52 protein-coding genes (1 of these 52 cut by a window edge) are annotated in these 56626 nt (G+C 64.8%); 31 read left to right on the top strand and 21 right to left on the bottom strand.

Features of this window, described 5'->3' with window-relative positions; genetic code table 11:
* From BA190_RS10865 to BA190_RS10845, 5 genes are all read left to right on the top strand, one after another.
* Positions 1-27: the final stretch of a Dabb family protein gene (locus BA190_RS10865; RefSeq protein ID WP_068286108.1), read on the top strand. 282 nt of this gene lie to the left of the window's left edge; 27 of the gene's 309 nt are visible here — the last part of the coding sequence; the start codon falls outside the window, past its left edge; its stop codon occupies positions 25-27.
* A gap of 442 nt (positions 28-469) precedes the next feature.
* On the top strand, positions 470-1171 hold the full coding sequence (locus tag BA190_RS10860) for a TetR/AcrR family transcriptional regulator (protein WP_156771482.1): 702 nt from the start codon (positions 470-472) through the stop codon (positions 1169-1171).
* Complete coding sequence (locus BA190_RS10855) at positions 1158-2519, top strand: efflux RND transporter periplasmic adaptor subunit (protein ID WP_156771481.1); 1362 nt, start codon at positions 1158-1160, stop codon at positions 2517-2519. Before BA190_RS10860 ends, BA190_RS10855 begins: the two co-directional genes overlap by 14 nt.
* Positions 2520-2526: 7 nt before the next feature.
* Complete coding sequence (locus tag BA190_RS10850; RefSeq protein ID WP_068286104.1) at positions 2527-5670, top strand: efflux RND transporter permease subunit; 3144 nt, start codon at positions 2527-2529, stop codon at positions 5668-5670.
* Positions 5671-5800: 130 nt separating this feature from the next.
* A complete protein-coding gene (locus BA190_RS10845) occupies positions 5801-6097 on the top strand; it encodes a hypothetical protein (RefSeq protein WP_068286101.1) in 297 nt (98 codons plus the stop codon).
* A 29-nt stretch (positions 6098-6126) separates the two neighbouring features.
* On the opposite strand, the gene BA190_RS10840 is transcribed toward BA190_RS10845, so the two are convergent.
* The 3 genes from BA190_RS10840 to BA190_RS10830 all read right to left on the bottom strand — a co-directional run bounded on the left by BA190_RS10840 (position 6127) and on the right by BA190_RS10830 (position 9923).
* Entirely contained in the window at positions 6127-7113 is a 987-nt protein-coding gene (locus BA190_RS10840) for a magnesium transporter CorA family protein (RefSeq protein ID WP_068286093.1), read from the bottom strand.
* Between the two features lie 295 nt (positions 7114-7408).
* Complete coding sequence (locus BA190_RS10835) at positions 7409-7891, bottom strand: energy transducer TonB (RefSeq protein ID WP_068286090.1); 483 nt, start codon at positions 7889-7891, stop codon at positions 7409-7411.
* Positions 7892-8102: 211 nt separating this feature from the next.
* Positions 8103-9923 carry an ABC-F family ATP-binding cassette domain-containing protein gene (locus tag BA190_RS10830; RefSeq protein ID WP_068286088.1) on the bottom strand — a complete coding sequence of 607 codons (1821 nt, stop codon included), beginning with the start codon at positions 9921-9923 and terminating at the stop codon, positions 8103-8105.
* Positions 9924-10155: 232 nt separating this feature from the next.
* Between BA190_RS10830 and BA190_RS10825 the strand changes: the two genes are divergently transcribed.
* From BA190_RS10825 to BA190_RS10815, 3 genes are all read left to right on the top strand, one after another.
* Positions 10156-10944 (top strand): L,D-transpeptidase, encoded by a 789-nt coding sequence (locus tag BA190_RS10825; protein WP_068286086.1) that lies wholly within the window; start codon positions 10156-10158, stop codon positions 10942-10944.
* A gap of 276 nt (positions 10945-11220) precedes the next feature.
* Complete coding sequence (locus BA190_RS10820; RefSeq protein ID WP_068286085.1) at positions 11221-12282, top strand: sugar phosphate isomerase/epimerase; 1062 nt, start codon at positions 11221-11223, stop codon at positions 12280-12282.
* 15 nt (positions 12283-12297) lie between these two features.
* A complete protein-coding gene (locus BA190_RS10815) occupies positions 12298-13470 on the top strand; it encodes a Gfo/Idh/MocA family protein (RefSeq protein WP_068286084.1) in 1173 nt (390 codons plus the stop codon).
* A 183-nt stretch (positions 13471-13653) separates the two neighbouring features.
* On the opposite strand, the gene BA190_RS10810 is transcribed toward BA190_RS10815, so the two are convergent.
* A complete protein-coding gene (locus tag BA190_RS10810) occupies positions 13654-14256 on the bottom strand; it encodes a TetR/AcrR family transcriptional regulator (RefSeq protein WP_068286082.1) in 603 nt (200 codons plus the stop codon).
* A gap of 114 nt (positions 14257-14370) precedes the next feature.
* Here BA190_RS10810 and BA190_RS10805 point away from each other — a divergent pair, with 114 nt between their 5' ends.
* Entirely contained in the window at positions 14371-15582 is a 1212-nt protein-coding gene (locus tag BA190_RS10805) for an MFS transporter (protein ID WP_156771480.1), read from the top strand.
* Between the two features lie 16 nt (positions 15583-15598).
* Here the strand turns inward: BA190_RS10805 and BA190_RS10800 are convergent, their stop codons facing one another.
* The 5 genes from BA190_RS10800 to BA190_RS10780 all read right to left on the bottom strand — a co-directional run bounded on the left by BA190_RS10800 (position 15599) and on the right by BA190_RS10780 (position 20335).
* Positions 15599-16498, bottom strand: coding sequence for a branched-chain amino acid ABC transporter permease (locus tag BA190_RS10800; RefSeq protein WP_245314671.1), 900 nt, complete (start codon positions 16496-16498; stop codon positions 15599-15601).
* A gap of 65 nt (positions 16499-16563) precedes the next feature.
* Complete coding sequence (locus BA190_RS10795; protein ID WP_068286078.1) at positions 16564-17451, bottom strand: branched-chain amino acid ABC transporter permease; 888 nt, start codon at positions 17449-17451, stop codon at positions 16564-16566.
* A 95-nt stretch (positions 17452-17546) separates the two neighbouring features.
* On the bottom strand, positions 17547-18764 hold the full coding sequence (locus tag BA190_RS10790; RefSeq protein WP_068286077.1) for an ABC transporter substrate-binding protein: 1218 nt from the start codon (positions 18762-18764) through the stop codon (positions 17547-17549).
* A gap of 100 nt (positions 18765-18864) precedes the next feature.
* Complete coding sequence (locus BA190_RS10785; RefSeq protein ID WP_068286076.1) at positions 18865-19587, bottom strand: ABC transporter ATP-binding protein; 723 nt, start codon at positions 19585-19587, stop codon at positions 18865-18867.
* Positions 19580-20335, bottom strand: a complete 756-nt coding sequence (locus tag BA190_RS10780) for an ABC transporter ATP-binding protein (protein WP_068286073.1) — start codon at positions 20333-20335, stop codon at positions 19580-19582. Before BA190_RS10780 ends, BA190_RS10785 begins: the two co-directional genes overlap by 8 nt.
* 366 nt (positions 20336-20701) lie before the next feature.
* Here BA190_RS10780 and dhaL point away from each other — a divergent pair, with 366 nt between their 5' ends.
* From dhaL to dhaK, 6 genes are all read left to right on the top strand, one after another.
* Positions 20702-21313: a dihydroxyacetone kinase subunit DhaL gene (gene dhaL, locus BA190_RS10775; RefSeq protein ID WP_068286071.1), complete on the top strand. Its 612-nt coding sequence runs from the start codon at positions 20702-20704 to the stop codon at positions 21311-21313.
* On the top strand, positions 21310-21693 hold the full coding sequence (dhaM, locus tag BA190_RS10770; RefSeq protein ID WP_068286069.1) for a dihydroxyacetone kinase phosphoryl donor subunit DhaM: 384 nt from the start codon (positions 21310-21312) through the stop codon (positions 21691-21693). The genes dhaL and dhaM overlap by 4 nt, the downstream gene beginning before the upstream one ends.
* A 7-nt stretch (positions 21694-21700) precedes the next feature.
* Positions 21701-21991, top strand: a complete 291-nt coding sequence (locus tag BA190_RS10765; RefSeq protein ID WP_068286067.1) for an HPr family phosphocarrier protein — start codon at positions 21701-21703, stop codon at positions 21989-21991.
* A 124-nt stretch (positions 21992-22115) separates the two neighbouring features.
* Entirely contained in the window at positions 22116-23708 is a 1593-nt protein-coding gene (locus BA190_RS10760) for a putative PEP-binding protein (RefSeq protein ID WP_068286065.1), read from the top strand.
* Positions 23701-24180 carry a hypothetical protein gene (locus BA190_RS10755; protein WP_068286064.1) on the top strand — a complete coding sequence of 160 codons (480 nt, stop codon included), beginning with the start codon at positions 23701-23703 and terminating at the stop codon, positions 24178-24180. Before BA190_RS10760 ends, BA190_RS10755 begins: the two co-directional genes overlap by 8 nt.
* 61 nt (positions 24181-24241) lie before the next feature.
* Complete coding sequence (dhaK, locus tag BA190_RS10750; RefSeq protein WP_068286061.1) at positions 24242-25231, top strand: dihydroxyacetone kinase subunit DhaK; 990 nt, start codon at positions 24242-24244, stop codon at positions 25229-25231.
* A 458-nt stretch (positions 25232-25689) separates the two neighbouring features.
* Here the strand turns inward: dhaK and BA190_RS10745 are convergent, their stop codons facing one another.
* On the bottom strand, positions 25690-26238 hold the full coding sequence (locus tag BA190_RS10745) for a cysteine hydrolase family protein (RefSeq protein ID WP_068286058.1): 549 nt from the start codon (positions 26236-26238) through the stop codon (positions 25690-25692).
* A 104-nt stretch (positions 26239-26342) separates the two neighbouring features.
* Here BA190_RS10745 and BA190_RS10740 point away from each other — a divergent pair, with 104 nt between their 5' ends.
* Positions 26343-27302: a GlxA family transcriptional regulator gene (locus BA190_RS10740; protein WP_068286056.1), complete on the top strand. Its 960-nt coding sequence runs from the start codon at positions 26343-26345 to the stop codon at positions 27300-27302.
* A 13-nt stretch (positions 27303-27315) separates the two neighbouring features.
* On the opposite strand, the gene BA190_RS10735 is transcribed toward BA190_RS10740, so the two are convergent.
* Entirely contained in the window at positions 27316-27912 is a 597-nt protein-coding gene (locus BA190_RS10735; RefSeq protein ID WP_068286054.1) for a TetR/AcrR family transcriptional regulator, read from the bottom strand.
* Between the two features lie 79 nt (positions 27913-27991).
* Between BA190_RS10735 and BA190_RS10730 the strand changes: the two genes are divergently transcribed.
* Both BA190_RS10730 and BA190_RS10725 read left to right on the top strand, forming a co-directional pair.
* Positions 27992-29266, top strand: a complete 1275-nt coding sequence (locus tag BA190_RS10730; protein ID WP_068286051.1) for an MFS transporter — start codon at positions 27992-27994, stop codon at positions 29264-29266.
* Positions 29267-29369: 103 nt separating this feature from the next.
* Positions 29370-30815: an aldehyde dehydrogenase family protein gene (locus BA190_RS10725; protein WP_068286049.1), complete on the top strand. Its 1446-nt coding sequence runs from the start codon at positions 29370-29372 to the stop codon at positions 30813-30815.
* Here BA190_RS10725 and BA190_RS10720 read toward each other — a convergent pair.
* Together BA190_RS10720 and BA190_RS10715 are read right to left on the bottom strand one after the other, a co-directional pair.
* Positions 30800-31456 carry a hypothetical protein gene (locus BA190_RS10720; protein WP_156771479.1) on the bottom strand — a complete coding sequence of 219 codons (657 nt, stop codon included), beginning with the start codon at positions 31454-31456 and terminating at the stop codon, positions 30800-30802. The genes BA190_RS10725 and BA190_RS10720 overlap by 16 nt on opposite strands.
* A gap of 171 nt (positions 31457-31627) precedes the next feature.
* Positions 31628-33013, bottom strand: a complete 1386-nt coding sequence (locus BA190_RS10715; protein WP_068286047.1) for a PLP-dependent aminotransferase family protein — start codon at positions 33011-33013, stop codon at positions 31628-31630.
* A 303-nt stretch (positions 33014-33316) separates the two neighbouring features.
* Between BA190_RS10715 and BA190_RS10710 the strand changes: the two genes are divergently transcribed.
* From BA190_RS10710 to BA190_RS10695, 4 genes are all read left to right on the top strand, one after another.
* Positions 33317-34438 (top strand): ABC transporter ATP-binding protein, encoded by a 1122-nt coding sequence (locus BA190_RS10710; RefSeq protein WP_068286045.1) that lies wholly within the window; start codon positions 33317-33319, stop codon positions 34436-34438.
* Positions 34439-34455: 17 nt separating this feature from the next.
* Positions 34456-35505 (top strand): ABC transporter substrate-binding protein, encoded by a 1050-nt coding sequence (locus BA190_RS10705; protein WP_068286043.1) that lies wholly within the window; start codon positions 34456-34458, stop codon positions 35503-35505.
* A 108-nt stretch (positions 35506-35613) separates the two neighbouring features.
* Positions 35614-36843, top strand: a complete 1230-nt coding sequence (locus BA190_RS10700) for an ABC transporter permease (protein WP_068286040.1) — start codon at positions 35614-35616, stop codon at positions 36841-36843.
* A 3-nt stretch (positions 36844-36846) separates the two neighbouring features.
* Positions 36847-37677 carry an ABC transporter permease gene (locus BA190_RS10695; protein WP_156771478.1) on the top strand — a complete coding sequence of 277 codons (831 nt, stop codon included), beginning with the start codon at positions 36847-36849 and terminating at the stop codon, positions 37675-37677.
* A gap of 18 nt (positions 37678-37695) precedes the next feature.
* Here BA190_RS10695 and attM read toward each other — a convergent pair whose 3' ends face one another.
* Entirely contained in the window at positions 37696-38487 is a 792-nt protein-coding gene (gene attM, locus BA190_RS10690) for an N-acyl homoserine lactonase AttM (RefSeq protein WP_156771477.1), read from the bottom strand.
* A gap of 34 nt (positions 38488-38521) precedes the next feature.
* On the bottom strand, positions 38522-39808 hold the full coding sequence (locus BA190_RS10685; protein WP_082979656.1) for a hydroxyacid-oxoacid transhydrogenase: 1287 nt from the start codon (positions 39806-39808) through the stop codon (positions 38522-38524).
* A gap of 254 nt (positions 39809-40062) precedes the next feature.
* Here BA190_RS10685 and BA190_RS10680 point away from each other — a divergent pair, with 254 nt between their 5' ends.
* Positions 40063-40851 carry a FadR/GntR family transcriptional regulator gene (locus BA190_RS10680; RefSeq protein ID WP_162275085.1) on the top strand — a complete coding sequence of 263 codons (789 nt, stop codon included), beginning with the start codon at positions 40063-40065 and terminating at the stop codon, positions 40849-40851.
* Between the two features lie 7 nt (positions 40852-40858).
* Here BA190_RS10680 and BA190_RS10675 read toward each other — a convergent pair whose 3' ends face one another.
* The gene (locus tag BA190_RS10675) at positions 40859-41857 is read right to left on the bottom strand and encodes an extensin family protein (RefSeq protein WP_068286031.1); all 999 of its coding nucleotides are present in this window, start codon (positions 41855-41857) and stop codon (positions 40859-40861) included.
* 110 nt (positions 41858-41967) lie between these two features.
* On the opposite strand from BA190_RS10675, the gene BA190_RS10670 reads away from it, so the two are divergent.
* On the top strand, positions 41968-42654 hold the full coding sequence (locus tag BA190_RS10670) for an NTP transferase domain-containing protein (RefSeq protein WP_082979638.1): 687 nt from the start codon (positions 41968-41970) through the stop codon (positions 42652-42654).
* A gap of 369 nt (positions 42655-43023) precedes the next feature.
* Positions 43024-44199: a fumarylacetoacetate hydrolase family protein gene (locus BA190_RS10665; RefSeq protein ID WP_068286028.1), complete on the top strand. Its 1176-nt coding sequence runs from the start codon at positions 43024-43026 to the stop codon at positions 44197-44199.
* Between the two features lie 198 nt (positions 44200-44397).
* Here BA190_RS10665 and BA190_RS10660 read toward each other — a convergent pair whose 3' ends face one another.
* The gene (locus BA190_RS10660; RefSeq protein ID WP_068286027.1) at positions 44398-45303 is read right to left on the bottom strand and encodes a metallophosphoesterase; all 906 of its coding nucleotides are present in this window, start codon (positions 45301-45303) and stop codon (positions 44398-44400) included.
* Between the two features lie 519 nt (positions 45304-45822).
* Between BA190_RS10660 and BA190_RS10655 the strand changes: the two genes are divergently transcribed.
* Together BA190_RS10655 and BA190_RS10650 are read left to right on the top strand one after the other, a co-directional pair.
* Entirely contained in the window at positions 45823-46266 is a 444-nt protein-coding gene (locus tag BA190_RS10655) for an NUDIX domain-containing protein (RefSeq protein WP_371260312.1), read from the top strand.
* 240 nt (positions 46267-46506) lie between these two features.
* Positions 46507-47004: a GNAT family N-acetyltransferase gene (locus BA190_RS10650; RefSeq protein WP_068286022.1), complete on the top strand. Its 498-nt coding sequence runs from the start codon at positions 46507-46509 to the stop codon at positions 47002-47004.
* A 33-nt stretch (positions 47005-47037) separates the two neighbouring features.
* On the opposite strand, the gene BA190_RS10645 is transcribed toward BA190_RS10650, so the two are convergent.
* The 4 genes from BA190_RS10645 to BA190_RS10630 all read right to left on the bottom strand — a co-directional run bounded on the left by BA190_RS10645 (position 47038) and on the right by BA190_RS10630 (position 49916).
* Positions 47038-48255: a CCA tRNA nucleotidyltransferase gene (locus BA190_RS10645; protein WP_068286014.1), complete on the bottom strand. Its 1218-nt coding sequence runs from the start codon at positions 48253-48255 to the stop codon at positions 47038-47040.
* Positions 48256-48370: 115 nt separating this feature from the next.
* Positions 48371-48631, bottom strand: coding sequence for a DUF6111 family protein (locus BA190_RS10640; protein ID WP_068286012.1), 261 nt, complete (start codon positions 48629-48631; stop codon positions 48371-48373).
* A gap of 21 nt (positions 48632-48652) precedes the next feature.
* Positions 48653-49318: a CoA pyrophosphatase gene (locus BA190_RS10635; RefSeq protein ID WP_068286011.1), complete on the bottom strand. Its 666-nt coding sequence runs from the start codon at positions 49316-49318 to the stop codon at positions 48653-48655.
* Position 49319: 1 nt separating this feature from the next.
* Positions 49320-49916, bottom strand: coding sequence for a DUF1285 domain-containing protein (locus tag BA190_RS10630; RefSeq protein ID WP_068286009.1), 597 nt, complete (start codon positions 49914-49916; stop codon positions 49320-49322).
* Positions 49917-50068: 152 nt separating this feature from the next.
* Between BA190_RS10630 and BA190_RS10625 the strand changes: the two genes are divergently transcribed.
* From BA190_RS10625 to BA190_RS10610, 4 genes are all read left to right on the top strand, one after another.
* Positions 50069-51067 (top strand): MoxR family ATPase, encoded by a 999-nt coding sequence (locus BA190_RS10625; RefSeq protein ID WP_068286007.1) that lies wholly within the window; start codon positions 50069-50071, stop codon positions 51065-51067.
* A gap of 5 nt (positions 51068-51072) precedes the next feature.
* The gene (locus BA190_RS10620; RefSeq protein WP_068286006.1) at positions 51073-51996 is read left to right on the top strand and encodes a DUF58 domain-containing protein; all 924 of its coding nucleotides are present in this window, start codon (positions 51073-51075) and stop codon (positions 51994-51996) included.
* 40 nt (positions 51997-52036) lie between these two features.
* Entirely contained in the window at positions 52037-54826 is a 2790-nt protein-coding gene (locus tag BA190_RS10615) for a DUF4159 domain-containing protein (protein ID WP_068286005.1), read from the top strand.
* Positions 54826-56626, top strand: a 1801-nt coding sequence (locus BA190_RS10610; protein WP_068286004.1) for a hypothetical protein, incomplete at its 3' end; no start/stop codon positions are given. The genes BA190_RS10615 and BA190_RS10610, both read left to right, overlap by 1 nt.

Raw genomic sequence — 56626 nt, 5'->3', positions numbered from 1 at the left:
CTGCTGGTGCTCGACTTCGAGGCCTGATCGCGGGCTAAAGCGTTTTTCAGAAAAGTTGATAGACTTTTCGATTAAGAAAACGCGTCAAAACAACAGGTTAGAGAGCAAAGTGCGACTAGACGGAAGCGCTGCATTGCTCTCACTCTTTGGTGGGACGCGTCTTTGCGATTCTTGGTGATTCCACCAGATCACAAAACGCTCTGGCCGGGTATGCGGCTCGGCCGAGCGGAGTGCCGACGCCACAACCCCTTGTTAACTGCAATACCACGCCCCTTTCGCGCAGCGGAGGGGCGTTTTGCGTTGGTTTTGGCAGGTTTTGCGCTCGTTTCCGCGCAGATGTACGCCTTTCGCCTTAATTCCGCCGCCGGAAGGGAAGCATGATCCCGGCCGGCCGTACGGGTGTGGCTTGGCTTCTTGTACAATCTCTGATACTGAGAATGAACGTTCATTCTCATTCGGGGTTGCGATAGTGGTGATCGAAGCAGGGGTGGCGCCGCCGCCCACGGTTGCAAAGGGAGCCGACGCGCGTCGAAATCACATTCTCGATGCCTTTGAGGTGTGCATCCAGCGCACCGGGTTCCATCGCACCACCATGCAGGACGTCGCCAGGGAAGCCGGCATGAGCGCCGGCAATCTCTACCGCTACTTTCCCTCCAAGGAGGCTTTGGTGTCGGGCCTGATTGAGCGCGATCGCGAACGCTTCAGTGCCGATTTCATGAATGTGGCGCGTTCCAGCGACGTCATGGGTTCCTTCGTCGCGCTCGGTCGCAAGCATTTCCTTGAAACCCCGCGCGAGCGCTGCGTGCAGTTCATGGAGATCTGGGCGGAGGCCAGCCGCAACCCGCAGGTGGCGGAGATGTGTGCGGCCGTCGACAGGGAGGTGAACGACTTCATGGTCGCGATCCTGGAGGCGGCCAAGGCCTCGGGGCAGATCCCCCCATCGGTGGACAGCTCGGCCGTGATCACCGTGCTTTCGGCGATGGGAGACGGCATGTTCACCCGTCGCGCCCTGGAGCCGGATTTCGATGTCGAGGACGGCTTCCGGCTGTTGGTGAACGTCATGGACGCTTTGATGTCGGGAAAGATCCCGCTCGATCGTCCTTTGCCTGTGATGTCAGATTCTCCGGGCTCTCCGCCCGTTTCAGAGGAAAAGCCCCATGTCCGCGGTTGAAAAGCAGAACCGGCCCGAGCGCGATGGCGAGCGGCAGCGGCGGGAGGAAGGCTTTGCCGACGAGGCGAGCCTGAAGGCGCTGCGCCTGTCCGGTCGCTCCCATGGGGAGGCGGTCGAATATCGCCGCACGCCCTGGTACACGAAGCTCACCGTCCTGATGCTCGTCGTCATCGTCGCGGCCGCGGTTCTCTATGCCTATCGCGAGCCGCTGATGGCCCGTCTCAACCCGCCGCCCCCGCCTGTGGTGGTCACCAAGCCGCCGGCGGTCACCGTGACGCCGGCCGTGACCGGCGCCATCACCGAGCATGCGGTGGTGACCGGCAATCTGGTGGCACGCGAGGAGATCCTGGTCTCGCCCCAGATCGAAGGCTATGCCGTCGACAAGATCATGGTCGAGGAAGGGGACCGCGTGAACGAAGGCCAGGTGTTGGCCGAGCTCTCGACCACCACCATCGATACCTCTCTCGCCCAGAACGAGGCGCAGACCGCCAGGGCCGAGGCTGCGATCGCCCAGGCCGAGAGCGCCATTGCCGAAGCCAAGGCCAACCAGGACCAGACCGCCAGCGCCTATGCGCGCTCCAAGGCGCTGGTCCGGACCGGCAACACCACGGCCGAGCAGCTCGACCAGCGCGAAGCAGCCGCCAAGATGGCGGATGCGCGCGCGGCGGCGGCCGAACACGCCCTGACCGTGGCCAAGGCCGACAAGAAGCTAGCAGATGCCCAGCGTTCCGAATTGATGGTTCGCCTGGAGCACACCAAGGTGCGCGCGCCGGCGGCGGGCGTGATCAGCCGCCGGACTGCCCGCATCGGCGCGATCGCGTCGGCATCTGGCGATCCCCTGTTCCGCATCATTCGAGACGGCGACGTCGAGCTTGAAGCGGACGTGCCGGAGGCGACTTTGGCGCGCATGCGGCCCGGGATGACGGCCGAGATCACCACGGCGGGTAGCAAGGAGCCTTTCAGGGCCCGCGTCCGCCTGGTTTCGCCCGAGGTGAATTCGGTTACGCGCCTGGGGCGCGTGCGCATTGCCATCGACCAGGCGCCGGGCCTGACGATCGGCGCCTTTGGGCGCGCCAGCGTGGCGGTTGCCAACCATACCGGCGTGCTCGTGCCGCAATCGGCGGTTCTCTACAGCGAGGACGGAGCGACGGTGCAGGTCGTACATGACGGTGTCGTGGCGACCACGCCGGTCAAGCTCGGCCTGCGTACCGAAAAGCAGGCCGAGGTCATCGAGGGCGTCAAGGCCGGCGATACGGTGATCGCCACCGCCGGCACCTTCGTACGTGACGGCGACAAGGTCAGCGCCGTCGGGGCGGGCATGGCCCAGCCCGCGACCGAGTCCAAGTGAGGCGCCGATGTCGTTCAACGTTTCGGCCTGGTCCATCCGCAATCCGGTACCTTCGATCGTTCTGTTCGTGGTGCTGATGGCGCTTGGCTGGGTCTCGTTCCAGAACCTGCCGATCACGAAATTTCCCAACATCGACATTCCCGTCATCACCGTGACGGTGACCCAGGTCGGCGCTGCGCCGTCCGAGCTGGAGACACAGGTGACGCGCAAGATCGAGGATGCCGTCACCAGCGTCGCCGGCGTCAAGCATGTGCAGTCGACCATCACCGACTCCACCTCGACGGTCGCCATCGAGTTCTGGCTCGGCACCAACACCGATCGCGTCCTCAACGACGTCAAGGATGCGGTGACCAAGATCCGCACTGAACTTCCCCGTGACATCGAGGAGCCGGTGGTCGCGCGCCTCGAAATCGAGTCGCAGTCGATCATGACCTATTCGGCCACGGCGCCTGGCATGACGCTGGAGCAGCTGTCCTGGCATGTCGACAATGTGGTGAAACGGGACCTGCAGAGCCTGCGCGGCGTCGGCCGCGTCGACCGCATCGGCGGCGTGACGCGCGAGATCCGCGTCGCCGTCGATCCCGATCGCCTGCTTTCGCTCGGCATAACCGCCGCCGACGTCAACCGTGTGCTGAAGGCGACGACGGTCGATCTGTCGGGTGGCAAGGGCGAGGTGGGCAATCGCGAGCAGGCCATCCGGACCCTGGCCGGCGCCCATACGGTCGACGAGCTCAAGGAGACCAAGATCACGCTGCCCGGCGGGCGGCAGGTGCGCCTCAACGAGATCGCCGACATCACGGACGCCTATGCCGACCAGACCTCGTTCGCGCGCATCAATGGCTCGACGCCGATCGTCGCCTTCTCGGTCTTCCGCTCCAAGGGTGCCAGCGACACCACGGTCGCAGCCGCGGTCGCCGCCAAGATCCAGGCGCTGCACCAGGCCCATCCCGAGGTCAGCTATGCGGTGGTGGACGATGGCGTCGCCTCGACCTATGGCAATTTCGAAGCGGCGATGCAGACCCTGGTGGAAGGCGCGATCCTTGCCGTCATCGTCGTGCTGATCTTCCTGCGCGACTGGCGGGCCACGCTGATCGCCGCCATCGCCTTGCCGCTCTCGGCGATTCCGACCTTCTGGGCGATGAGCATGATGGGCTTTTCGCTCAATCTCGTCAGCTTGCTCGCCATCACGCTTGTCACGGGTATCCTGGTCGATGACGCCATCGTCGAGATCGAGAACATCGTCCGGCACATGAAGATGGGCAAGTCGCCCTACCGCGCCTCCATCGAGGCGGCTGATGAGATCGGTCTTGCGGTGATGGCGATCACCATGACGATCATCGCCATCTTCGCGCCCGTGAGTTTCATGGGCGGCATCGTCGGCCAATATTTCAAGCAGTTCGGCCTCACGGTGGCGGTGGCGGTGTTCTTCTCGCTGCTGGTGGCGCGCCTGATCACGCCGATGATGACGGCCTATTTCCTCAGGCCGCATGCCCATGTCGAGGCGCGTGATGGCTGGATCATGCGGGCCTATACCCGCTTCCTGGAAATGACGCTGGCGCGCTGGTTCTCGCCTTATCTCACGATCGTGGCCGGCTTCGGGCTGTTGATCGTGACGTTTGGCCTGATGGGCCTGCTGCCTCAGGGCTTCATCCCGCCCGAGGATAACGCCCGCGTCGTCATCTCCGCCGAGATTCCACCGGGCGGCAAGCTCGAGAATACCCAGGCCAAGACCGACGAGGTGGTCGCCGCCATCCGCAAGATCCCGGAAGTCGAGCAGGTCTTCGTGATCGGCGGCACCTCGCCGACCGGGCAGCTCGACCCGCGGCGTGCGGCGATCTATGTCAAGCTCACCAAGCGTGAGACACGCGCACGCCACCAGCTCGCCATCCAGGATGATATTGCGCGCATCCTCACCGCCATTCCCGACATGCGCGCCTGGCGCGTCAACGACAATGGCGAGCGCGACGTCAACCTGGCGCTGAAGAGCAATGATCCGAAGGCGCTCGCCCTGGCGTCGTCTCGCCTGGAAGGCGCCATGCGCCATGTGCCCGGCTTCAACAATGTCGCTGCCAATACCGGCCTCGAACGGCCGGAAGTGCGCATCCTGCCGCGAACCGACGATGCCGCCCGCTATGGCATCACCACCGAGCAGATCTCGGAGGCGGTGCGCGTGGCGACCATCGGCGACATCGACGCCAATCTGGCCAAGTTCAATGCCGGGGACCGGCTGGTGCCGATCCGCGTGCAGTTGACGGAGGAATCCCGTGGCAATCTCGGCCTGATCGAAGCGCTCAGCCTGACCACGGCCTCGGGCGGCAGCGTGCCGCTATCGGCGGTGGCGGATGTCGAGTTCGGCCAGGGGCCGACCTCGATCGAGCGCAACGATCGCGAGCGGCAGGTCAAGATCGGCGCCGACCTGCGCAAGGGCCTGGAGATCGGCGAGGCGTTGGAACTGGCCATGGCCTTGCCCGAGGCCAAGAACCTGCCCAAGGGCGTGGTCTTCGCGCCCACCGGAGACGCCGAAGTGATGGCCGAGGTGTTCTCGGGCTTTGCCATGGCGATGGGGACGGGCCTGCTGATGGTCGCGGGCGTGCTGGTGCTGCTGCTCGGCAGCCCCTTCCACGCCATTACCATCCTGCTCTCGCTGCCGCTGTCGATGCTCGGCGTGGTCCTGGCGCTGCTCGCCACCCACAACTCGATCTCGATGCCGGTGGTGATCGGCATCCTGATGCTGATGGGCATCGTCACCAAGAACGCCATCATGCTGGTCGACTTCGCGGTGGAGCGGGTCAAGCATGGCATGCACCGCCATGACGCCATCATCGATGCCGGACGCAAACGCGCGCGGCCGATCGTGATGACCACCATCGCCATGGTGGCCGGCATGGTGCCGACGGCGTTGGGACATGGGGATGGCGGCGAGTTCCGGGCACCGATGGCCATCGCCGTGATCGGCGGCCTGATCGTCTCGACCCTGCTGTCGCTGATCTTCGTGCCGTCCTTCTACGCGGTCATGGACGATCTCACACGTGGCATTTCCTTCCTTTTCGGTCCCCTGGTTGGGCCGAAGGACGAGATGGAGAAGCACGGCGTGCCAGCTGCGCTGGACAACGGCCACGGCGGCAGGGGGACGGCCGCGGCGGCGGAATAGGGCGGGAAACATCCAAGGCCCTTCAACTGCTTTGGACACAGATCGGCGCCGCGGTCAGGGCGCCGGTCATTCTCAATTTTTCACGGCTCGGCAGGCGCCGGCATCATCGAAAGCGACGATAGGGACTGTCATGAACTTCATGCCCTTGCCGGACCGTGATCCGACCCCTCGCGAACGAGCCTATCTGGCGGCCCTGGAAGCGGGCGAACTGAGGCCGTCGATCAGCGGGCAGGCCGGAAATATGTGCCGGAAGTTCGGCTGGTGCGAGGCCGTCTTCCATTTGCCCGACGGCTCGCAGAAAACGCGATCGGAATTGCCCAGCCAGATGGATTCGATCGCGGTGATCAAGGCGGGCTACCGGGCCATCGGCTATTGCCTCACCCCGCGCGGCCGAGCCGCCCTGGCGCGGCCCGCAGCGAAGAAGTAGCGCGTTTTCCCTCTGACAGATGATGGGGGCTACAGCCAGTTCTTCCACCGAAACAGCACATAGGGGGCGATGGCGACCACCACCATCAGGATCAGGGCCATCGGGTAGCCGTGCGCCCATTTGAGCTCGGGCATGTTCTCGAAATTCATGCCGTAGACCGAGGCCACCAATGTCGGCGGCATGAAGATCACGGCCATCACCGAAAAGAGCTTGATGATGTTGTTCTGTTCGAGATTGACCAGGCCGAGCGTGGCGTCGAGCAGGAACTGGATCTTGCCGGACTGAAAGGTCGCGTGCTCCTCGAGCGACTGCAGGTCGCGCAGTGTCATCTTGACTTCCTCGCGCAACTCCGAGGGCACCTTGGCGGCCTTGAGGCCTGCGGAGAACCACAACAGCACCCGCTCGATCGAGACCAGGCTTTCACGCGATTTCGAGACGAGGTCGCCATGACGGCCGAGCGCCTGCAAGGTGCGCTGCAGGGTGGCGTTGCGATTGCCTTGCTTGACGGACTCCTTGAACACACCGCGCGAGAGCGCGTCGAGGCGCTCGCCGGTGTCCTGCAGCACCTCGGCCGCGCGGTCGATGACGGCATCGATCAGCCCGGCCATGATCGCCTCGGGACTGCCTCCGCAGCCGCCGGCCTTGACCGCATGGCCCGTATAGGTGGTGAAGGACTTCGGTTCGCTGTAGCGCACCGTCACCAGAACGCTGGCCGTGAGGATGAAGGTCACCGCCGAAATGTCCGGCTCGCTGGTGTTGACGTTCACCAGGAGGCGGGTAGTCATGTAGCGCGTGCCATTCTCCGACCAGATCAGCTCGGAGGGTTCGATATCGTCCATATCCTCATGGGTGGGGATGGAGATGCCGAGCAGCGTCTCGACCTGCTGATCTTCCTCGCGTGTCGGGTTGAGCAGGTCGATCCACAGGATATCCCCCGTGAGGGGCTCACCCGGCTGCAGCGTGTGGGGCAGCAGCCTGTCCTTGGTCGTCGGGCACAAGCGATGTGTGGTGATCATGACAGGCCCTGCGACAAGGGAGTGAGGAATTGGCCATCCCGCCAAATCGCAAAACGCTCTAGGGAGGAAAGATGACGGCAGCGTGATCTCGATCGGTATCGATCATAGCCAGCAGAAAAGCCGCCGATGGCGTTTGTCAAGAATGACGAAGGTCGCGTCCCAGGCCTTGTCGCCAACCTGGAACGCGATCTCGGCAAGGCGCTGCGCAAAGCGGGCATCGTGAAAGGCCCAGCGCCGATCCTTCAGTGGGCTCCGCTGCAACTGCGGGCAAGCACGGTGCGGGGCGTATTTGCGCTCAATTTGAGCGGGGCGGCTTGGCCTTGGGCGTATTCTGGGGCTGAGGCCCGCCCCTGAAAACAATCGGGAGCCGCAGCGAGAAGCTCTCTCCGGTCACGTTGGCGGGCGGCTTGGGGAGGGGCGTGGCCCGCTTGAGCGCGTCGAGCGCGGCCTCGTCGAACTCGCTCCTGCCGGAACCCTGCACCACCTTGGCCGACTGCACCTGTCCGTTGCGATCGAGGACAAACTGGACCATGACCTGTCCGGACGGCAGGGGCGGGGGTGCTTCGCCTTCCTTCAAGGGCGGCTGGGGCAGGTTCGGAAACAGGGTATTGGCCCCTACCTGCCTGAGCAGGGCGGCATGCCAGCTCTTGGCGTCGGTGATCGGCGGAGAGGCGGGGACCGGCTTGGACTGGGCCCAGACAGGGGAAGCCGCGAAAAACGCTCCCAGGGGCGCTCCAAGCAGGGCCAGGGTCAGTGCAAGACGTCGGAAGGCAGACATGTGACGTTCCGGAAAGCTAAGGCGTTTTACGACTTGGAGAAATCGCCCAGAATCGCAAAGGCGCATCAAACCAACGAGATGGAGCAAAACGGCGTTTCCATCCAAACGCGCTTTGCTCCGGGGAGCACACCCTTGTTGCCTTTCCGGGGAGATTGCAAGCTTTTGATATTACTATAGAATAATTCTTATCGGGGCTTTCTGCGAAGCCCGCTCATCCCTCGATTTCCTCCCGCAGCATCTCCAGGGCCAGCCATTCTTCCTCGGCATGCGCCTTCTCGGCTTCGAGTTTGGCGAGCTGTTGGCTGAGCTCGGCGAATTTCTTCGAATCCCTGGCGAAGAGGCCGGGGTCGGCAAGCCGCTCGTGCAGGCTCGCCGCCTTGGCGGCAAGCTGGTCGATCTTGCCGGGCAGGGTCTCGAGGGCGTGCTTTTCCTTGAACGAAAGTTTGCGCTTGCCGCTGCGCTCCGGCGCCGAACCGGCCGCTGCCTGATCTGCGACGGCCGGCTTGGGCGTTTCCGCCTTCTCGGTCGGCTTGCGGGCGACGCCCCCGCCGCGCTGGGCCACCATGTCGCTATAGCCGCCGGCATATTCCGTCCAGCGCCCGTCGCCCTCGCTCATCAGGATCGAGGTCGAAACCCGGTCGAGGAAGTCGCGGTCATGGCTGATGACGATGACGGTGCCCTGATAGTCCCCGATCATCTCCTGCAGGAGGTCGAGTGTTTCCAGGTCGAGATCGTTGGTCGGCTCGTCCAGCACCAGGAAATTGGAGGGCTTGGCCAAAGCGCGCGCCAACATCAGCCGGCCGCGTTCGCCGCCCGACAGCACCGAAACCGGCGTGCGTGCCTGCTCGGGCGGAAACAGGAAATCGCGCATATAGCCGATGACGTGCTTGCGCTCGCCGCCGACCTCGACATAGTCCGAGCCGCCGCCGGTGAGCGTATCGCTGAGGGTCGTCTGCGGGTCCAGGCTCTCGCGGCGCTGGTCGAGCGTCACCATCTGCAGGCTGGCCCCAAGCTTCACCACGCCACTGTCGGGCGGGACGGCACCGGTCAAGAGGTTGAGCAGGGTGGTCTTGCCGGCGCCGTTGGGGCCGACAATGCCGATCCTGTCGCCTCGGGCGATGCGGATGGAGAAATCCTTGACGATCGGCGGGCCGCCCCAATTCTTGTTCACGCCGATCGCTTCGACCACCAGCTTGCCGCTTTCCTCGCCTTCGGTCATCGTCAACTTCACCGCGCCGGTGACGCGGCGGGCATCGCGGCGCTCCTGCCGGAGGGCGGCGAGATTGGCCATGCGGCGGACATTGCGCTTGCGACGGGCGGTCACGCCATAGCGCACCCAGTGTTCTTCCGCCACGATCTTGCGGTCGAGCTTCTGGCGGTCGCGCTCTTCTTCTTCCAGCACCTGGTCGCGCCATTCCTCGAAGAAGGCGAAGCCGCGATCCGTGCGCCGGGTCTGGCCGCGATCGAGCCAGACGGTGGCGCGCGACAGGTTTTCCAGGAAGCGCCGGTCATGGCTGATCAGCACCAGGGCCGAGCGCAACGAGCCGATTTCCTTTTCCAGCCATTCGATGGCCGGCAGGTCGAGATGGTTGGTCGGCTCGTCGAGCAGCAGGATGTCCGGTTCGGGGGCAAGCACGCGGGCAAGCGCCGCGCGCCGGGCCTCGCCGCCGGAGAGATTGTCGGGGCTCTCCTCGCCCGTCAGGCCGAGCTCGTTGAGTAGATAGAGGGCGCGGTAATCGTCGTCGCCCGGACCGAGGCCCGCCTCGACATAGGCGAGCGTGGTGGCAAAGCCGCTTAAATCCGGCTCCTGCGGCAGATAGCGCACCGTGGCGCCGGGATGCACGAAACGCTCGCCGCGATCGGCCTCGATCTGGCCCGCGGCGATCTTGAGCAAAGTCGACTTGCCGGAGCCGTTGCGGCCAACGAGGCAGAGCCGCTCGCCGGGGGCAATCGACAAATCGGCTCCCTCGAGGGTCGGGGTGCCGCCAAAGGTCAGATGGACATCGCGCAGGAAGAGCAGGGGAGGAGCCATGCGCGCCTTGTGCAGGCGGCCACGAAGCGGGTCAAGCCTTCATTCTGTGCGCACTGTGTCCTAGCGCACGTCCTAGCCAGCCTGCGGGGCATAGATGAAGCCAATGTGAACGGCAGTGCGTTCACGAGAACGCGATATAAAGAAATTCGGAACGTTGCAGCAAAGGCACAGCCGAACACGGAAGTCTTGCTTATTGTAAGTGTCGGTTCTCCCGATCCCAGTAGGATGTATAATGTCGTCTCTCTCCCGCCGCGTCTTTCTCATGGGCGCCTCGCTGACTGGACTGGGCTTTGCCCTGGCCAGTTGCGTGACCGATTCAGCCGCAATCAAGCCGGTCGTCGTGGCTTCGGCCGACCCGGCAACGCTGCCGGCGGTGCCGGTGGACGGCCGCCCGACCGATGAGATCACGCAACCCGAACAGCCCCTCACGCCCGAGGGTACATATGACTACAAGGCCATCTACGCTCAAATGACCGACGGTAAGTTCGTCGTTCCGGCCGTGGATACCAAACGCATCGGCGCTCAGTTCCTGCGCGCCGAGGTCGACTATCCGTCCAGCGAACCGGCGGGCACCATCGTGGTCGATCCCAGGGCGCATTATCTCTATTACGTCATGGGCGGTGGTCGAGCCATGCGCTATGGCGTCGGCGTCGGCAAGCAGGGCTTCGGCTGGTCCGGCACGGCGGAAATCCGCTACAAGCGCGAATGGCCCGATTGGTATCCGCCCAAGGAAATGATCGCCCGCCGGCCCGATCTGCGCGGCAGTCTCGCCCAGTTGCAAAGCGGTGTAGGCGTGCGCGGCGGACCGCGCAATCCGATCACGGGACGTGCCATGTATCTGTGGCAGAACAACAAGGATACGCTCTTCCGTATCCATGGCACCAACGAGCCCTATAGCATTGGACACAATGCCTCCTCTGGCTGCATCCGCATGATCGTCCAGGATGCGATCGACCTTTACAAGCGCGCCCCTCTCGGTGGCCGCGTTGTCGTCCTCGGCCCCGGCATGTCGGAAGCCTGAGCGGGACGCCGATTTCGCCACATCGCTGTGTTTGTGCAAGGCCGGGCTCATGCCCGGCCTTTGCTTTATGACAAGACCCTGTCTGAAGGAGGGAGACGGTCTTGTCTTTCCCTGGTGTACGTACATCAAATCGCCGTTGCACAGTCCGGAAGGATTTGCCATGGTGAGGCAAGCCGAGGGGCAGGTCAGACAAATGGTCCCAGGCCGAAGGGGCGAGCCGGCACATGGATCGGCTCCTGACCTGCGGCCCGAAGGCATCACCTCAGGAGACGCAGCATGGCGGCCACGATCAAGGGACCGGCGATCTTTCTCGCCCAGTTCGCGGGCGACGCCGCGCCCTTCAATTCCCTCGATTCCATCTGCAAATGGGCCGCCTCGCTCGGCTACAAGGGCGTGCAGATCCCGAGCTGGGACGGCCGCCTGTTCGACCTCAAGAAGGCCGCCGAATCCAAGACCTATTGCGATGAGGTCGCCGGCGTCGTTGCCAGCCATGGCCTCGCTATCACCGAATTGTCGACCCATCTGCAGGGCCAGCTGGTTGCCGTCCATCCGGCCTACAATGAGGCCTTCGATGGGTTCGCGCCGCCGGAAGTGCGCGGCAAGCCAAGGGAGAGGCAGGCCTGGGCCGTGGAGCAGCTGAAAGCTGCAGCCACCGCCTCCCGCCATCTCGGCCTCGATGCCAGCGTCAGCTTCTCCGGCGCCCTGGCCTGGCCTTTCGCCTATCCCTGGCCGCAGCGGCCGGCTGGCCTGATCGATGAGGCGTTCGGCGAACTCGCCAAGCGCTGGAAACCCATCCTCGATGCCTATGACGCAGTCGGCGTCGACGTCTGCTACGAGCTGCATCCCGGCGAGGACCTGTTCGACGGCGCCACCTTCGAGCGCTTTGTCGATCGCCTGAAGGGCCACAAGCGAGCCAACATCAACTACGACCCGTCGCATTTCGTGCTGCAGCAGCTCGACTATCTCGCTTTCATCGATATCTATCACGAGCGCATCAAGGCCTTTCACGCCAAGGATGCCGAGTTCAACCCGACGGGCCGCCAGGGCGTCTATTCGGGCTATGCCTCCTGGACGGAGAGGGCGGGGCGCTTCCGTTCGCTGGGCGACGGCCAGGTCGACTTCACCGGCGTCTTCTCCAAGCTCGCCCAGTACGACTATGCCTCCTGGGCCGTGCTCGAATGGGAATGCTGCCTCAAGCACCCCGAAGACGGCGCGGCGGAAGGGGCGCCCTTCATCGCCGCCCATATCATCCGGGTGACGGAGAAGGCTTTCGACGATTTCGCCGGCGGCGGCACCGATCGCAAGGCGGTGCGGCGCATGCTCGGCCTCAACCGATAAGCAGAGGGAAACACGATGGCGATCGAGGGCCGTTCGGACAGCAAGGCAGGCGGACGCGTGCGCTATGGCATGGTCGGAGGCGGTGAGGGCGCTTTCATCGGCGCCGTCCATCGTCTTGCCGCCCGCATGGACGACGATTATGTGCTGGTGGCGGGCGCCCTGTCGTCCACGCCCGAGAAGGCCCAGCGTTCGGGCGAGGCATTGGGGCTCGATCCGAGCCGGATCTATCCCGATTTCGAGACGATGGCGCGCAAGGAAAAGCGTCGCAAGGACGGCATCGAGGCTGTCTCCATCGTCACGCCGAACCACATGCACGCCCCGGCGGCGGAAGCCTTCATCAAGGCCGGCATCCACGTCATCTGCGACAAGCCGGTGACCACCACGCTGAAGGATGCGCTACGCCTGAAGAAGCTCGCCGCCGACAAGGGCGTGATCTTCGCGGTGACGCATAACTACACCGGCTATCCCCTCATCCGCGCGGCGCGCGAGATGGTGAAGTCGGGGCAGCTCGGCGCCATCCGCCTGATCCAGGTCGAATATCCGCAGGACTGGCTTACGACGCCGATCGAGCACACCGGTCAGAAACAGGCCGATTGGCGCACCGATCCCAAGCGCTCCGGCGCCGGCGGCGCCATCGGCGATATCGGCACCCATGCCTTCAACCTGGCCCAGTTCGTCGGCGGGCTGGAGGTTTCGGAGTTGCTGGCCGAACTCACCTCCTTCGTGCCCGGAAGGGCGCTCGACGACAATGTGCAGATCCTGCTGCGTTACGCCAATGGCGCACGCGGGGCCTTGTGGGCGAGCCAGGTGGCGCCCGGCAACGAGAACGGCCTCATGCTGCGCGTTTATGGCGAGAAGGCCGGGTTCCATTGGCGCCAGGACAATCCGAACTATCTCTATTTCACCCCGCATGGTGAACCGACCCGCATCATCACCCGCGGCTCGGCCGCGGCCGGCGAGGACGCCGCGCGGGTGACGCGCGTGCCGCCCGGCCATCCCGAGGGCTATCTGGAGGGCTTTGCCAATATCTATGCCGAGATTGCCCGTGCCATCCGGGCCGCTCGCAGCGGCGAGACCCTCGATCCGGCCGTGCTCTTCCCCGGCATCGACGACGGCATCGCCGGCATGGCCTTCATCGAGGCGGCGGTGAAATCCTCCAAGAAGGGCGGCGTCTGGGTGAAGCCGTAGGAAAACGGGCCTCTATCCCCCATGTAGCCCACTTCAGCGTCTTCGAGTTTGTACAGCCTTTGTCATTGCCGGGCTTGACCCGGCAGTACAGTTCCTTGTGCTCCGTGGCTTCTGGATAGCCGGGTCGAGCCCGGCTATCACAAATCGAAGCCTATTCCCCTTCAGTGAACCGGATGGGACCCGCTATCCGGCTCTGACCTCGGCGGAAACGACGAGCGTCTCGATCCGACGCAGGAGTGCCTCGTCGGCGTCGATCTGCCAGGTCAGCAGGTGGTACCAGTTGAACCCTGCCCACAATGCGATGCGTTCATCGATCAGGTGGGCAGGAAATTCGCCGCGCGCTGCTGCTCGTTCGAAGAGATGGCGCACCGGCCGGAAGAGCGCCGGCAGAAACTCGTTGCGCAGGCGCGAGCCTGCCGCCTCGCTCGCTTGCGCCTCGGCGAGCAGCGCCCGGAAGGCGCCACCGGGCGGTGTCCGCCAGAAGCGCCAGAGGTCGGCGGTGTGCTGCACCAGATCCTCGATCAGGCTGCCCGTGTCCGGCAGGCTGATCGCCCGAGCCTTTTCGGCCCCATAGGCTGCCATGAACAGATCGGCCTTGGTCGGCCACCAGCGATAGACCGTGGCCTTGCCCGCACCGGCTCGCCGGGCGGCCTCCTCGATGGAAAATCCGGCATAGCCCCGATCCGCCAGAAGCTGTCGTGCGGCCTCGATGATGGCGGTCTCGGTCTGTGGATTGCGCCGGGCGCCGATCGAGCGGCGCCTTGGCTGCGTGGCTTTCGTCTCCATGCTGTGCCTCCCCATCTTGACATAACGAAACGTATCGTTTTATTCAATCATAACGATACGTATCGTTTCATTAGTCGACAAATACGCGCCGTGAAACCGCCTGCCGTGAATCACATGCATCAGATGGAAAATACCGCCTCCGCCGTCATCCGGCAGGCTGCTCCCGCCTTGGTCCTGACCCTGGCGGTCGCAACCGGAGCCATCGTCGGCAATCTCTATTATGCCCAGCCTCTGGTGGCCAAGATCGCGCCCGAGATCGGCATCGGTCCGGATCTGGCCGGCGCCATCGTCAGCCTCACCCAGATCGGTTATGGCCTGGGGCTCATCCTGCTGGTGCCCCTGGCCGATCTCATCGAGAACAAGGTCCTGGCCCTGGCGACGCTCGTCTGCGCGGCCGCCAGCCTGCTCCTCGCGGCCGGTGCGCAAGGTGTCGTGGCTTTCCTGTTCGCCTCGCTCGCCATCGGCATCTTCTCGGCCGGTGCCCAGATCCTGGTGCCGTTCATCACTCATTTCGTTCCGCCCGAGCGACGCGGTCGCGCGGTCGGCCTGGTTATGGCGGGCCTGATCACCGGCATCATGCTGGCAAGGCCGGCCGCCCTTTTCGTGGCGGCCTATCTGAATTGGCGGGCGGTCTTCGTGGCGTCGGCCGTGCTGATGATCGGGATCGGCGCTGTCCTGTGGCGCATGATGCCGCGCTATCAGCCATCCGGCACGAGCCATTACGGCGCCGTGCTGGCCTCGCTGCCGGGCCTGGTCCGGAATACGCCGATCCTGCGCCGCCGAGCCCTCTACCAGATGCTGTTGTTCTGCGCCTTCAACCTGTTCTGGACCGCTGCGCCCTTGATGCTGGCGGAACGGTTCGGCATGTCCGACTATGCGATCGGGCTCTTCGCTCTTGCCGGGGCGGGTGGCGCGCTGGCGGCACCGCTGGCGGGGCGCTTGGCCGATCATGGGCATGGCCGCATGGCGACCTATGGCGCGATGGCGGCCCTGGCGCTGGCCTTTCTTGCAACGGCCCTCGGCGAACATATCCTGTCGCTACTGGTGCTCATCGTCGCGACGCTGGTGATCGACGCGGCCGTGCAGACCAACCAGATCGTCAGCCAGCGCACCATTTTCTCGACGGCTCCGGCGGTTCGCGGGCGCATCAATGCCCTCTACATGACGACGGTGTTCGTCGGCGGGGCCTTCGGGTCGGTACTGGGTACGCTGACCTACCACGCCGGTGGCTGGATGGTCACGGCCGCGACCGGTGCCGCGCTCGGTATTGCCGGGTTGGCTGCCTTCGCAACGGAACGGCTCGAGCATCGCTCTCCCGACGAATGAGGGTGACGAACAGCGCTCAGCTTCGCTTGCGCAGGATCTTGCCCAACGTGCCGGCAATGCCATCGCGGAAGGCGAGCACGCAGATGATGAAGACGGCGCCCTGGGCCACCGTCACCCAGGAGCCGAGCGGCGCAAGATAGGTCTCCATCGCCACCACCAGCAGGGCACCGAGCATCGGTCCGAACAACGTGCCGGTACCACCGACCAAGGCCATCAGCACCACCTCGCCTGACATCGTCCAGTGTACGTCCGTCAACGAGGCGAGCTGGAACACCAGCGCCTTGGTGGCGCCGGCAATGCCGGCGAGCGTGGCCGACAGGGTGAACATCATCAGCTTGAAACGCTCGGCGTCATAGCCCAGCGACAGGGCGCGGGGCTCGTTGTCGCGGATCGCCTTCATCACCTGTCCGAAGGGCGAATGTACGATGCGGTGGATGGCGAACAGGCCCAGGAGCACGATCACGGCGACCAGGACATAGAGTGCCTTGTCGTCGGAAAGGTCGATGAGGCCGAACAGCTTGCCGCGCGGTACCGCCTGGATGCCATCCTCTCCGCCGGTGAAGGGGGCCTGCAGGGCGAAGAAATACACCATCTGGGCGAGCGCCAGGGTGATCATGGCGAAATAGATGCCCTGGCGCCGGATGGCGAGTGAGCCGACGACGAGGCCGAGAACGGCGGCGACGGCACCTCCGCACAGGATCGCCAGCTCGGGTGTCAGGCCCCAGACCTTGGCGGCGTGGGCGCTGGCATAGCTCGCCATGCCGAAGAAGGCGGCGTGGCCGAAGGACAGCAGGCCGCCATAGCCAAGCAGCAGGTTGAAGGCACAGGCAAACAGGCCAAAGCACAGCACCTTCATCACGAAGACCGGATAGGCGACGAAGGGTGCGATGGCGATCAGCACGACGATCAGCAGCATCACGCCGCGGTCGCCGAGCAGGGGCGCGCCGCGGATCGCAGTGGCCGGTTGGGTGGAGGCGGCCATCAGGAAGACCTCCCGAACAGGCCGGCAGGCCGGACAAGCAGCACGATGACCATCACCACGAAGACCACGGTGGCCGATCCCTGCTGGTAGAAATTCTTGACGATGCCTTCGATCAGCCCGAGGCCGAAGCCCGTCACCACCGAGCCGAGGATCGAGCCCATACCGCCGATCACCACCACGGCGAAGACCACGATGATGAGATCGGAGCCCATGTTGGGATTGACGTTGGAGGTGGTCGCCGCCAGCACGCCTGCAAGCCCGGCCAGGCCGACGCCGAAGCCATAGGTCAGCATCCGGAGCATCGGCACGTTGATGCCGAAGGCCTCGACCAGCTTGGGGTTTTCGGTCGCTGCACGCAGATAGGCGCCGAGCCGCGTCTTCTCGATCACCAGCCAGGTGGCGAGGCAGACGGCGAGCGAGAAGGCGATCACGAAGACGCGGCTCTTCGGCAGTATCATGAAGCCGAGATTGACCGGACCCGTCAGCGCGGGCGGCAGGGTATAGGGCACGCCGGAGACGCCGTAGTAATTGCGGAACAGGCCCTGGATGACCAGTGCGAGGCCGAAGGTGAGCAGCAGGCCGTAGAGATGGTCGAGCTGGTAGAGCCTCGAGATGAAGAGCCGCTCGATGGCAATGCCGACCAGGCCGACGCCGAGCGGGGCGAGGATGAGCGCCGGCCAGAAACCGATGCCGGCATAGTTGAGCAGCATCCACGCCGCGAAGGCTCCCATCATGTAGAGGGCGCCATGGGCGAAGTTGATGACGTTCAGCAGGCCGAAGATGATGGCAAGGCCCAGGCTGAGCAATGCGTAGAAGGAGCCGTTGATCAGGCCCAGCGCGAGCTGGGCCATGATGCCCTGCAGGGGAATGCCGAATATCGTGGTCACCTTATGGGTCCTTCAGCGTCGTCTGCTTCGTCATCGGCAAGAGGGAGCGAAAGGCGCATGGCATGATCCGCCATGCGCCGAACGGCTCTTGTTTACTACTTTGCCAGCGGGCAGCCGGCCTCGGCCATGGGCTGAAAGGCCTCGGCAGCCGGAATGGTGGCGAGCAGCTTGTAGTAATCCCACGGTCCCTTGGATTCGTCGGGCTTCTTGACCTGGAACAGATACATGTCGTGGGTCACGCGGCCGTCCTTGCGTACCTCGCCCTTGCCGAACAGAGGATCGTCGGTCGGCGTCGCCTTCATCTTGGCCATCACGGCCGCGGCGTCCTTGGACTTGGCGGCCTCGATGGCCTTGAGATAGTGCAGGACACCGGCATAGACGCCGGCATGCACCATGGTCGGCATCTTGCCGCCGCTCTGCTCGGCGAAGCGCTTCGACCAGGCACGGGTGCCGTCGTTGAGGTCCCAATAGAAGGCTTCCGTCAGCACGAGGCCCTGGGCCGCCTGCAGGCCGAGCGCATGCACGTCGGAGATGAAGATCAACAGGCCGGCCAGGCTCTGGCCGCCCTGGGTGATGCCGAATTCGGCGGCCTGCTTGATGGCGTTGACGGTGTCGCCGCCGGCATTGGCAAGGCCGATCACCTTGGCGCCGGAGGACTGGGCCTGCAGCAGGAAGGAGGAGAAGTCGGAGGTCGGGAAGGGAGCCTTGATCGAACCGAGCACCTTGCCGCCCGCGGCCGTGACGATAGCCGTCGCATTCTCCTCCAGCGACTTGCCGAAGGCATAGTCGGCGGTGATGAAGAACCAGCTGTCGCCGCCCTGCTTGACCATGGCGCCACCCGTGCCCTTGGCCAGGGCATAGGTGTCATAGGTCCACATCAGCGTGTTGGGCGTGCATTGCTTGCCGGCGATCTCGGTGGAACCGGCGCCGGAATCGATGAAGATCTTGTTCTTTTCCTTGGTGACCTGGCTGACGGCGAGCGCCACCGAGGAGGTCGGCACGTCGAAGATGGCATCGACGCCATCCTGGTCGTACCATTGGCGGGCGATGCCGGCGCCGATATCGGGCTTGTTCTGGTGGTCGGCCGAGACGATCTCGACTTTCAGGCCCTTTTCGGCGGCCTTGAAATCCTCAACCGCCATTTTGGCGGCGATCACCGAGCCTTCGCCAGACAGGTCGGCATAGACGCCGGAACGGTCGTTGAGGATGCCGAGTTTGACTGCGATGTCCTCGGCGCTTGCCGGCCCCAGCGCCGAGCCTGCGAATACCGCGGCGAGGGCTGCTGCTGCGAGCAGGGTCCGTTTTGAAATCATAAGCGTCTCCCGTTCAGCTTTTTACACCGAGAGGAATTTTCAATACCTCTCGGTTCTCTCTAACGATTTTCGCCAAATCGGAGATTTGGCATCATTGGCGTCACACGCCCAGATAGGCGTGCAACTTGTCGCTGTTGGCTTCCAGTTCGGCATTGGGGATCATGTCGATCACCTTGCCCTGCTCGACGACGTAATGGCGGTCCGCCACGGTCGAGGCGAAGCGGAAATTCTGTTCGACCAGGATGATGGTGAAGCCGCGCTGCTTGAGGCTGGCGATGGTGTGCCCGATCTGCTCGACGATCACCGGTGCGAGGCCTTCGGTCGGTTCGTCGAGCAGCAGGAGGTTGGCGCCGGTGCGCAGGATCCGGCCGATGGCCAGCATCTGCTGCTCGCCGCCCGAGAGCTTGGTGCCTTGGCTGGCGAGGCGCTGCTTGAGATTGGGAAACAGGGTGAAGATCTCGTCCACGCTGAGGCCGCCGGGCTTCACCACCGGCGGCAGTTCGAGATTTTCCTTCACCGACAGGCTGGCGAAGATGCCGCGCTCCTCCGGGCAATAGCCGATGCCCAGGCGAGCGACGTGGCGGGAGCCGAGACCGATGGTCTCCTGGCCGCCGAAACGGATCGAGCCCTTGCGCCTGGCCATCACGCCGATGATCGATTTCATCGTGGTGGTCTTGCCGGCGCCGTTGCGGCCGAGCAGGGTCACGACCTCGCCGGGATTCACGTCGAAGTCGATGCCGTGCAGCACATGGGACTCGCCATACCAGGCCTCGAGGCCTCGTACCCGGAGCAGGGGATCAGGCTTGTTCACGGGGTCAGGCATGGCCACTCCCGATATAGGCCTCGACCACGCGCGGGTCGCCGGAGACGGTTTTGTAGTCGCCCTGCGCCAGCACCTTGCCGCGTGCCAGCACGGTGATGGTGTTGGAGAGGGTGGCGACCACCGAGAGATTGTGCTCGACCATCAGGATGGTGCGGCTCGCCGCGATCCTGCGGATCAGTTCGGTGGTGCGCTCGACGTCCTCGTGCCCCATGCCGGCCATCGGTTCGTCCAGCAGCAGCATTTCCGGATCGAGCGCCAGGGTCGTCGCGAGCTCCAGGGCGCGTTTGCGGCCATAGGAGAGTTCCTTGGCCGGCGTCGCGAGGAAGGATGTCAGGCCGACGCTGTCGGCGAGTTCGGCGGCTTCTTGGTTCATGCCGTCGAGAACGCGCTGCGAGCGCCAGAAATCATAGGAGTGACCCCGGCGGCGCTGCAGGGCGATGCGGATATTGTCGTTCACGCTCATTTCGCCGAACACGGCCGAGATCTGGAAGGAGCGGACCAAGCCGAGCCGAGCCACCGCGGCGGGCTTCATGCCGGTAATGTCATGCCCTTTATAGGTAATGCGCCCGGCCGACGGAGACAGGAACTTGGTCAAGAGATTGAAACAAGTGGTCTTGCCGGCGCCGTTCGGACCGATCAGAGCATGGACCGTTCCGCGCATGACCGAGAGATCGACGCCGTCGACGGCCCGGAATCCCCTGAAATCCTTGGTCAGGCCTTCGGCTTTCAGGACTGTATCTGTTGCCATCAAGCGGAGCGTTTCCCCTGGCGCTTCTAAATCTTGCTTGGTTCTAGTCTTGGCCGTCCGGGCAAGCTTCGTCAATGGCGATATGGCACCAATACTGACCTTAAGATAGGCAACCCAATAGGCGGCTGGGGACACAGCAATATGACGGAAGGCCGGGCCGGCCATGCCCGTTGCCGGGGCTGGTGCCCTATTACGCAGCCCTCCAATCGATGTTCAGTGCAGTGCAGCATTGCCAATGGCTGCACCCCGTAGAACAAGCGACAATTTGGCTTGCAATGTTTAGGATTAGGTGATCAACTAAACAAATAAGCAAACTGCGAGCCGGCAGTGCCGGCCGTCACAAGAATGCGGGGCGGAGGCGGGGCGATGCACAGCCAAGCAAGAGAGCAGCTCATTCGCGCGGTTGCTGCAACCATAGTCCAACATTCCGAAGAACTCACCACGCTCGATCAGGCGATCGGCGACGGCGACCATGGGCTGAACCTCAAGCGAGGCTTCGAGGCCGTCGCTGCCGAATTGCCCGGCCTTGCCGAAAAACCCTGGCCGGACCTGCTCAAGGCGGCCGGCATGGCGATGGTGATGAAGGTCGGCGGCGCGTCCGGCCCGCTTTTCGGTACCTTCTTCATGGAATTGGGCAAGACGGTGGGTGCCGAGCCCGACCGCGCCGCGGTGGTTGCGGCCTTCGCCAAGGCCGTCGAGGCCGTCAAGGCGCGCGGCCGCTCGGAGGCCGGGCAGAAGACGCTGCTCGATGTCCTCGTTCCCGTTCAGGCCGCCCTGGCAGCCGGTGCCGATGCCGCCACGCTCAAGGCGGAAGCCATCGCCGCCGCCGACAGGACGGTGCCGATGCAGGCGATCCGCGGGCGCGCTTCCTTCCTGGGCGAACGCTCCGTCGGCCACATGGATCCGGGCGCTCGCTCCTCCTCGCTGATCATCGCCACGGTGGCAGACGAACTCAACAAGCAGGGCCTGATGTCATGACCGTGAGTCTGGTGATCGTATCGCATTCGCCCAAGGTCGCCGAAGGCGCGGCCGACATGGTTAGGCAGATGGTGGGCGAAAGCGTGCGCGTCGCCTGGACGGGTGGCGATCCCGGCGGCGGGCTCGGCACCGATGTCGCGAAGATCATCGCCGCCATCGACAGTGTCTGGTCGGAGGAAGGCGTCGCGGTCCTCGTCGACCTCGGCGGCGCCGAGACCAATGCCGAGATGGCGGTCGAGATGCTCGACGAGCACAAGCGCGACCTCGTGGTCATCTGCAATGCGCCGGTGGTGGAAGGCGCGGTGATCGCTGCGACCGAGGCTTCCGGCAACTCCTCCCTGGCCGCGGTTCGCTCCGCCGCCGAAGATCTCTATGGATAGGATTGATATGCCTGATATCAACGGAGCATTGACGGGCAAGGCCGAGCTGACCAACGCCATCGGGCTGCATGCCAGGCCGAGCGTGAAGCTGACCCAGCTCGCCAAGAGCTTCCAGTCGAGCATCGAGCTGGCCACCGATGCGGCGGGGCCCTGGGTCGACGCCAAGAGCCCGGTCAAGGTGATGCGGGTGAAGGCGCCCAAGGGCACCGTGCTGCATTTTATGGCGGACGGGCCCGACGCCGAGGCGGCGCTGTCAGCCATTCTGGGACTGATCGAGGAAAAGTTCGGGGAAGAGTGACGATGCGGGGGGCATTTTCGAGAAAAGTTGACCAGTTTTTCGCTTGAGAAAATGCACCGAAACAAAGAGGTGGAAGAATTGCGTTTTGGGGAAATCGCGATTTTCTCCGGAGCAGGGGGCGGCCATGACTGAGCGGCGGATATCGGGACGTCCAGCCTCGCCGGGGCTCGCCTCCGGTCCTGTCTTCATGATCGGCAAGCCGAGGCCCCGGACCGAGAAGGCGACGGCAACACAGGAGGACGGCGACGCCGCCTTGCGCAGTGCCATCGATGCGGCGCTGGTCGATCTGGTGTCCCTGGTCGAAGCCGTCGATGAAGAGGGGGCCGACATTATCGGCTTCCAGATCGCCATGCTCGAGGACGAGGCCCTGTCCGAAGGCGCCTTCGACGCGATCGCCGCCGGCGTCCCGCCTGTCCATGCCTGGCGCTCGGCCCTTGATGCGGAGATTGCCGATTACGAACGCAGTGAGGACGCCTATTTCCGTGCCCGCGGCACCGACCTTGCCGATATCCGCGACCGCGTGCTCGCCCACCTCACGGGAGTGGCCGAAAGCGAGAAGGTGCCGCCCGGTTCCGTGCTGGTGGGCGAAGACCTGCCGCCATCGCTGTTCCTGTCGGTCGACTGGAGCAAGGGCGGCGCGATTGCCCTGGGCGCCGGTTCGCCATCCTCGCATGTCGCCATGCTCGCCCGCAGTCGCCGCGTGCCGATGGTGACCGGGCTCGGTGCGCTCGGGGAAGCGAGCCAGGCCATCGTCGATGGCGCGGCTGGAACGGTGACCTTCGATCCCGGCAGTGCCTCGCTCGCCGATTTCGGCCCGGCCCTCGCGCGCCGGCACGAAGCCGATGCCCGCGCGGAAACGATGAAGACCGAACCGGCGTTCCTTGCTAACGGCACCCGGATCGACATCATGATCAATGTCGCCTCGCCGGACGATCTCAAGGGTATTTCGCCGGAGATCTGCGACGGTATCGGCCTGGTGCGCAGCGAGTTCCTGTTCGAGCCCGGCCGGCCCCTGCCGGACGAGGAAGCGCAATATGCCGCCTATGTCGCCATTGCCGCCTGGGCCGATGGGCGGCCGGTGACCATCAGGACCCTCGATGCCGGCGGCGACAAGCCGATCCCTGGCGTCACCAGCGATGGCGAATCCAATCCCTTCCTGGGACTGCGCGGATTGCGGCTGTCCCTGGCTCGCCCGGAAACCTTCCGCGTCCAGCTCAGGGCATTGGCGCGGGCCAGCCTGCATCACGAGATCCGCATCATGCTTCCGATGGTGACGGTGCCGGGGGAACTGGCCGAGGCGTCCGCCCTGCTCGACGAAGTGGTGGCTTCCCTCATTGCCGAAGGTACGCCCTGCCGCCGGCCGCCGCTCGGAATCATGGTCGAGGTTCCCGCCGCGGCGCTCGGCGCCCTGCGCTTTCCCGCCGATTTCTATTCGATCGGCTCCAACGATCTGACCCAATACACCATGGCCGCTGCGCGCGACATTGCCGACGTCGCCGGCCTCAACGACGCCGGCGATCCGGCCGTGCTCGAATTGATGGCCCGTGCGGTGGGGGCCGGCAAGGCACGCAAGGTTCCGGTCTCGATCTGCGGCGATGCCGCAGGTGAGGTGCGCCTGGTACCCAAGCTCATCGGCGTCGGCCTGACCTGCCTGTCCGTGCCGCCCGCCCTGGTAGGGGCCGTCAAGGCCGCAATTGCAGATTTCAAACATGTCTGATGCCCGCGATGCCAGCACGCGTTCGATAGCGGCCTACAAGGCGCTGCTGCGGCGCGCGCTGGACAATCGTCCCTCGGGCACGAGGCTGAAATTGGCGGCGGCCCTCGGCACCAACAGGTCCTTCATTTCGCAGATCACCAATCCCGGCTATCCCATTCCGATCCCGGCCCAGCACCTCGACGTCATTTTCGAGGTCTGCCACCTCGCGCCGGCAGAGAGGACGGAGTTCCTCAAGGCCTATCAGGCCGCCCATCCGGGGCGGACGCAGGCCCAGGGCAAGCCGGCCCAAGGGCGCAGCCTGACACTCACCTTGCCGGATCTCGGCGATGTCAGACGCAACCAGGCGATGGACAAGGCCATTCTGGATTTCGTCGCCAGCCTCGTCCACTACACGCGCGCACTCGATCGCAAGGCCAAGGGGGAGGAGGAACCGGTTCCGGATGAGCCTGGAGAAAGCCAGGTTCGGAGTTGAGTCCGAATATCGGTTCCGGCAGTGGCCCGATCTAACCACGAACAATATGGAGGCCCATGGAATGAAAAAGCTCATCAATGCAGTCGATGACGTGCTGGCGCAGAGCCTGGACGGGTTCGCGGCAGCGCATGCCGATATTGTCACCCTGGGCGAAGAGCGCAAATTCGTGCGCCGCCGCCAGGTCAAGCCCGGCAAGGTGGCCCTGATCTCGGGCGGTGGCTCCGGCCATGAGCCGCTGCATGCCGGCTTCGTCGGCTTCGGCATGCTCGATGCAGCCTGTCCGGGCCAGGTCTTCACCTCGCCGACGCCCGACCAGATGATGGCGGCGGCCGAGGCCGTCGATGGCGGTGCCGGCACGCTCTATATCGTCAAGAACTACGAAGGCGACGTGATGAACTTCGCCATGGCGGCGGAGATGGCGTCCGGCCCGGTCGAAAGCTTGATCCTGGACGATGACGTCGCCGTGGAGAACTCGACCTGGACCACCGGCCGGCGCGGCGTGGCCGGCACGCTGATCGTCGAGAAGATCCTCGGCGCCGCAGCCGAGCGTGGCGACGACCTCGCCGGCCTCAAGGCGCTGGGCGCGCGCGTCAACAGCCATACGCGCTCGATGGGCGTGGCGCTCACCTCCTGCACGGTGCCGGCAGCCGGCAAGCCGACCTTCAGCCTCGGCGAGGACGAGATGGAGATGGGCGTCGGCATCCACGGCGAACCCGGCCGTCGCCGTGTCAAGCTGGCCTCCGCCGATGCCATCGTCGACGAGATGCTGGGCGCCATCGTTGGTGACCTCTCGCTGACCGCGGCCACCGAGGTTCTGCTCTTCGTCAACGGCTTCGGCGGCACGCCGCTGATGGAGCTCTATCTGATGCAGGATCGGGCGCGCAAATGGCTCGACGGCAAGGGCATCAAGGTCGCCCGCTCGCTGACGGGCTCCTATGTGACCTCGCTCGACATGGCCGGCTGCTCGCTGACGCTGTCCGTGCTGGACGACCAGGCCAAGGCGCTGTGGGATGCGCCGGTGCACACGCCGGCCCTGCGCTGGGGCGTATGAGGAGCGTAGGCTTGTTGGGTGCCGTGGTGCCTGTAACTTTTGGTTCGGACGAATAACGCCAACCCACAGAATGCCTGACTTGTCATCCCCGGCCGTATCCTCACAAGCTCTGCTTGTGAGTGGTAGCGAGGGGAAGGGGATCCAGGGGCCAGCGAGTGCGGATTTTGGCCCTGGATTCCCTTCCCGCCACCTTCGGCGGCGCCGGGAATGACAGCGTTCCATCTACACGCAACGGTCAAGATTTATGAGGTCGGTATAAGACGCAATCTTCCTTTTCCCCTTGCGGGAGAAGGTGCCGCAAGGGGGGAGCGGATGAGGGGTGAAACAAAACCTTCCCCGAGATATGTGCCAACGCCCCTCAGCCGTCATTGCTGTGCAATGCCACCCAAGGCACTTCCTTTGGAAGTGCCAGATCCCACAGGAAGAGAAGGGAGGATTGCGCCCTTTCCCGATCTCCCTCAACCCGCCAGCAGTTCGTCCGTCGAAGCAAGCTTGGCGTAGCCGAAGGCGAGCGATGCCATGGCGGCGGCGTGGACCTGCGCCGCCGGCACGGTGACGCCGCCGAATTCCAGGTCACGCGTGGCCGCAGCATCGTGGGCAACGGTGACTGCATAGCCGAAATCGGCCGCCGCCCGGGTCGTCGCCTCGATGCACATGTGACTCATTGCGCCCGCGACCAGGACGTCGGTGACGCCGGCATCGTCGAGCAGCTTCTTGAGGTTGGTGTCCCTGAAGGAATTGGGGAAGTTCTTGACGACGACCTGCTCGCCGGCGCGATTGGCGACGCTTGGGTTGATCTCGGCGCCCGGCGTGCCGGCTACGAAGAAGGGAGCATCCGCCTTGGCTGCTTCATGGCGCACATGCACCACGAGCTCGTTCTTCGCCCGGGCTGCCTCCAGGAGCCGCGCGGCATTGGCGGTGGCTGTCTCGATGCCGGACAGGGTCCATTTGCCGCCCGGGAAATAGTCGTTCTGGATATCGACGAGGATCAAGGCACGCTTGGACATGGGATGTTTCTCCAGTTTCAAAAGATGTTGTGATTGCTGAAATAGGACGCCCGGCGCAGAATGCCGATTGGCACATGTGACAAAAATCAGGGCGAAAGTGACAAATGACCTCGGCTCCCTCCGAGATCGGCCTCATGGCCTATCCCGACGTTCAACTGGCCGCGCTCTATGGTCTCACCGACCTTTTCGCCATCGCCGACAGGATCGCCCGGGAGCGCAGGGAGGGTAGTGGCCCGCTGCTGCGGGTGAGCCATTGGGAGTGTGATGCCAAGGGCCAAATCCACAATCGCGACGGCGAGGACGACGCGATCCCGGGCATGATCATCCTGCCGCCGAGCCTGGCAAAACCGCCGAACGAGGCCTGGACTACGAACCTCGCCGAGTTCCTCCGAAGCTGTCACGGCCGCGGCAGCGTGCTGGCCTCCGTCTGCATCGGGGCCTTCCTGCTCGCAGAAACCGGGCTGCTCGACGGGCGCGAGGCGACCACGCATTGGAGCTATGCCGATGATCTCGCCGAACGCTTCGGCAAGGTCAGGGTGGATTCGGCCAAGATCGTGATCGACGACGGCGACATCATCACTGCCGCGGGATTGATGTCCTGGACCGATCTCGGTCTGAAACTGGTGGAGAAATTGCTCGGAACCAGCGTGATGGTGGCAACGGGGCGCGCCATGCTGGTCGATCCGCTGGGACGCGAGCAGCGCCATTACAGCGTGTTCTCGCCGCGGCTCAACCATGGCGACGAGGCCATCCTCGCGGTTCAGCACTGGCTTCAACAGGCCTATGCCGGCGACGTCGACGTCAACGCCATGGCGGCAAAGGCGGGGCTGGAGCGGCGCACCTTCCTGCGCCGCTTCGGCAGGGCGACCGGCTTGAGGCCTATCGAATATTGCCAGCAGCTCCGCGTTGCCAAGGCCCGCGACATGCTGGAGACGACGCGGCTTTCCTTCGACCGCATCGCCTGGAATGTCGGCTATGGCGATCCGGTTTCCTTCCGCAAGATTTTCGTGCGGACGATGGGATTGACGCCGGGCGACTATCGCCGCCGTTTCGGGGCGGCCTGAATAGGGTTCCGGCTCAATCCTTCAGGCTCGCCTCGATCAGCAGGTCGGCGATAACGGCAACCGAACCGGCCGGTCCGCCCTCGTGGAAGATCTGGCCGCTGACGAAAGCGCCTTCGATCAGCAGCAGCAGCCCGTCGGCGAGCAGGCCCGGATTCCTGGCGCCCATGCGCTCGGCCATGCCTTCCAGGCGCTCGCGCAGCAATACCTTGCCGCCCTCGGCGACCATGCGGGCAGGGTTGTCCTCCTCCGGGTATTCCACGGCGGCATTGCTCAGCCCGCAACCGCGATAGCCGGCGAGGGTGGCCCTTTCGCCCAGGCCCGTCAGGTAGTTGCGCAGATGGGTACGCGGGTCGTTCTCGAAGCCGACGCCTGCACCTTCGAAGCGGGCCCAGAACTCGGCGTCGTAGACCCGGACATAGGCCGCCGCCAATTCGTCCTTCGAGTTGAAGCAGCGATAGAGCGTAGGCTTGGTCACGCCGGCTTCCGAGGCAATGGTGTCCACCCCGACAGCCCGGATGCCCTCCTTGTAGAAGAGCTCGCGCGCGGTCTTGAGGATGCGCTCCGCCGCGCGGGGCTGCGGCGGCGAAGCGGCGTTTGCGGATCCGGTCATTTGCCTCTTTCCAATTTCCGATAACGATGTTACAGACCGGTACGTATCAAGTCAATCTCGACATCCTACAGGTCTCCCGATGCAGCGCGTCAGTCGCCGGCCTTTCGGCCAGAATTATGCATTCGTCGTCGTCGCCGTCATCTTCCTTTCCCTGCTGGTGGCGGCGGGTGTACGCGCCGCGCCCGGGTTGCTGCTCCAGCCCCTGCACAAGGCTTTCGGCTGGGGCATCGACACAATCTCGCTCTCCGGTTCGATCGGCATTCTCCTCTACGGGCTGGTCGGTCCCTTCGCCGCCGCCCTGATGAACAAGTTCGGCATCCGCCGGGTGCTGGTGATCGCGCTGACGCTGATGGCGGGCTCTATCGGTCTCAGCCTGCTGATGACGGAGTCCTGGCAGTTGATCGCGACCTGGGGCGTACTCTCCGGGCTCGGGTCCGGCTGCGTCGCCATGGTGCTGGGCGCCACCGTCGCCAATCGCTGGTTCAAGACCAATCGCGGCCTGATCATGGGGCTGATGGCGGCCAGTGCGGCAACGGGTACGCTGATCTTCCAGCCGGGGCTCGCCAAGCTCTCCGAGATCGGCGGCTGGCAATTGGTGGTGGCGGCGGTGGCGATCGCCTGTGCTGTCTTGATTCCGCTTGCCTTCTTCCTGGTGCCGAACCACCCTAGCGACATCGGCCAGCGCCCCTATGGCGCCGATCCCTCCGCACCGATCGAGGCGCCGCACGCACAGACGGGCCTGATCGACGCCTCGCTCGGTGCGCTGGTGCGGGCGGCCCGCACGCGCACCTTCTGGTATCTCTTCGCCACCTTCTTCATCTGCGGCTTCACCACCAATGGCCTGGTGGGCATGCACCTGATCTCCTTCTGCGGCGACATGGGCATCCCGGAGGTGCAGGCTGCCGGCCTGATGGCGATGATGGGGATCTTCGATCTCTTCGGCACCACTTTCTCGGGCTGGCTGACCGATCGCTACGATCCGCGCAAGCTGCTCTTCGTCTATTACGGCCTGCGCGGCATCGCCCTGATCTATCTGCCTTTCAGCGGCTTCAACATCTACACGCTCACCATTTTCGGCGTGTTCTACGGCCTCGACTGGATTGCCACCGTGCCGCCGACCGTGCGCCTGACCAACGAAGCCTTCGGCGATCGCGACGCTCCCGTGGTGTTCGGATGGATTGCGGCGGGCCACCAGATCGGCGCCGCCAGCGCTGCGGCCCTGGCCGGCTATATGCGGGTGCTGCAGGGAAGCTATGTCGAGGCCTTTCTCTTCTCGGGCCTCACCGGTATCATCGCCGCGCTGATCGCTCTCCTGATCGTGCGCCAGCGCGTGACGGCAGTTGCAACTGCCTGATGGGTGCCACCAGAAAATTGCCGGCCGCGTCAAGCTGCCGGTTTGCGCCGGGCATTTGTTAGACTAATGTCCGGCCAGTTTTGTTACCTCTAGGATCTTCCCGATGACACTGCATGCCCGTAACTTCATCGCCGGCGAATGGGTCGCCTCGTCCGATCTCGCGCCGGACGTGAATCCTTCCAACACCGCTGAGATCGTCGGGCATTTCCCCCGGGCGACCAAGGCCGAGGCCGAAAAGGCCATCGCCGCCGCCAAGGCCGCATTCCCGGGCTGGAGCCGCTCGACCCTGCAGGAGCGCCATGACGTGCTCAAGCGCATCAGCGACGAGATCCTGGCGCGCAAGGAGGAACTCGGTGCCATCCTGTCGCGCGAGGAAGGCAAGACCCTGCCCGAAGGCATCGGCGAGGTGGCGCGGGCCGGCCAGATCTTCGGATTCTTTGCCGGTGAAGCGCTGCGCCTAGCCGGCGAAATCATCGGCTCGGTCCGCCCCGGCGTCGGCGTCGAGGTCACGCGCGAAGGCATCGGCGTGGTCGGCCTGATCACGCCCTGGAACTTCCCCGCTGCCATTCCGGCCTGGAAGATCGCGCCGGCGCTCTGCTACGGCAACACTGTGGTGCTGAAGCCGGCCGACCTCGTGCCGGCCACTGCGCATGCCCTGGGTGAGATCATCGCGCGTTCCGGCCTGCCGGCCGGCGTATTCAACCTGGTGATGGGCCGCGGCTCGGTGGTCGGCGAAGCGCTGCTGTCCTCGCCCGACGTCGATGCCATCTCCTTCACCGGATCGGTCGGCACCGGCCGCAAGATCGCCGCGACCTGCGTCGCCTCTTCACCGATGAAGAAGGTGCAGCTCGAAATGGGCGGCAAGAACCCCTTCGTCGTGCTTGACGATGCCGACGTCAAGGTGGCCGTGGAAGCCGCCGTCAACGGTGCCTTCTTCTCGACCGGCCAGCGTTGCACCGCGTCCTCGCGCCTGATCGTCACCGATGGCATCCACGATGCCTTCGTGGCCGCGCTGGTCGAGCGTCTCCAGGGCGTCACCGTCGACGATGCCATGAAGGTAGGCACCCATATCGGTCCGGTGGTCGACCAGAGCCAGCTCGACCAGGACCTGAACTACATCAAGATCGGCAAGGAAGAGGGCGCCAAGCTCGCCTTCGGCGGCGATCTCGTCAAGCGTGAGGCCCCCGGCTTCTATCTGACGCCGGCTTTGTTCACCGGCGCCAGCAACGACATGCGCATCGCCCGCGAGGAGATCTTCGGGCCGGTTGCCGCCGTGGTGCGCGTCAAGGATTACGACGAGGCATTGGCCGCCGCCAACGACACCGAATTCGGCCTTTCCGCCGGCATCGCCACTACCAGCCTGAAACATGCCACGCATTTCAAGCGCAATGTCCAGGCCGGCATGGTGATGGTCAACCTGCCGACGGCGGGCGTCGACTATCACGTGCCGTTCGGCGGGCGGAAGGGCTCGAGCTACGGCCCGCGCGAGCAGGGTCGCTACGCCGCCGAGTTCTACACCACGGTGAAGACCAGCTACACGCTGGCCTGAGGCGGCTCGCCTTCCGTCAACTTTGCGAGGGAGCGCGCGAGATTGGCGCGCGCTCTTTCCTCAAGCTTTTCGGCGAAGAGATCGCTGAAATAAAGCCGCGGCCGGGCCATGAAGCGCCGTAGCACGGTTGCCCGCCCGATGCGCCAGGCCGCCTCCGGCACATGCGCATATTCGCGTCGTACCGCCGTCTCATAGGCATCGAAGCGCGTCGCCTCCGTGCCGAGGATCTGCAAGTCGAGATCGAGGAAATAGGCCATGTCCGATCGTTCCCGATCGGCCGGCTCCTGCGTTTCCCCGGAGCTCGCGAGTTCGTGCTTCCGGGTCGCCAGGATCAGCGCAGCGACCTGTTCCAGCCGTCCTTGTTCGAGCCGCCCTGCCAGAACCTGACGGGCGAGGTCGGCGCTGCGCTCCTCATTATCCCGGGCCGCGGCATCGTAGACCGCATCGTGGAACCAGATCGCGAGTTCCACAGCCTCGATATCGTGGAGAAGGGAGCGACAGTCCCGCAGGCCCGCCAGCATGGCCTCGATATGGCCGACATCGTGATAATGCCGTCGCGAATCCCGATAGGCCGCGAGCAGTTCGGCGAAAGCCGGCCCGGGAATGGCCGATGGCCTGGAAAGATGGTCGCCAGCGTTCATGGCAGCAATTCCCAGCGTGCCCTGTCGTTATAGCTGGCGATTCCATGGAGATGATCGACGAGACGTTGCCGGGCACTCGTCGAGGCCTCGGTCAAGCTGAGCCGCCGTTCAAGGTGATTGCCCGCGCCTTTCCAGGTGTCGCCGCAGACCCTTGGTCCGGGAACAAAGGGTTCAAATCGCACCCGAGAGCTCGAAATTGCCGGCATTGAGAAGGGTGGCGATAATACCGAGGGCTTGCCGCAATTCGCTGCGTGAGGGGGCCGCACCCACATTGATGCGGACTGCGTGGGCCAAGGTCTCCCGGCCGATCGCAAAGGCATCGGCGGGCAGCACCCCGACACCGCGCTGGCGGCAGGCCCTGGCGAAACTGGCGCCGCGCCAGGGCTCGGGAAGATGCAGCCAGGCATGGGGTGAAGCCTGGTGGGTCTGGACGTCGAAGGCTGCAAGTGCCTCGGCCAGGATCGCCTGCCGCTCGTAAAGCTCCTCGCGCTGCCTCTCGATGATGCGGGCCACGCTCCCTTCTTCGAGAAGATTGGTGGCGATCAACGGGATGAGCGGACTGACGCTCCAGCAGTCGATCCGCAGCGCCGCCGCGACATTGCCGAGAACGGCGCGCGGAGCCACCACAAAGCCAAAACGTAGGCCCGGCGCGACGCATTTCGACAGGCCACCGACATAGACTGTGAGTTCAGGTTCCAGGGTGGCGAAGGAGGGGAGGGGCGTCTCGAGCAGCGGGCGATAGACATCGTCCTCGATGATCAGCACGTTGTGCCGGCGGGCAGTTGCAGCCAGCGCCCGGCGCCGGGCTTCGCTCAGGGTCACCGTCGTCGGGTTGTGCAGGCTGGGCACTAGGAAGACCGCACGGGGACGCCAGGTCTGGCAGGCATCCTCGAAGGCATCCGGGCGCATGCCCTCCCGATCCGAGGGAAGACCGCGCAGATCGAGCCCGTGCGATCGGCAAAGGGCGCTGATGCCTTGATAGGTGATCTGGTCGACCAGCATGACGTCGCCGGGTTGGGTCAGGGCACGCAACACACAGGCCAGGCCGTGCTGCGCTCCATCGGTCAGCACGATGCGGCTGGCGTCGCCATCGCCCGCGATGTCCTGCAGCCAGCCTGCGACGGCCGTGCGGGCCCAGAGCGGCCCTTCCGGGGGGTGATAGTCCTGCAAGGCGCCGAAGCGACGATCCCTAGACAGGCGCGGCAGCAATATCGACAGGGCTTCGAGATAGGCGGAGGTGGCTGGCCGGTTCACCGATAGGTCGATAAGGCCGGCCTCGTCGCTGGGGGCTGATTTAAAACCGGGATCGTCGCTTTCACGGGGCGCCACCAGGGTACCACGGCCCGGACGCGCCTCGACCAGACCGCGCTGCTGGAGGGTCGAGAAGGCGCGGGTGACCGTGGTGACGTTGAGGCCGAGAGCCTTGGCGATCTCGCGCTGCGGCGGCAGTTTCTCGCCTTCCGCCAGATCGCCACGGGCGATGCGCTCGCCGATGGCATCCGCAAGGCGTTGATAGATCGGCCGGTCGTTATCCGGCAGCTCCAAATTGTCCAGCATCTGTGTTTGGCGTTCCTGGAGGCGACCCTTTGGCCCCTCTTAGCATGGCAAAAGGCATCAGACAATGCGGGTTGTATGCGGTTTGTCAGAGGGGATTTGCTAATTGTAGCTCATACAATTGGGCTTTCTTGTTCTGTTGTGGGGCCTTGACGTGGTCCATCTTCGCAAATATGGTCACTCAAATAAAAGTTGTGTGACCATACAATTCTAACGCAAGGTCATGCATCACAAGCTCCAGGCGGAACCGGGGCAGCAGCACAGGGCGGCCCGAACGGGCGCAGCGAAGGGGAGGTCGGGACAGCGATGGCAGCCCAGTCAGGCGACAGCGAAAAGGATGGCGCCAAATTCGTCGAATTCATCGACGTCGAGAAGATGTATGGCAGTTTCCATGCCGTGCGGCGGCTTAATCTCGACATACGCCGTGGCGAGTTCCTCACCTTCCTCGGGCCGTCCGGATCGGGCAAGACCACCACGCTGAACATGCTGGCCGGGTTCGAGCGGCCCAGCGAGGGCATGATCCGCCTCAACGGGCAACCCGTCGAACGCATGCCGCCCTATGAGCGCAATATTGGCATGGTTTTCCAGAACTACGCGCTCTTTCCGCATATGAGCGTAGCCGACAACGTCGCCTTCCCGCTGTCGGTGCGCAAGATTCCCAAGAATGAGATCGGACCGCGGGTCATCCGCGCGCTCGAAATGGTCAAGCTGGGCCAGTTCAAGGATCGAAAGCCCACCCAACTTTCCGGCGGCCAGCAGCAGCGTGTCGCGCTGGCGCGAGCCCTCGTCTACGAGCCCACCCTGGTGCTGATGGACGAACCGCTCGGGGCCCTCGACAAGAAGCTGCGCGAGCACATGCAGATCGAGCTCAAGCAGCTGCATGAAATGCTGGGCGTGACCGTCGTCTATGTCACGCATGACCAGAGCGAAGCGCTGACGATGTCGGACCGTGTCGCCATCTTCGAGAGCGGCGAAATCGCCCAGATCGGCTCGCCCGATCAGCTCTATAACGACCCGGCGACGGCGTTCGTCGCCGGCTTCATCGGCGAGAACAACGCCCTCGACGGGACGGTCGAGCAGGTGAATGGTGACGAATGTGCCGTCACGCTGCCCGGTGGGCTGAACGTCATCGCCAAGGCTATCGGGCCGTTGCCACAGGGTGCGTCGGTCCAGCTCGCCATCAGGCCCGAGCAAATCCAGCTGGCGGCCGAGGTCAACGGCCAGGACAACCGCATCGGTGCCACGGTCGATGGCTGCATCTATCACGGGGACCATCAGCGCCTGCTTGCCCGGCTCGCCAATGGGCAGATCCTGACCGTCAAGATCCGGCCGGAGGCTGTTATGGCCAATGGGGCACCGGTCGATCTGGCCTGGTCGGTCGGCGATTGCCGCGCCTTTCTAGCCGGCGCCTCAACCAAGAAACATTGAAAAACCGGGAGAGAACGATGAAAGGTCTAAGATATTCGCTCGCATTGGCCCTGGCGGGGGCATCGCTTTGCTATCACATGCAGGCTGCTTCGGCCGGAGAACTCACCATCATGGCCACCGGCGGCGCCTGGCAGACCGCCCTGCGACAGGCCTGGTTCGAGCCCTTCGCCAAGAAGGCCGACATCAAGTTCAACGAGCAGGAATATACCGGCGAGCTCGGCAAGATCAAAGCCATGGTCGAGACCGGCGATGTACCGATCGACCTGGTGACGGTCGAAACCTCCACGGTGCTGCAGGGCTGCGACACCGGCGTGCTGATCCGGCTGGATTACGCCAAGATCGCCGACAAGGAGCGCTTCCTGCCGGGCACGGCGCTGGATTGCGGCGTCGGCATCGACGTCTATGGCGATGTGCTCGCTTATGACGCCAGTGTGCTCAAGCAGGCGCCCACCTCCGTACTCGACATTTTCGACACCCAGAAATTCCCGGGCAAGCGTTCCATGCGCAAGGCGCCGTCACAGAATTTGGAATGGGCGCTGATGGCGGATGGCGTGCCGGCCGAGCAGGTCTATGACATCCTCGCCACGCCCGAAGGGGTCGACCGGGCCTTCAAGAAGCTCGACACCATCAAGAAGGACATCGTGTGGTGGGATGCGGGCGCCCAGCCGGCCCAATTGCTCGCTTCCAAGGAAGTCGTGATGACCACGGCCTGGAACGGCCGCATTCAGAGCGTGATCGATCAGGACAAGAAGCCCTTCGCCCTGGTCTTCAACGACCAGATCGTCGAATTCGACATGATCGCCATCCCCAAGGGCGCCAAGAATATCGACCTCGCCTATCAATATCTCAACTATATCGCCCAGCCCGAGACCAGCGCCCAGCTCGGCCGCTTCATCCCCTATGGCCCGGTGATGAAGGACGCCACGCCCTTCATTCCCAAGGAAGTGCTGCCCAAGCTGCCCACCGCGCCCGAGAACATGCAAAAGCACCTGGTCTCCAATGTCGAATTCTGGGGCGACCATGGCGAGGATCTGGTGAAACGCTTCAACGCCTGGCTGGCGCAGTAACGCAAGAATCGTCATCCCCGGCGTCGCCGCAGGCGGCGGTATCCTCACAAGCTTTGCTTGTGAGTGGGGGATGACGGCGCCTGCTCGCCGATTCCGGAGGGGACCGTCATGTCATCCACCGCACTGCCGACGACCGGCGCGATGCCGAGGACCCGGCGAAGGGGCAACCACGAAGGCCTGAAGCCGCTCGCCCTGGCGGCTCCGCTGCTGATCCTGCTGGTCTTCAGCTTCGGCGCCCCGATCCTGGCTCTGTTATCCCGGGCGATCTACGAGCCGACGATCGCCAAAACTTTGCCGCGCACCGCTGCCGCCCTCGGCAGGGACAGCGCGGATGGCGTGCCTGGCGATGAAACCTTCCAGGCCCTTGCGGCCGATCTGAAGGACGCGGCCGGCGCCGGCAGCATCAACGAATTCGCCAAGAGCTTGAACACGCGCCTGCCGGGCGCGCGCAGCCAGATCCTGCGCCTCGGCCGTGCCACGGCCTCCGGCCAGCCGCTGGACAAGGCGGCCATGCTCAAGGCGGCCCCGCTGCTCGGCCAGGACCGGACCTGGGTGGCGATCAAGGATGGCCTCAACGGTTTCACCTCCTTCTACCTGCTATCCGCCTTCGATCTGCGCTGGACCGATCAGGGCAGCATCGGCGCGGTGCCGCCCGATCAGGCGGTGTTCATGCGGGTGATCGGGCGCACCTTCCTGATCGCCGCCCTGGTGACGCTCGGAACCCTCATCCTCGGCTTTCCGCTCGCCTACTGGATGAACAATCTGCGGCCGGCTCTGGCCGGGATCGTGCTGGTCCTGGTGCTGCTGCCTTTCTGGACCTCGATCCTGGTCCGCACCGCGGCCTGGACGGTGGTGCTGCAGAAATTCGGCCTTCTCAACGATGTGCTGCTCTGGCTCGGCCTGACCTCGGAGCGGCTGGAGCTGATGTACAGCCGCACCGGCCTGGTCCTGGCGATGACCCATATCCAGCTCCCCTTCACCCTGCTGCCGATCTACAGCGTGATGCGCTCGGTCAACACCTCCCAGCTCCGGGCGGCCCAATCGCTCGGTGCCCGGCCCTTCACGGTGTTCAGGCGGATCTATCTGCCACAGGTGATGCCCGGCGTGCTGGCGGGCTGCCTGCTCACCTTCATCCTCTGCCTTGGCTACTACATCACGCCCGTGCTGGTGGGCGGTGCCAGTGACCAGCTCGTCAGCAATTTCATCGCCAATTACGTCAATGTCGAACTCAATTGGGAGATGGCGGCCGCGCTCAGCTTCGTACTGCTGACCTCCACCCTCGGGCTCTACATCGTGATGACGCGCTATCTCGGCCTCGACCTCTTCAAAATGGGATGAGCCATCATGCTGTCTCCCTATCCGACCCTCGGTGAACGCATTCGTGTCGGCCTGCTCTGGGCCTGGTGCGTCCTGGTGCTGATCTTCCTGGTGGTGCCGATCTTCGTGCCGGTGCCGCTATCCTTCAACGCGGGCTCCTTCTTCACCTTCCCGCTCCAGGGCGTATCGACGCGCTGGTATGAGGTGGTGCTCGGCACGCCGCGCTGGCTCTCGGCCATCGCCAACAGCCTGATCATCGGCATCGGCGCCACCATCCTGGCCACGGTGTTGGGAACGCTGACGGCGATTGGCCTGTCCGATCCGCGTTTTCCCGCCCGGCGCTGGATCGTGCCGCTCTTGATCTCGCCCCTGATCGTGCCGGTGGTGGTGACGGCGGTCGGCACCTATCTTTTTTATGCGCGGATGGGCCTAGCCAACTCCTATGTCGGCATCATTCTGGCCCATACCGTGTTGGCGAGTCCCTTCGTGGTGGTGACGGTCGGTGCCAGCCTCTCGGGCTTCGACCGCAACCTGATGCGGGCGACCTCGATCCTCGGTGCCAGACCCTTGACCGGGTTCTTCCGGGTGATGCTGCCGCTGATCCTGCCCGGCGTGCTGTCCGGAGCGGCCTTCGCTTTCGTGACCTCCTTCGACGAAGTGGTGGTGGTGCAGTTTCTCGCCAGCGCCAATCAGCGTACCTTGCCGCTCGAAATGTTCACGGGCCTGCGCGAGCAATTGAGCCCGGCGATCACCGCGGCCGCGACCCTGATGATGGGGCTCTCGATCATCCTGCTGGTGGTTGCCAATCTGCTGGCGCGGCGGTCGCGGCGAATGGGAGAGGCCGTTACGCCATAGCAGAGCCGGACAAGTGTCTTAGTCGTAGAAGCCGGGCGACTGCTTGAAGCTCGGCCAGGCGTCGGGGTCGTGGCCGGTGACCACCTTGGCATCCGTCTTCGCCGCCAGGGACCGCAGCTTCTGCACGGAGCGCACCGTATCGACCGTCGAGGCAAGGAAGCCGGGCAGGGCCTTTTCGTTCCAATGGTCGAGCGTGTAGGCGGCATCGACAGCCAGCAGGATGGCGCCGCTCTTGGGCAGGGTGACCAGGAAGGACTGGTGCCCGGGGGCATGGCCGGGCGTGAAGATCATCTTGAGCGTGCCGTCGCCGAACAGATCGTAGCCGTCGGTGGCCTCCGCTTCCAGGAATTGCCATTTCAGGCCCGGCCGGTCGAAATCGTTACGGATATAGCCGCCGGCGGCGAACCAGTCGGGCGCATAGGCATACTCATATTCGCGGCGCTGCACGACGTGCACGGCATTGGGGAAGCGGCCGATCGCGCCGGTATGGTCGAGATGCAGATGCGACTGCACGACATGGGTGACGTCATCGGGCGAAATGCCCATGGCGGCAAGCTTCTGCACACAGCCATCCCTTTCCTGCATCACCGGCCAATAGGTCTTGGAAATGCCGCCCCAATAGCCGCGCGGATCGCTGGCGCACTCGACGGCGTTGCCGCCATCGATCACCACCAGCCCCTTGGGGTGCTTGAGCAGGTACCAGGGGACCGGGATCTCGTAGTCCGTGTTGGCGCCCTGGTTCATCTTGATGTTGTGCAGCTTGCACTTCAGCGTGCCGCACTGGAACATGTGCAGTTCGATCTCACCCATGGTTTCCTCCTGGCCTTTTTTCTGTGCGGCACGCCTACCAATTGCGCAGGGATTGGCGCATGACGGCCTCGATCCCGGCGGCGTCGATGGCCTTGGGAGCACCGACCAGGAGGCGTTGCTGCTTGAGCGCGCCCTGCACCAGAGCGGGAATGTCCTCCTCGCCATAGCCGAGTTCGGTGATGCCCGACGGCGCTCCCACCGCCTTCATCAGCCGGATCAGGGTGTCCGGCAGCGAGTCCGGGCCCGGATTGGCGATCGGCCCGGCATTGAGGAGCTCGGCGGCTTGGATGTGCTTGTCCGGGGCCGCGTCATAGGTGAAGCGGAACACGGCCGGGGAGGTGACGATCACCGAGAAGCCGTGCGGCACGAAATTATGGCTCGTCTCGTAGCCGGGGGCGCTGTAGCTGTGCTTCAGGCCGGCGAGGGGATAGGCGCAGGCATGCGGGATGTGCACGCCCGCCGTGCCGAAGCCGATGCCGGCCATGGTGGCGCCGAGCATCATGGTGCCGCGCGCTTCCAGGTCGTTGCCGTCGCGGACGGCGCGCTCGAGGAAGCGCCCGCCGAACTCGATCGCCTTGAGGGACCAGATGTCGGCCACCGGATTGCTGCCCTGATAGGGCGGCCGGTCGTCCGGCGTGGCCGGGCGCGGCCTGGCGTCGAAGGGGCGGGAGATGAAGGATTCCACCGCGTGGCAGACGACGTCGAGGCCGCAGGAGGCCGTGACCGCTCCCGGCGTGGTGCGCGCCAGTTCGGGATCGACGATGGCCAGCGTCGGCCGCATATAGCGGTGCGAGATGCCGGTCTTCATCTTGAGTTCGGGAATGTCGAGCACCGCCACCGTGGTCGCCTCCGAACCCGAGCCGGAGGTGGTCGGGATGGCGATCAGGGGGCATAGCGGCGAGGACGGCTTGCGGCCGCCGCCGACAGGCGCGTTGACATAGTCGATGATGGCGCCGCCATGGCTGCGGATGAGGTTGGCGACCTTGGCGGTGTCGATGGTGGAGCCGCCGCCCAGGGCGACGAAGCCGTCGACGTCCTGGGATGCGGCGAAGGCAGCGGCCTCCCCGAGCGACTCGATGGTCGGCTCGACGAGAATGCTCTCGAAGACGCTGATGCCGACGCCGGCGCGCGTGATGATGTCGATGACGCGTTCGGTCAATCCCAGCCGGCGCAGCCGCGGATCGGCGACCAGCAATATCTTGCGCAGCCCGAGGCGCCTGAGCTCCCAGTCGAGTTCCTCGACCGCCCCATTGCCGAATTTGAGCTGCGTTGCCTCCAGGGTGAAGATGGTCTCGTTCGCGCCCCGATCATTGGGTGCCATCGTCATGTCCTCCTGCGCCGGCGATCATTCCGCCAGCCGGGCGGTGGGGCCGCGCGGCCAGTCCGTGATCGGGTCGTGTGTCCTGACTTGCGAAGTTGGCGGAAGGCTTCCACAATGGTAGAAGTATGTCAATATCACATAGTGACATGGTCATATGATGAATTTAATCTCAGCGTATTTTGAAACGGATTGTCGATCCGCGTAACATTTCCAGTTGGGAAATGGTCCGCTCGAGAACCCAGGAGGAGGCGTATTTGGCCCTCAAAGAGCGAATGCGCCCGGCCCCGGAAGCCGCGGGGGCCGTCGGTGACGAGGACAGGCGGATCGGCAGGCCGCTGCCTTTGGCCGACCGGGTGGTCGCCGCGCTGCAGGAGGACATCGAGAAGGGGCGCTTCGAAGCCGGTGCCCGCCTGCCGACCGAGCCCGAACTGGCGACCAGCTTCGGCGTCAGCCGCACGGTGATCCGGGAGGCGGTCTCGCGCCTCAAGGCTGATGGCATCGTGGTCAGCCGCCAGGGCGCCGGGGTCTTTGTCAGCGCCGCCCCGCTGCAGCGTTCCTTCCGCATCCGGGATGCCGAGGTTGGCAGCGGCGTTGCCCTGCGGGAGATCTTCGAATTGCGCCTGTGCCTCGAAGTGGAAGGAGCCGGTCTTGCCGCAGTCCGCCGTTCCGAGGCCGACCTCTCCGTGCTCCGGCATTGGTTGCAGGAAATGGATCGCACCAAGCTTGGTGAGGATCTCGGCGTCGGCGCCGATATCGAGTTTCATCGCGCCGTCGCGGCGGCAAGCGGCAATGGCAAGGTTGCCGATTTCCAGCGCTATCTATCCCTCTTGCTGCATCAGAGCGTGACGGTCGCCCGCAGCAACACCCTGACGCAGAAAGGGGCGGCTCATGTCGACAGCGTCATCGGGGAACATGGCGATATATACCGCGCCATCGAGGCGGGTTCGGCTGCGAATGCGCGCAGTGCCATGCGCCGCCATCTTTTGCGGGCGGCGACGCGGCTCGGTGTGATCGGAGAGGAAGAGGCGGCGCTCCTGGCTTAGAGCGTCGTCATTCGTCGTAGCCGCCGGCCGGAACGTCCTGGATCGAACCCGTATAGTCCTCGGACGGCGGCGGTGCGCCGCCGGCACCACGCTGCGCGGCGGCAACCCAGCCGGCAGGCGCGCGCGGACGGCAGATGCTCTTGCTGCGCACGCCGTGGCGGGCAAGATCGAGATGCAGATGGTTGTCGTGCAGGGGCGCACCGGGGCCGAGCACGGTGGTGAATTTGGCGCAGGCGCCGAAGGCGATGTCACGCCAGAAGCCGCGCTCCTGGGCCGAGCCGCGCCAGCCGGTCAGGATGCGCGTCTCCCGGCCATCGGCCAGCTTGAAGCCCTTGACGTCGACGGCGTTGGCGAATGCGTGTTCGGACATGCGGCCGAAATGGCCATTGTTGCGCCGGCGGCAGGAATAGCTGCCGAACGTCGTCATCTCCACGATCGGGGAGCCGAAATTGGCCATCGCCGCCGGCTGCACGTCTTGAACCAGCCAGCGGGTGATGGCGGGGATCATCGAGCAGGAGAGCACGAGGCTGCGATCCATCGAGACCGAGAAGGGACCGCCGTCGGCGATGCGAACCGGACCGGGGGATGGGGCGGCCCGGTAGGACATGGGAGCCGAAGCCTCTCCGTCACCGATTGCGCCGGTCTGGTCGCCGACCGCTGCGGGCGGCAGCAAGTCATCCGGTGCACCGGATGGCTGCGGAGCATATTGCGGCTGAGGCGCCTCATTCGGCTGAGGGGCCACGGTTGCCGGTGCGCGGGGCCGCAGGGCCGCGTAGACGGGTGCGGCAGGTGCCCCGGTGGTATTCAGGGCCGTAACGCGGAAGGGGTGGTCGACACCACACACGCCAGGCCCCTCGATCGCCTGGGCGATGCGAATGCCGGCGGTTTCCCGGACCTCACCGGAAGCGAGGCACTGGGATTCGGCCTGGGCACGCCAGGGCTCTCGCTCTTCGAGATTGAAGAACGACCCGCAACCAGCCAGGCTACCCAGAACCGTACCCAGCACGAGAGAACACGCAACGCGACGCAACATATCCGGAGTTTACCGGCCATTTTCAAAAAGAAGCGTTAACCGCCCAGACGTGGTCGATTTCATCTGTGCGGAGTGCTTCCACGATGGCCAAGCAGGGCAAAAGCGTGTATGCCGCTTTGCCTTTTCCAAAGAGAAAAGTGTCATCCATGCCCGTGGACGATGATCGGCCTTTGGCGAATTACATCGCGATCGTCCTCGCCGGCGGCGAAGGGCGGCGCATGGGCTGCAACAAGCTGTTGCTCGATATCTCGGCCCGCCCAATGATCCGCCATGTCGTCGAGACCGTCCGCGGGGTCATCGCCGACGTCATTGTGGTGACCGGCCATCAGCAGGAACGCATCGAAGAGGCGCTCGTCCGTACACCGGTCGAATTCGTGGCTTCGCCTCCGTCCGATGGCACGGCGACCGCGATCCGGCGTGCCTTTGAGCGCGCGCGCCTGTTGGCGGCCCAGAGGAATTGTGACGGTATCATGTTATGTGTCGGCGACCAGCCGCGGCTGACGGAGCGTGAAATCGCCGGTTTGATCAAGCAATACAGCGCCGGCGACCGGCGCAAGGCACTGGTTCCGGTGCGCGGCGAGCGACGAGGCTACCCTGTGATGATACCGCCGGATTTTGACGTGGAGGGCGTTGATCTTTTGAGTGAAAGTCTGATTGCCGATTATCCCGACCAAATCGCGGCTTTTCCTACACGCAATCCTGTCTATGATTCCAGCTTGGACACGCCGGAAGATTTTCGGAGCTTTTTTGCAATCTCGGAACGTCTCTAGCACGTACTTTAATACCTGGAGCGCTCCTTGCCGCGTGGAATTCGTCGGACTAGTTGCATGTATGGGATGGCCGAATGTCGCCGTAGACGTTAGGTTTTGTGTGTTAAACTTTTAAAACAAAACCTAATACCAAAATATTGGCGTTTCAGTTTTTGAAATATTTTGTATTTATCTCTTTATATATTGAATTAATTCTTAAATTCATGAGAATACCTCGCTAGTCAATTTTGCTTACAGGCCTATACCCGTGAGGTTAATCCACATTCGTACGACGCATATCTTTGTATACCGCTTATGCAAGTCTTGCCCATTCGCGCGGTTGACGCTAAGGGCAGGTTGATAGAGCTCTTACCAGCCGCGAGGTCCGCAATGTCGTTCACGCTCACCCCCGAAAATACTCTCCCGGTCGACGGTGTCGCCGGGACATTGATCGGGCGTGTCTGGCTGCCGGATGTCGAAGGGCCGGCCGTCGTGGTTGCCAAGGAGGATGGCCTGCACGACATTACCTCCAGCTTCCCGACGGTCAGGGATCTCTGCGAAGCGCGAAATCCGGCCCAGGCGGCCAAGGCGGCGCCCTCCACCGAAATCGGGCCCCTGGCGGAAATCCTCGCCAACACGCCGCCGGCCAACCGTGACCTGCGCAAGCCCTGGCTGCTGGCGCCGATCGATCTCCAGGCCATCAAGGCGGCGGGTGTCACCTTCGTGGTGTCGATGCTCGAGCGGGTGATCGAAGAGAAGGCGCGGGGAAACTCGGCCGCAGCCGCTTCCCTCAGGGCTGAGATCGTCAAGTTGGTCGGTGACGACCTGGCGCGCCTGCGTCCCGGCTCTGTCGAGGCGGCGCGGCTGAAGGAGGTGCTCATCGCCCAGGGCGCCTGGTCGCAATATCTGGAGGTGGGCATCGGGCCGGATGCAGAGATCTTCAGCAAGGCCCAGCCCATGGCGGCCGTCGGTACCGGCGCCGATGCCGGCCTTCATCCCAATTCCACCTGGAACAATCCCGAGCCCGAAGTGGTGCTGGTGGTATCCTCGGCCGGCAAGATCGTCGGTGCGACGCTGGGCAACGACGTCAACCTACGCGATTTCGAGGGACGGTCGGCCCTGCTGCTCTCCAAGGCCAAGGACAACAACGCATCGGCGGCGGTCGGCCCCTTCGTGCGGCTGTTCGATTCCACCTTCTCGCTCGACCATGTCAGGCGCGCCGACGTGACGCTGGAGGTACGCGGGCCAGAAGGCTACCGGCTCACCGGCATGAGCTCGATCTCCAAGATCAGCCGCGATCCGGGCGATCTCGTCTCGCAGATGATCGGCGTCAACCATCAATATCCCGATGGCGCGGTCCTTTTCCTGGGCACCATGTTCGCGCCCATCGACGATCGCGACGAGAAGGGCAAGGGTTTCACCCACAAGATCGGTGACGTCGTCACCATCGCCGCGCCGGAACTCGGCTCGCTGACCAATCGCATGGTGCGCAGTTCCGATGCGCCGCCCTGGACCTTCGGAGCCAGCCACCTCCTGCGCAACCTGGCGCGGCGCGGCTTGCTGTAATCGGCCAGGGGTGGGCGGTCGCGTAACGGCTGTTCCGCCTGAAGGTCCGAAGGGACTCTCGTCCGTAATACGATTCGCTTCAGCGTCATTGCCGGGCCCAGCCCCGGCAATCCAGCCTGGGTGTCCGCCGCGGGTGGGTGGCTTCTGGATAGCCGGGGTGGCCCGGCTCATCTGCTTTCTTGAGCGATCCTGCTGCCTTCAAGCCAGTTCTTGCGAACGCAATTGCTCCGGCGGGTGGCCGGCGGCTACGAAGCCCCTGACGGTCAGTCCGATTTTCCAGTTCTTCTGCTTGCCGCTGATCGAGAAGAGATTGTAGGAGGCCGGCCAGCGGGCTCGCTCCGGCGCGGCCGAGGCCGAGGGGGTGCACACCACCGGTATCGGTCCCTTGGGGCCCTTGATGCGATGCACCAGCCCGGTATGGATATGCCCGTGCAGGACGAGTTCTGCCCCGGTACGGCGCAGTACGGCGTTCAGCCGGTCGCAATCGATCAGCATCGCGGTCGGCCCGGCATCCTGGCGGCGCACCGGGTGGTGAAGCATGACTACGCGGCAATAGCCCTCATGCTCCAGATGTTCGAGAATGGGGCCGAGCTTGGCGATCTGGCGCGGGCCGAGCTTGCCGGTGGCCATGAACGGCGCGGTGGGGATGGCACTGGACAGGCCGACAAGCGCCACTTTTCCGCGGATGCGCACATAGGGAAAGCGCTCGTCCTCATCGAGGGGATGGGCGCCGGCGTTGTCGCCGCGCATCCAGGGATCGAAGGCGGAGAGCAGATGGAGGGCGCCGCCCTTTGTGTAGGCATCGTGATTGCCGGGCACCAGCGAGACGAAGTCAGGCGCGCCGACGGTTTCGAGAAAGGCGCGCGCCGCCGGATATTCGCCAGGCAGAGCGAGATTGACCACGTCACCGGTCAGGGCGATGTGGTCGGGCGCTTGCGCATGCAAATCCACCAGGAGTTGCTGCAGCACATCCATGCGGTGGACGTCGCGGCGTCCGCGATTCCAGTTGATCCAGCCCAGAACCCGCTTTCCCGCCAGTTCCTTGGCCCTGGCTCGCGGCAAAGGCCCGATATGGGGGTCTGAAAGATGCGCGAGCTTGAACATGAGGAGGCAATCGGGGAGGCAGGGTATCACGAAGCGACAGGCAGTAATGCTAGCGTGGCCATATGGCCTGCCTCTGTCAACGCAAAACGCCTGCGCGTTCTCGCGAACGGCAGGCGTCCTTTTGGCCGGGGACCATCAACCGCCGTTAGGCAGCGGGACGATCGTTAAGCTTTGCTGAAGGTCAACAATGCGACAGTGTCGCGGGTAGCCTGGGTCTTGGCATGGATACGAACGGCGCTGGCAAGCAGCCGGAAATAGGTAAACATCGAACTATACCGGGGCGAAGGCCCCTGGGTCTCCTCTATTAGGGTGGCGCCTCTATACCGTAAGAACAGGTATTTTCCCAGCCGATAAAGGCTGCTTGGCGCGCTGGACAGCCATGCGTGGGCGGGATGGCAGGGTGTAGGAAGTTTTTTTGCGATATGATCCGAGACAGGGCCTGGCCACTTCCTTCCAATCACTGAGCATCGATGGATGAATTCTTCTTCAATTACATTGCGACAGAAGATCGGGCGTCTGGTGACTCCGCTTTTCATGGTCTATTCCCGCATGCAGCGCGGTATGACTTTGGGCGTCCGCGCCGCCGTGCTCGACGGGCAGGGCAGTGTCTTTCTGGTGCGGCATACCTATGTGCCAGGCTGGTATCTTCCGGGAGGAGGCGTCGAGACGGGGGAAACCGCACTGGAGGCCTTGGCCCGTGAGCTCGAGGAGGAGGGGCATATCCAGCTCAAGGGACCGCCCGAGCTGCAGGGGCTCTACTGGAACCGCGAAATCAGCCGCCGCGACCACATCGCCTTCTTCGTGGTGCGGCACCACACCCAGTCACAACCCCGCCTGCCGGATCACGAGATCGCCGAGGCCGGTTTCTTCCCCCTCGATGCCTTGCCGGAGGAAACCACCAAGGCGACACGCCGCCGGCTCGACGAAGTGGCGGGCCGGCGCCAGCCCGACGGCCTGTGGTGATGCAGCGGTGCATGCCGGCGGCATTTGCAGTGAGCTGGTTCCCGAAATGGCACGATCCGCGCAGCAAAATACTGTTTGATCGATAAATCCGGTTGTAAGGCGTCTGCTTTTGCTGTACGCGCCGCCCATGATGACGAAGAGCCTTCAGCTGCGACGACGAACCGTGGTTTCGCCCCACTCCCTTTCGTGCGCCTGAACGGCTGAGCCGGCGGGCGCTCCCTGCTTGCCGGAACCATCGCAATGCCTGAAATCGCCATCGACCTGACCCCCGAGACGCCCGACGACGGTGCCGTCATCGACAAGCTGCACGAACGTGCCTTTGGGCCCGGCCGCTTTGCCCGCACGGCCTTTCGCCTGCGCGAGGGGGTGCCGCCCCATCCCAAGCTGTCCTATGTGGCCCGCATCGGTTCGATGATAGTGGGCTCGATCCGGCTGACGCCGATCCATGTCGGCGAGGCCTCGGCCCTGCTGCTCGGGCCCCTGACGGTGGAGCCCGCCTTCCGTTCGCGCGGCATTGGCCTGACGCTGATGCAGGCCAGCCTGACCGAGGCCGCCGAGATCGGCCATCGGCTCGTCATCCTGGTGGGCGACGAACCCTATTACAGCCGGGTCGGCTTCAAGCGCATCGCGCCCGGACGTGTGGTGCTGCCCGGGCCGGTCGATCCGCTACGCCTCCTGGTGAAGGAACTCGTCGATGGGGCCTTCGACGGCGTCGCGGGTGCAGCGCGCGGCGGCTGAGCCAGGTCGCGCATTTTCAACATGCCGCGCTGGTCATGTCGTCATGCGCACGGCGTTCTCCAGGATGGCCTGGCGCTGCAAGCCGTCCTCAGCGAAGCCGCCGTCGATCCAGGCCTGCTCGGCGCGCGCGAGGATGCGGCCGATGCGCGGGCCAGGCTTGATGCCGAATTGCGCGAGATCCCTGCCGCTGAAGGGGGGCTCGGGAATGCTCCAATGCTCCGGTAAAGCCAGGGCCTCGGCGAAATCCGCGTCGGGGTGGTGCGCGGCCGCGACGAGCATGCCGTCGCGATAAAGCGCAGGACCGAGGCGATAGAGCCATTCCCGGGCTTCGGGAAGCGCAGGGGCGCGTCTGACGCGCTCCAGCAACAGGGCAATCCTTGCCAGGCGCTTGGCCTCGGCGTTGGAAAGGCGCAGCCGCACCGCCAACCGCTCGGCATCGAGGCGCGTGAACAGGCCGAGGGCCGCCAGCCGCCGGATGGCGTCGGGTTCCGCCCCGCTTCCGGCTTCGAGGCCCGTGAGGCGCTGAAACGCGTCGACAAGGGCGATGCCGCCCAAAAGAATGCCGAGAAACCCGGCAGCGCCGATCTCGGCGAGGACCTCGGTCGCCCGCGGCGCCGTCAGCAGTTTGAGAAGTTCGGCCCTGACGCGTTCGGCCGAGAGCCGGCGCAGGCCCTCGCGCCCGCGTATCGCCGCGGCGAAACTCGCTTCATCGAGCGGACCCTTCCCGAAACGGGCATGAAAGCGAAAAAGGCGCAGAATGCGCAGATAATCCTCGGCGATGCGCCGATCGGCATCGCCGAGGAAGCGCACCCGTCGCTCGGCGATGTCGGCGAGGCCGCTGGCATAGTCGTGCAGCCGGCCGTCCGGGGAGAGTGAGAGCGCATTGATGGTGAAATCGCGCCGGAAGGCATCGGCCCGGAAATCGCGGCCGAAATGCACGACGGCGCGACGGCCGTCCGTTTCGATGTCCTCGCGCAACGTCGTCACTTCGAGAGGGTGGCCATCGATGACCACGGTCACGGTGCCGTGCTCGATGCCGGTCGGCACCACCTTCCAGCCCCGTGCCCGAGCCCGGGCCTGGGTCTCGACGGGCAGGGCCGTGGTGGCGATGTCCCAGTCGGCGACGGCCACGCCGAGCAGGGCGTTGCGCACGGCTCCGCCCACCACCCGTGCTTCTTCCCCGTCTTGGTTCAGGGCTGCGAGCAGCGTCGACAAGGGGGGCTTGTCGAGCCAGGGGAAACGCTCATCCATCCGATCAGGCACCCAAAAGCATCTTCCAGGAAAGTCGCCGAGCTTCTCAGCTAAGAAAATGCATTAAAACAACAAGTTAGAGAAAAAATCCGATTCGGAGAATGCGCACTTTTCCCTATCGTGTCTGAGGCTCGACCAGCTTGCCGTTCTCCATATGCGCGGGGACATAGGCACTGCCGGCGGGGGCTCCGCCATAATGGGCGAAGAGGGCCAGGCCGACCGCCATGCTCATCACACCCAGCGCGATCAGTCGCAGCAGCGGCAGCCCCGACCGCGCGGGGGCACCGGATTGACCGCCGCGCAGCAACAGCCAGATCCCGTAGACCAGGAAAGGCAGGATGAACAGTACCGCCTCGAACAGGAAAGGCCGGAACATCAACGTACGACCTTCATCGTCTCAACCATAGATCCGCTCATAGAGGGTATGGATGATCCCCGCCGTCACACCCCAGATATAGTGGCCCTGCCAGGGAATTGCATAATATTGGCGCATGGCGCCGCGCCATTCACGGCTTTCGGCAATATGGTTGGCCGGATCCATCAGGAAGGTGAGTGGGCATTCGAACACGCTGTCGACCTCGGCGGGATTGAGATGCAGCACCATGCCCGGATCGGCCAGCGCCACCACCGGCGCGATGCGGTAGCCCGAGCTCGTGAGATAGAGATCGAGATAGCCGATCGGGCTGATCAGGTTGGCCGACAGCCCGACTTCCTCTTCGGCCTCGCGCATCGCGGCCGCCAGCGCACTGCCGTCTTCGGGATCGATGCGCCCGCCCGGAAAAGCGATCTGGCCCGAATGGTTGCGCAGCGCGCTCGAGCGATGGGTGAGCAGCACCGTCGGCCCGTCGGGCCGGTCGATGAGGGCGATCAGCACGGCCGCGGGCTTGGAGGGCGCTGCGGGCAATTCGGCGAGCAGGCCGGGGGAGAAGCGATGATCGCCATGATCAGGCACGCTGTCGAGATGGAGCCCTGCCGGCGGCTCGACGGCAAGCCGGTGCCGGGCTCGTGCGAGGAAGGCCTCGAGCTCGGGATGGTGGGTCGAAGGGGGCAGGGCGGTCAGCATGTCAGGGATCGGTGTTTCGGGGCTCGGCACCGATTTCATCGGCAGGGGCCATGGCAAAGAAATTGCCGCCGGAGGCGACACCGAACATGGCGACCCCGTCGATCTCCCGGATCTCGCCGAGGTCGGCAAGATCGTAATAGAGAGCGCGGTTGACCCGGGCCCAGAGGCCGGCGCGCACATGCACATAGGGCTTCAGTCCCTCGGATGCGCCGATCTCGAACCGCATGGGATGGTCCGGGCCGGCCTCGGTCCAGTCGTCGACATTGGTGCGGAAGGACAGGACCTGCCCGTTCGGCCCTGGTTCCACGCGCATCTCCACGGCCACGAAGGGCACGTCGTCCACCACGATGCCGACGCGCTCCACTGGCGTCACCAGCACATAGCGATCCTCGTCACGCCGCAGGATCGAGGCAAACAGCTTGACGAGTTCGATCCGTCCGATCGGGCTCTTCATATAATGCCAGCTGCCATCGGCCGCGATGCGCATGTCGATATCGCCGCAGAACGGGGGATTCCACAGATGCACCGGACGGGCGCCGGCATGTTTGCCGGTTTCCTTGACGGCCTTGGTCAATCCGGCCAGATCGGTCTGGGCCATAGTCGAAAACACTCGGTGATAAAACGGACGTGAAAACGGCAGACAAGCTCTCGCTCCTGCCTTAGTTGCTCTCTAGTATCCTGCGATACAAGGGAATCGCGCAAGCTTTCCCATTATCCAGCGCCTGTCCGGCGCGTTTCCTGCGAGGCATGATGACGGCCGATACCGCCACCAATCTCGATGAAGCCATCATCCGCTCGGCCGAAAACACGGCAGATCTGATCAAGCGGGCCCGCGAAGCGGTGCATGGCGTGATCTTCGGCCAGGAGGCCGTGGTCGATGGCGCCCTGATCACCTTGCTGTCGGGCGGGCACGGCCTGCTCGTCGGCGTACCCGGGCTTGCCAAGACCAAGCTGGTCGAAACGCTCGGCGTGGTGCTGGGGCTCGATGCCAAGCGCGTGCAGTTCACGCCGGACCTGATGCCCTCGGACATCCTCGGCACCGAAGTGCTCGACGCCAGCGAGACCGGCAAGCGCAGCTTCCGTTTCGTGCGCGGGCCGGTTTTTGCCCAATTGCTGATGGCCGACGAGATCAATCGTGCCTCGCCGCGCACGCAGTCGGCCCTGCTGCAGGCGATGCAGGAATATCACATTACCGTGGCGGGCGAGCGCCATGACCTGCCCAAGCCTTTCCATGTCCTGGCGACCCAGAACCCGCTCGAGCAGGAAGGGACCTATCCCCTGCCGGAAGCCCAGCTCGACCGGTTCCTGATGCAGATCGACGTGCCTTATCCCGACCGAGAGGACGAGAAGCGCATTTTGCTGTTCACCACCGGAGCCGAGGAAGCTCCGGCGCGGCCTGCCATGAGCGTGGAGGACCTTCTGGGTGCGCAACGCCTGGTCCGGCGGTTGCCGGTCGGCGAATCGGTGGTCGAGGCCATCCTTACGCTGGTGCGCTCGGCCCGTCCCGGCGAGACGCCCGACCTTGCCGGGAAGATCGCCTGGGGTCCGGGCCCGCGCGCCAGCCAGGCCCTGATGCTGGCGGTGCGCGCACGTGCCCTGGTGCAGGGCCGGTTCTCGCCTTCGATCGACGATGTCATCGCCCTCGCCGAACCCGTGCTCAAGCACCGCATGGCTCTCAGCTTTGCCGCCCGGGCCGATGGCGAGAGCATCGAGGGCGTAATCGGACGCCTTGCGCACAAATTGGGCTGAGCCGAATGGCGGTTTCCACGCGGCTGATCGACGAGCATAAGGCCGTCAGGTCATCAGGCCTGCAGCAGGCGGCGCTCGATCTGGCCGAAGCCATGCCCAGGCTTGCCCTGGAGGCGCGCCGCGTGGCGGCGACGGCATTGCATGGCCTGCATGGCCGCCGCCGGGCCGGGCAGGGCGAGAATTTCTGGCAGTTCCGCCATTTTGCGCCCGGAGAAGCAGCCGGCAATGTCGACTGGCGTCGCTCGGCGCGCGGCGACGAACTTTATGTGCGCGAGCACGAATGGGACGCGGCCCAGACCCTGTGGCTGTGGGTCGACCGTTCGGTCTCGATGAATCTGGCGTCCAATCTGGCGCAGACCTCCAAGCTCGAACGGGCGCTGGTGCTGTGCCTGGCTTTTGCCGATCTCCTCGTGCAGGGCGGTGAACGCGTCGGGCTGATTGGCCTGGCGCGGCCGACCTCGCAGCGGGCGATCATCGAAAAATTCGCCCTCGCCTTGATGGCGGCGGCTCCACCCGCCAGGACGGAGCGCAGCGGCCTGCCCGAGCGGATCGCGCTCGGGCCTCGCAGCGAAGCCATTCTGATCGGCGATTTTCTCGACGAACCGGAGGTGACGGGCGGCACCATTGCCGCCCTGGCGGCCCGCGGCGCGCGCGGTCATCTGCTCGTCGTCGCCGATCCGATCGAGGAGACCTTCCCGTTTGCCGGCCGTACCGAACTGATCGATCCCGAGACGGGTGAAAAATTCCAGGCTCCGCGGGCCCAGGACATCCGCCAGGCCTATGAGGCCCGGCTCGCCGCCCATCGCGACGCCTTGCGGGCGATCACGCACCGTTATGGCTGGAGCATGACGCTGCATCGCACCGACAAGCCGGCCTCCCAGGCCGTGCTGGCCCTGCATCCGCTGCTGCAGCAGGGGGAGGGGATATGATGGCGGCGATCGAGAGGCTAGATCCTCTGAGGCTTTGTCGATGCTAGGTTCGCTGGCTCTCGCCTCACCCTGGATGCTGGCGGCCCTGGCCTTGCTGCCGGCCATCTGGCTGCTGCTGCGCCTGGTGCCGCCAAGGCCGCAACGTGTCGACTTTCCACCCCTGCGCCTGCTCTACGGCCTGCTTCCGCGTGGGCGGGTGGCGGCGCGCTCGCCCTGGTGGCTGACGGCCTTGCGCCTCATCCTGGCCGCCCTGGTGATCGCCATGCTGGCCGTGCCGACGCTGCGGCCTTTCAGTCAGGCCGGACCGACGCGTACGGCGCCGCTGTTGTTCCTCGTCGACAATGGCTGGGGTTCCGCCGCGACCTGGGCAAAGCGCCAGGAAGTGATCCAGGCCGCGCTTGCCGCGGCCGAGCAGGATCGCCGCCCGGTGGCAATGGCGGCCCTGGCCGAACCGCTCACCGATCTTTCGCTCAGTCCCGCTGCGAGTCTCGGTCCGCGCCTTACAGCGCTTGCCCCGCAGCCCTGGCAGGCCAATCGCGGCGCCTATGCGCCCGCCATCACCTCCTTCCTGCGTGCGGCGCCGGAGGCTGAGATCGTCTGGTTCTCGGACGGTCTGGCCGGGGATGGTGACAATGGCTTTCTCGCTGCTTTGTCGGAAGCCGGCAAGCAGGGGCGGGTGACGGTCTATCGTGACGATGGCCGCAGCTCGCTGGCCCTTGCCGGCGCGGCCAATGCGCCGAGCGGCATCTCGGTGCGTGTTCTGCGCACGGGCAAGCTCGATCGCGTCCTGTCAGGCACGGTGAGGGCGCTCGACCTCAAGAACTTGCCGGTCGGCCAGGTCGATTTCAGCTTCCCGGCGGGCGCCGGCGAGACCACGGCACAGCTCGACCTGCCCGTCGATATCCGAAATGATGTGGCGCGGCTGGAAATCGTCGGCGATGCATCGGCCGGTGCGGTGCAGTTGCTCGACCGCACCTGGCGCCGCCGCATGGTCGGTATCGTCTCGGGACAGGACAAGGATGTCAGCCAGCCCCTGCTGTCGGCGAATTATTACCTCACGCGGGCGCTCGAACCCTATGCCGATGTGAGGACCGCCGAGGGAACGTCCCCCGCCGAGGCGATCGGCCGTTTTCTCGATGACAAGCTGCCGGTCTTGATGCTGGCCGATGTCGGCAATCTCGGTGATGCCGAAGCCAAGCTCTCGACCTGGATCGAGAATGGCGGCGTCCTGGTGCGCTTCGCCGGCTCACGCCTTGCTGCCGCTGAAAACACGCTGTTGCCGGTGAAGCTGCGCCAGGGCGGCCGCACCCTGGGTGGTACGCTCTCCTGGGAGAAGCCGCAAAAGCTCGGCAGCTTCGACGCCAATAGTCCTTTCGCAGGCCTCGCCTTGCCGGACGACGTCAGCGTCAAGCGTCAATTGCTGGCCGAGCCCGATATCGATCTGCCTGGCCGGACCTGGGCCGCCCTGGCCGATGGCACGCCGCTGGTCACGGCCGAGAAACGGGGCAATGGCGTCATCGTGCTCTTTCACGTGACGGCCGACACCACCTGGTCCAATCTCGTTTTGTCGGGAACCTTCGTGGAGATGCTGCGCAAGGTGGTGGGCCTCGCCAAATCCGCGCCGGTTGCGGGTGCCGCCGCAGCGCAAGCGAGCGCCGCGGCGCCGGTCTATGCGGCGCCGAGCCGGACGCTCGATGGGCAGGGTGCCTTCCAGGTTCCGCCGGCAACCGCCCAGCCCGTGCGGGCGGACCAGCCCGGTATCGGCCGCCCCGATCATCCGCCCGGCTTCTACGGGCCGCCCGATGGCCTGGTGGCCGTCAATGCGCTGGCGGCCAATGCCGTGTTGAAACCCCTGGACTATACCGCCGTGAATGCGTCCCTGGCCGACTATACCGTTGCCAAGCCGATCGCCCTCGGGCCCGTACTGCTGCTGGTCGCACTGGCCCTGTTGCTGGCCGATGCGCTGATCGTCTTCTTCATGGCGGGGGGCTGGACGCGCCTTGCCCGCTCCGGCGTGGGGTCGGCGGCCCTCGTCGTGCTGGCGCTGTCCCTCACCCTGTCGGCATCGCCGGATGCCCAGGCGCAGAGCCGCCCCTTCGACGCCGCGCTGAAGACGCGTCTTGCCTATATCGTCACCGGCGACAAGGAAACGGACGACACCAGCCTCGCCGGCCTCAAGGGCCTGACCGCCTATATCGCCGAACGCACGGCGCTGGAGCCGGGGCCGCCCGATGGCATCGATCCGGCCAAGGACGAGCTCGCCTTCTATCCGCTGATCTATTGGCCGATCGTACCGGGCAAGGAACCGCCCGCGCCAGCGGTGATGGCGCGCATCGACGCGTTCATGAAATCGGGTGGCACCATCATTTTCGATACGCGCGATGCGGTGCAGCAGGATGCGGGCGGGGCCGCGACCCCAGCCGGCGAAACGCTCAAGCGCCTGCTTTCCGGGCTCGACATCCCCGAGCTCGAACCCATACCGGCCAAGCACGTGCTGACCAAGACCTTCTACCTGCTCGACAAGTTCGTCGGGCGTTACGACAATGGCGAGACCTGGGTGCAGGCCACCGCACCGACCTCAGAAGACAGCGACAAGCCCGTCCTGGGGGGAGACGGCGTATCGCCCTTGATCATCACCTCCAACGATCTGGCGGCAGCCTGGGCCGTCGATGCCCAGATGAATCCGCTCTTTCCGGTTTCCACCGGGCTGGAGCGCCAGCGTGAGCTGGCCTATCGCGCCGGCGTCAACATGGTGATGTATGCGCTGACCGGCAACTACAAGGCCGATCAGGTGCATGTGCAGGATCTCCTGGAGAGGCTCGGACGCTGATGAGCGATTTCTCCCTGCAATTCCTGCCTTTGCTGCCCTGGCCTGTCGTCATCGGACTGGCCGTGCTGGCGGCTGCGGTAGCGGCACTGTGCCTGCTGGCGCGCCTGCGCGGGGCCTGGCTGCGTGCGCTGGTTCTGGGCCTGTTCATCCTCGCTCTCACCGGCCCCATCCTGACGCGTGAACAGCGCGCGGTGCTGCCCAACGTGGTGGCCCTGGTCGTCGATCGTTCAGCCTCCCAGTCGCTGGATGAAAGGACGCGGCAGACGGACGCGGCGCGCGACGAACTGAGCCGGCAGATCAAGGCGCTGGGCAATACCGAATTGCGGGTGGTCGAAGCGGGGGGAGGGGGCAAATCCGGCGCCGACGGCACCCAGCTCTTCGCGCCCTTGGCGACGGCCCTGTCCGATGTGCCGCCGGACCGCGTCGGCGGCGCCATCCTGCTGACGGACGGCGTGGTCCACGACGTGCCGGCTCGGGCGGCGGCCCTTGGTTTCAAGGCGCCGCTCCATGCCCTGATCACGGGCCGGGAGGATGAACGCGACCGCCAGATCAACCTGGTCGAGGCGCCGCGCTTCGGCCTGGTGAAGCAGGCCACCACCATCCGCTTCCGCGTCGTCGATCGCGGTCCGAACATGCCGTCGACGGCCGCCGTGATCCTGCGCCGCGACGGCGAGGAGATTGCGCGTACCACCGTGCCGGTCGGCGAATTGTCCTCGCTGCAGGTTCCGATCGAGCATGCCGGCGTGAACGTGGTCGAGCTCGAAGCCGAAACCGTGCCGGGCGAACTCTCGCCGGTGAACAACCGGGCCGTGCTGCAGATCGAGGGCATCCGCGAGAAGATGCGTGTCCTGCTGGTCTCGGGCGAACCCAATGCGGGCGAGCGCACCTGGCGCAACCTGCTCAAGGCCGACGCCAATGTCGAGCTCGTGCATTTCACCATTCTCAGGCCGCCGCAGAAGGGGGACGGCACGCCGATCAACGAACTCTCCCTGATCCAGTTCCCGACGCATCGCCTGTTCGACGAGGAGATCAACCGCTTCGACCTGATCATCTTCGACCGTTATGCGCAGGAAGGCCTGCTGCCGGCCGCCTATTTCGACAATATGACGGAGTTCGTGCGCAATGGCGGGGCCATTCTGCTGGCGTCGGGCGCCGATTACGCGTCCGAGAACAGTCTGTGGGGGACCGGCCTGGCCGAGATCCTGCCGGCCTCGCCGTCGGGCAACGTGCTCTATCAACCCTATCGGCCGGAGATCAGCCCGCTCGGCAAGCGCCATCCGGTGACGCGTGACCTGCCGGGCGGCAACGCCAATCCGCCGGCCTGGGGGCAGTGGTTCACGACGGTGGAGACCAAGCTGCGCGAAGGCAGCGCCGTGATGACCGGTGCTCGGGGCGACCCGTTGCTCGTGCTGGCCCATCAAGGCAAGGGGCGGGTGGCCCTGCTGCTGTCCGACCATGCCTGGCTGTGGGCACGCGGCTATGAGGGCGGTGGCCCCCATGTCGATCTGCTGCGCCGCCTGTCGCACTGGCTTTTGAAGGAGCCCGATCTCGACGAGGAGGCTCTGCGGGCCCGGGCGGTCGGCCGCGACATCACCGTCGAGCGCCAGACCATGGCGGAGACGGCGGCGCCCGTCGAACTGACCGGCCCGAATGGCGAAAAGGTCCGGCTCGCCCTCAAGCCGGAGAAGCCCGGCCTGTGGAGCGCGGTCTATTCCACCGATGTGATGGGACTGTGGCGGGCAGAGGACGGGGCCTTGCAGGCGATCACCAATGTCGGCCCCGCCAATCCACGCGAATTCC

It is taken from the genome of Labrys sp. WJW (genome assembly GCF_001676615.1).
Taxonomy (GTDB): Bacteria; Pseudomonadota; Alphaproteobacteria; order Rhizobiales; family Labraceae; genus Labrys; species Labrys sedimenti.
This window is presented reverse-complemented; position numbering and strand designations above follow the sequence as displayed.

Coding starts and splice junctions, on each gene's coding strand:
- dhaK (WP_068286061.1), top strand. CDS start 24,242: ATGAAAAAGCTCATCAATGCAGTCGATGACGTGCTGGCGCAGAGCCTG.
- BA190_RS10730 (WP_068286051.1), top strand. CDS start 27,992: ATGCAGCGCGTCAGTCGCCGGCCTTTCGGCCAGAATTATGCATTCGTC.
- BA190_RS10760 (WP_068286065.1), top strand. CDS start 22,116: ATGACTGAGCGGCGGATATCGGGACGTCCAGCCTCGCCGGGGCTCGCC.
- BA190_RS10740 (WP_068286056.1), top strand. CDS start 26,343: ATGACCTCGGCTCCCTCCGAGATCGGCCTCATGGCCTATCCCGACGTT.
- BA190_RS10625 (WP_068286007.1), top strand. CDS start 50,069: ATGACGGCCGATACCGCCACCAATCTCGATGAAGCCATCATCCGCTCG.
- BA190_RS10820 (WP_068286085.1), top strand. CDS start 11,221: ATGGCGGCCACGATCAAGGGACCGGCGATCTTTCTCGCCCAGTTCGCG.
- attM (WP_156771477.1), bottom strand. CDS start 38,487: ATGGGTGAGATCGAACTGCACATGTTCCAGTGCGGCACGCTGAAGTGC.
- BA190_RS10650 (WP_068286022.1), top strand. CDS start 46,507: ATGCCTGAAATCGCCATCGACCTGACCCCCGAGACGCCCGACGACGGT.
- BA190_RS10840 (WP_068286093.1), bottom strand. CDS start 7,113: ATGATCACCACACATCGCTTGTGCCCGACGACCAAGGACAGGCTGCTG.
- BA190_RS10855 (WP_156771481.1), top strand. CDS start 1,158: ATGTCCGCGGTTGAAAAGCAGAACCGGCCCGAGCGCGATGGCGAGCGG.
- BA190_RS10815 (WP_068286084.1), top strand. CDS start 12,298: ATGGCGATCGAGGGCCGTTCGGACAGCAAGGCAGGCGGACGCGTGCGC.
- BA190_RS10850 (WP_068286104.1), top strand. CDS start 2,527: ATGTCGTTCAACGTTTCGGCCTGGTCCATCCGCAATCCGGTACCTTCG.
- BA190_RS10705 (WP_068286043.1), top strand. CDS start 34,456: ATGAAAGGTCTAAGATATTCGCTCGCATTGGCCCTGGCGGGGGCATCG.
- BA190_RS10670 (WP_082979638.1), top strand. CDS start 41,968: ATGGCCAAGCAGGGCAAAAGCGTGTATGCCGCTTTGCCTTTTCCAAAG.
- BA190_RS10805 (WP_156771480.1), top strand. CDS start 14,371: ATGCATCAGATGGAAAATACCGCCTCCGCCGTCATCCGGCAGGCTGCT.
- BA190_RS10630 (WP_068286009.1), bottom strand. CDS start 49,916: ATGGCCCAGACCGATCTGGCCGGATTGACCAAGGCCGTCAAGGAAACC.
- BA190_RS10780 (WP_068286073.1), bottom strand. CDS start 20,335: ATGGCAACAGATACAGTCCTGAAAGCCGAAGGCCTGACCAAGGATTTC.
- BA190_RS10745 (WP_068286058.1), bottom strand. CDS start 26,238: ATGTCCAAGCGTGCCTTGATCCTCGTCGATATCCAGAACGACTATTTC.
- BA190_RS10845 (WP_068286101.1), top strand. CDS start 5,801: ATGAACTTCATGCCCTTGCCGGACCGTGATCCGACCCCTCGCGAACGA.
- BA190_RS10765 (WP_068286067.1), top strand. CDS start 21,701: ATGCCTGATATCAACGGAGCATTGACGGGCAAGGCCGAGCTGACCAAC.
- BA190_RS10645 (WP_068286014.1), bottom strand. CDS start 48,255: ATGGATGAGCGTTTCCCCTGGCTCGACAAGCCCCCCTTGTCGACGCTG.
- BA190_RS10810 (WP_068286082.1), bottom strand. CDS start 14,256: ATGGAGACGAAAGCCACGCAGCCAAGGCGCCGCTCGATCGGCGCCCGG.
- dhaM (WP_068286069.1), top strand. CDS start 21,310: ATGACCGTGAGTCTGGTGATCGTATCGCATTCGCCCAAGGTCGCCGAA.
- BA190_RS10615 (WP_068286005.1), top strand. CDS start 52,037: ATGCTAGGTTCGCTGGCTCTCGCCTCACCCTGGATGCTGGCGGCCCTG.
- BA190_RS10825 (WP_068286086.1), top strand. CDS start 10,156: ATGTCGTCTCTCTCCCGCCGCGTCTTTCTCATGGGCGCCTCGCTGACT.
- BA190_RS10755 (WP_068286064.1), top strand. CDS start 23,701: ATGTCTGATGCCCGCGATGCCAGCACGCGTTCGATAGCGGCCTACAAG.
- BA190_RS10710 (WP_068286045.1), top strand. CDS start 33,317: ATGGCAGCCCAGTCAGGCGACAGCGAAAAGGATGGCGCCAAATTCGTC.
- BA190_RS10715 (WP_068286047.1), bottom strand. CDS start 33,013: ATGCTGGACAATTTGGAGCTGCCGGATAACGACCGGCCGATCTATCAA.
- dhaL (WP_068286071.1), top strand. CDS start 20,702: ATGCACAGCCAAGCAAGAGAGCAGCTCATTCGCGCGGTTGCTGCAACC.
- BA190_RS10640 (WP_068286012.1), bottom strand. CDS start 48,631: ATGTTCCGGCCTTTCCTGTTCGAGGCGGTACTGTTCATCCTGCCTTTC.
- BA190_RS10735 (WP_068286054.1), bottom strand. CDS start 27,912: ATGACCGGATCCGCAAACGCCGCTTCGCCGCCGCAGCCCCGCGCGGCG.
- BA190_RS10830 (WP_068286088.1), bottom strand. CDS start 9,923: ATGGCTCCTCCCCTGCTCTTCCTGCGCGATGTCCATCTGACCTTTGGC.
- BA190_RS10660 (WP_068286027.1), bottom strand. CDS start 45,303: ATGTTCAAGCTCGCGCATCTTTCAGACCCCCATATCGGGCCTTTGCCG.
- BA190_RS10635 (WP_068286011.1), bottom strand. CDS start 49,318: ATGCTGACCGCCCTGCCCCCTTCGACCCACCATCCCGAGCTCGAGGCC.
- BA190_RS10720 (WP_156771479.1), bottom strand. CDS start 31,456: ATGAACGCTGGCGACCATCTTTCCAGGCCATCGGCCATTCCCGGGCCG.
- BA190_RS10725 (WP_068286049.1), top strand. CDS start 29,370: ATGACACTGCATGCCCGTAACTTCATCGCCGGCGAATGGGTCGCCTCG.
- BA190_RS10800 (WP_245314671.1), bottom strand. CDS start 16,498: ATGCTGCTGATCGTCGTGCTGATCGCCATCGCACCCTTCGTCGCCTAT.
- BA190_RS10665 (WP_068286028.1), top strand. CDS start 43,024: ATGTCGTTCACGCTCACCCCCGAAAATACTCTCCCGGTCGACGGTGTC.
- BA190_RS10700 (WP_068286040.1), top strand. CDS start 35,614: ATGTCATCCACCGCACTGCCGACGACCGGCGCGATGCCGAGGACCCGG.
- BA190_RS10790 (WP_068286077.1), bottom strand. CDS start 18,764: ATGATTTCAAAACGGACCCTGCTCGCAGCAGCAGCCCTCGCCGCGGTA.
- BA190_RS10685 (WP_082979656.1), bottom strand. CDS start 39,808: ATGGCACCCAATGATCGGGGCGCGAACGAGACCATCTTCACCCTGGAG.
- BA190_RS10620 (WP_068286006.1), top strand. CDS start 51,073: ATGGCGGTTTCCACGCGGCTGATCGACGAGCATAAGGCCGTCAGGTCA.
- BA190_RS10785 (WP_068286076.1), bottom strand. CDS start 19,587: ATGCCTGACCCCGTGAACAAGCCTGATCCCCTGCTCCGGGTACGAGGC.
- BA190_RS10835 (WP_068286090.1), bottom strand. CDS start 7,891: ATGTCTGCCTTCCGACGTCTTGCACTGACCCTGGCCCTGCTTGGAGCG.